Annotated in this window: 50 protein-coding genes (1 of these 50 only partly in view); 32 read left to right on the plus strand and 18 right to left on the minus strand. The window is 45.2% G+C overall.

The features are described 5' to 3' along the window. Both R7E38_RS07685 and R7E38_RS07690 read right to left on the minus strand, forming a co-directional pair. Positions 1-114, minus strand: partial view of a 2,4'-dihydroxyacetophenone dioxygenase family protein gene (locus R7E38_RS07685; protein WP_226083407.1) — the 5' portion only. Its footprint begins 399 nt before the window's first position; 114 of the gene's 513 nt are visible here — the first part of the coding sequence; it begins with the start codon at positions 112-114; its stop codon lies off the left edge, out of view. Positions 115-154: 40 nt separating this feature from the next. Beyond that, complete coding sequence (locus R7E38_RS07690; RefSeq protein ID WP_054574554.1) at positions 155-916, minus strand: SDR family NAD(P)-dependent oxidoreductase; 762 nt, start codon at positions 914-916, stop codon at positions 155-157. Between the two features lie 131 nt (positions 917-1,047). On the opposite strand from R7E38_RS07690, the gene R7E38_RS07695 reads away from it, so the two are divergent. Then, positions 1,048-2,070 (plus strand): AraC family transcriptional regulator, encoded by a 1,023-nt coding sequence (locus tag R7E38_RS07695; RefSeq protein ID WP_226083405.1) that lies wholly within the window; start codon positions 1,048-1,050, stop codon positions 2,068-2,070. A gap of 20 nt (positions 2,071-2,090) precedes the next feature. Here the strand turns inward: R7E38_RS07695 and R7E38_RS07700 are convergent, their stop codons facing one another. Further along, positions 2,091-3,524, minus strand: a complete 1,434-nt coding sequence (locus R7E38_RS07700; RefSeq protein ID WP_226083402.1) for a PLP-dependent aminotransferase family protein — start codon at positions 3,522-3,524, stop codon at positions 2,091-2,093. Positions 3,525-3,795: 271 nt separating this feature from the next. On the opposite strand from R7E38_RS07700, the gene doeA reads away from it, so the two are divergent. The 6 genes from doeA to R7E38_RS07730 all read left to right on the plus strand — a co-directional run bounded on the left by doeA (position 3,796) and on the right by R7E38_RS07730 (position 10,463). Further along, complete coding sequence (doeA, locus tag R7E38_RS07705; protein ID WP_005373780.1) at positions 3,796-4,983, plus strand: ectoine hydrolase DoeA; 1,188 nt, start codon at positions 3,796-3,798, stop codon at positions 4,981-4,983. A 54-nt stretch (positions 4,984-5,037) separates the two neighbouring features. Then, positions 5,038-6,045, plus strand: a complete 1,008-nt coding sequence (doeB, locus tag R7E38_RS07710; RefSeq protein ID WP_226083399.1) for a N(2)-acetyl-L-2,4-diaminobutanoate deacetylase DoeB — start codon at positions 5,038-5,040, stop codon at positions 6,043-6,045. A gap of 123 nt (positions 6,046-6,168) precedes the next feature. Next, positions 6,169-6,648: an Lrp/AsnC family transcriptional regulator gene (locus R7E38_RS07715; RefSeq protein WP_005373784.1), complete on the plus strand. Its 480-nt coding sequence runs from the start codon at positions 6,169-6,171 to the stop codon at positions 6,646-6,648. Positions 6,649-6,803: 155 nt separating this feature from the next. Further along, the gene (locus tag R7E38_RS07720) at positions 6,804-8,324 is read left to right on the plus strand and encodes an NAD-dependent succinate-semialdehyde dehydrogenase (RefSeq protein ID WP_226083380.1); all 1,521 of its coding nucleotides are present in this window, start codon (positions 6,804-6,806) and stop codon (positions 8,322-8,324) included. Between the two features lie 41 nt (positions 8,325-8,365). Then, entirely contained in the window at positions 8,366-9,769 is a 1,404-nt protein-coding gene (locus tag R7E38_RS07725) for an aspartate aminotransferase family protein (protein ID WP_017633577.1), read from the plus strand. A 172-nt stretch (positions 9,770-9,941) separates the two neighbouring features. Then, a complete protein-coding gene (locus R7E38_RS07730; RefSeq protein WP_033906326.1) occupies positions 9,942-10,463 on the plus strand; it encodes a DUF2058 domain-containing protein in 522 nt (173 codons plus the stop codon). 92 nt (positions 10,464-10,555) lie between these two features. On the opposite strand, the gene R7E38_RS07735 is transcribed toward R7E38_RS07730, so the two are convergent. The 3 genes from R7E38_RS07735 to R7E38_RS07745 form a co-directional block, all read right to left on the minus strand. Continuing rightward, positions 10,556-11,170, minus strand: a complete 615-nt coding sequence (locus R7E38_RS07735; RefSeq protein WP_017633575.1) for a LysE family translocator — start codon at positions 11,168-11,170, stop codon at positions 10,556-10,558. Positions 11,171-11,247: 77 nt separating this feature from the next. Continuing rightward, positions 11,248-11,640, minus strand: a complete 393-nt coding sequence (locus tag R7E38_RS07740; RefSeq protein WP_213907143.1) for a ribosome recycling factor family protein — start codon at positions 11,638-11,640, stop codon at positions 11,248-11,250. Positions 11,641-11,658: 18 nt separating this feature from the next. Next, on the minus strand, positions 11,659-12,528 hold the full coding sequence (locus tag R7E38_RS07745) for a LysR family transcriptional regulator (RefSeq protein ID WP_005373812.1): 870 nt from the start codon (positions 12,526-12,528) through the stop codon (positions 11,659-11,661). A 105-nt stretch (positions 12,529-12,633) separates the two neighbouring features. Here R7E38_RS07745 and R7E38_RS07750 point away from each other — a divergent pair, with 105 nt between their 5' ends. Together R7E38_RS07750 and ansB are read left to right on the plus strand one after the other, a co-directional pair. Beyond that, positions 12,634-13,890: an adenylosuccinate synthase gene (locus tag R7E38_RS07750; protein ID WP_005373814.1), complete on the plus strand. Its 1,257-nt coding sequence runs from the start codon at positions 12,634-12,636 to the stop codon at positions 13,888-13,890. A gap of 371 nt (positions 13,891-14,261) precedes the next feature. Further along, positions 14,262-15,326, plus strand: coding sequence for an L-asparaginase 2 (gene ansB, locus R7E38_RS07755; RefSeq protein WP_005387068.1), 1,065 nt, complete (start codon positions 14,262-14,264; stop codon positions 15,324-15,326). 76 nt (positions 15,327-15,402) lie between these two features. On the opposite strand, the gene R7E38_RS07760 is transcribed toward ansB, so the two are convergent. After that, entirely contained in the window at positions 15,403-16,239 is an 837-nt protein-coding gene (locus tag R7E38_RS07760; protein WP_005373820.1) for a pyruvate, water dikinase regulatory protein, read from the minus strand. 251 nt (positions 16,240-16,490) lie between these two features. On the opposite strand from R7E38_RS07760, the gene ppsA reads away from it, so the two are divergent. The 4 genes from ppsA (at position 16,491) to tyrS (ending at position 22,155) form a co-directional block, all read left to right on the plus strand. Beyond that, the gene (gene ppsA / locus R7E38_RS07765) at positions 16,491-18,863 is read left to right on the plus strand and encodes a phosphoenolpyruvate synthase (protein ID WP_005373822.1); all 2,373 of its coding nucleotides are present in this window, start codon (positions 16,491-16,493) and stop codon (positions 18,861-18,863) included. Positions 18,864-19,033: 170 nt separating this feature from the next. Next, positions 19,034-19,813: a lipoprotein gene (locus tag R7E38_RS07770; RefSeq protein WP_033906323.1), complete on the plus strand. Its 780-nt coding sequence runs from the start codon at positions 19,034-19,036 to the stop codon at positions 19,811-19,813. A 193-nt stretch (positions 19,814-20,006) separates the two neighbouring features. Next, positions 20,007-20,813 (plus strand): LuxR family transcriptional regulator, encoded by an 807-nt coding sequence (locus R7E38_RS07775; protein ID WP_033906555.1) that lies wholly within the window; start codon positions 20,007-20,009, stop codon positions 20,811-20,813. A gap of 82 nt (positions 20,814-20,895) precedes the next feature. Continuing rightward, positions 20,896-22,155 carry a tyrosine--tRNA ligase gene (gene tyrS, locus R7E38_RS07780; protein WP_064376191.1) on the plus strand — a complete coding sequence of 420 codons (1,260 nt, stop codon included), beginning with the start codon at positions 20,896-20,898 and terminating at the stop codon, positions 22,153-22,155. A 106-nt stretch (positions 22,156-22,261) separates the two neighbouring features. Here the strand turns inward: tyrS and R7E38_RS07785 are convergent, their stop codons facing one another. Together R7E38_RS07785 and R7E38_RS07790 are read right to left on the minus strand one after the other, a co-directional pair. Next, positions 22,262-23,296: an ABC transporter substrate-binding protein gene (locus R7E38_RS07785; RefSeq protein WP_047102765.1), complete on the minus strand. Its 1,035-nt coding sequence runs from the start codon at positions 23,294-23,296 to the stop codon at positions 22,262-22,264. A gap of 137 nt (positions 23,297-23,433) precedes the next feature. Continuing rightward, complete coding sequence (locus R7E38_RS07790) at positions 23,434-23,793, minus strand: DUF6559 family protein (RefSeq protein ID WP_017633570.1); 360 nt, start codon at positions 23,791-23,793, stop codon at positions 23,434-23,436. 167 nt (positions 23,794-23,960) lie between these two features. On the opposite strand from R7E38_RS07790, the gene R7E38_RS07795 reads away from it, so the two are divergent. Next, complete coding sequence (locus R7E38_RS07795; protein ID WP_005387084.1) at positions 23,961-24,215, plus strand: hypothetical protein; 255 nt, start codon at positions 23,961-23,963, stop codon at positions 24,213-24,215. A 101-nt stretch (positions 24,216-24,316) separates the two neighbouring features. Here R7E38_RS07795 and R7E38_RS07800 read toward each other — a convergent pair whose 3' ends face one another. Continuing rightward, positions 24,317-26,725, minus strand: coding sequence for a beta-mannosidase (locus tag R7E38_RS07800; RefSeq protein WP_226083378.1), 2,409 nt, complete (start codon positions 26,723-26,725; stop codon positions 24,317-24,319). A 303-nt stretch (positions 26,726-27,028) separates the two neighbouring features. Between R7E38_RS07800 and R7E38_RS07805 the strand changes: the two genes are divergently transcribed. After that, positions 27,029-28,615: a BCCT family transporter gene (locus R7E38_RS07805; protein ID WP_005373846.1), complete on the plus strand. Its 1,587-nt coding sequence runs from the start codon at positions 27,029-27,031 to the stop codon at positions 28,613-28,615. 62 nt (positions 28,616-28,677) lie between these two features. Here R7E38_RS07805 and R7E38_RS07810 read toward each other — a convergent pair whose 3' ends face one another. Continuing rightward, positions 28,678-29,406 carry a UTRA domain-containing protein gene (locus R7E38_RS07810; RefSeq protein WP_005387087.1) on the minus strand — a complete coding sequence of 243 codons (729 nt, stop codon included), beginning with the start codon at positions 29,404-29,406 and terminating at the stop codon, positions 28,678-28,680. A gap of 210 nt (positions 29,407-29,616) precedes the next feature. On the opposite strand from R7E38_RS07810, the gene R7E38_RS07815 reads away from it, so the two are divergent. The 9 genes from R7E38_RS07815 to R7E38_RS07855 all read left to right on the plus strand — a co-directional run bounded on the left by R7E38_RS07815 (position 29,617) and on the right by R7E38_RS07855 (position 40,139). After that, positions 29,617-30,684 (plus strand): ABC transporter substrate-binding protein, encoded by a 1,068-nt coding sequence (locus tag R7E38_RS07815; RefSeq protein ID WP_005373851.1) that lies wholly within the window; start codon positions 29,617-29,619, stop codon positions 30,682-30,684. A gap of 12 nt (positions 30,685-30,696) precedes the next feature. Beyond that, positions 30,697-31,521 carry an alkaline phosphatase family protein gene (locus R7E38_RS07820; RefSeq protein ID WP_005373854.1) on the plus strand — a complete coding sequence of 275 codons (825 nt, stop codon included), beginning with the start codon at positions 30,697-30,699 and terminating at the stop codon, positions 31,519-31,521. Continuing rightward, positions 31,518-32,408, plus strand: coding sequence for an ABC transporter permease (locus R7E38_RS07825; protein ID WP_158159465.1), 891 nt, complete (start codon positions 31,518-31,520; stop codon positions 32,406-32,408). Before R7E38_RS07820 ends, R7E38_RS07825 begins: the two co-directional genes overlap by 4 nt. 2 nt (positions 32,409-32,410) lie before the next feature. Then, a complete protein-coding gene (locus R7E38_RS07830) occupies positions 32,411-33,199 on the plus strand; it encodes an ABC transporter permease (RefSeq protein ID WP_065969830.1) in 789 nt (262 codons plus the stop codon). Next, positions 33,196-34,215, plus strand: a complete 1,020-nt coding sequence (locus R7E38_RS07835; RefSeq protein WP_005373862.1) for an ABC transporter ATP-binding protein — start codon at positions 33,196-33,198, stop codon at positions 34,213-34,215. Before R7E38_RS07830 ends, R7E38_RS07835 begins: the two co-directional genes overlap by 4 nt. Before the next feature lie 2 nt (positions 34,216-34,217). Then, positions 34,218-34,877 (plus strand): HAD family hydrolase, encoded by a 660-nt coding sequence (locus tag R7E38_RS07840; RefSeq protein ID WP_171342642.1) that lies wholly within the window; start codon positions 34,218-34,220, stop codon positions 34,875-34,877. Positions 34,878-35,069: 192 nt separating this feature from the next. Continuing rightward, positions 35,070-35,726: a TetR/AcrR family transcriptional regulator gene (locus tag R7E38_RS07845; RefSeq protein WP_021707693.1), complete on the plus strand. Its 657-nt coding sequence runs from the start codon at positions 35,070-35,072 to the stop codon at positions 35,724-35,726. Then, complete coding sequence (locus R7E38_RS07850) at positions 35,713-37,041, plus strand: efflux RND transporter periplasmic adaptor subunit (RefSeq protein WP_017633564.1); 1,329 nt, start codon at positions 35,713-35,715, stop codon at positions 37,039-37,041. The genes R7E38_RS07845 and R7E38_RS07850 overlap by 14 nt, the downstream gene beginning before the upstream one ends. Continuing rightward, the gene (locus R7E38_RS07855) at positions 37,038-40,139 is read left to right on the plus strand and encodes an efflux RND transporter permease subunit (RefSeq protein WP_149192153.1); all 3,102 of its coding nucleotides are present in this window, start codon (positions 37,038-37,040) and stop codon (positions 40,137-40,139) included. Before R7E38_RS07850 ends, R7E38_RS07855 begins: the two co-directional genes overlap by 4 nt. Before the next feature lie 507 nt (positions 40,140-40,646). On the opposite strand, the gene R7E38_RS07860 is transcribed toward R7E38_RS07855, so the two are convergent. The 5 genes from R7E38_RS07860 to R7E38_RS07880 form a co-directional block, all read right to left on the minus strand. Next, positions 40,647-41,486: a DNAase gene (locus R7E38_RS07860; RefSeq protein WP_226083375.1), complete on the minus strand. Its 840-nt coding sequence runs from the start codon at positions 41,484-41,486 to the stop codon at positions 40,647-40,649. A 170-nt stretch (positions 41,487-41,656) separates the two neighbouring features. Beyond that, entirely contained in the window at positions 41,657-42,505 is an 849-nt protein-coding gene (locus R7E38_RS07865; protein ID WP_064354528.1) for a hypothetical protein, read from the minus strand. A gap of 395 nt (positions 42,506-42,900) precedes the next feature. After that, the gene (locus R7E38_RS07870) at positions 42,901-43,167 is read right to left on the minus strand and encodes a hypothetical protein (RefSeq protein ID WP_005373876.1); all 267 of its coding nucleotides are present in this window, start codon (positions 43,165-43,167) and stop codon (positions 42,901-42,903) included. A gap of 324 nt (positions 43,168-43,491) precedes the next feature. Continuing rightward, a complete protein-coding gene (locus tag R7E38_RS07875; protein ID WP_053304607.1) occupies positions 43,492-46,650 on the minus strand; it encodes an efflux RND transporter permease subunit in 3,159 nt (1,052 codons plus the stop codon). Between the two features lie 13 nt (positions 46,651-46,663). Then, complete coding sequence (locus tag R7E38_RS07880) at positions 46,664-47,821, minus strand: efflux RND transporter periplasmic adaptor subunit (protein WP_005387110.1); 1,158 nt, start codon at positions 47,819-47,821, stop codon at positions 46,664-46,666. A gap of 518 nt (positions 47,822-48,339) precedes the next feature. On the opposite strand from R7E38_RS07880, the gene R7E38_RS07885 reads away from it, so the two are divergent. Together R7E38_RS07885 and R7E38_RS07890 are read left to right on the plus strand one after the other, a co-directional pair. Next, positions 48,340-49,857 carry a phospholipase D family protein gene (locus R7E38_RS07885; RefSeq protein WP_226083373.1) on the plus strand — a complete coding sequence of 506 codons (1,518 nt, stop codon included), beginning with the start codon at positions 48,340-48,342 and terminating at the stop codon, positions 49,855-49,857. 90 nt (positions 49,858-49,947) lie between these two features. Further along, positions 49,948-50,535 (plus strand): class I SAM-dependent methyltransferase, encoded by a 588-nt coding sequence (locus R7E38_RS07890; RefSeq protein WP_226083371.1) that lies wholly within the window; start codon positions 49,948-49,950, stop codon positions 50,533-50,535. A 54-nt stretch (positions 50,536-50,589) separates the two neighbouring features. Here the strand turns inward: R7E38_RS07890 and R7E38_RS07895 are convergent, their stop codons facing one another. Further along, positions 50,590-51,060: an ASCH domain-containing protein gene (locus tag R7E38_RS07895; RefSeq protein WP_017635141.1), complete on the minus strand. Its 471-nt coding sequence runs from the start codon at positions 51,058-51,060 to the stop codon at positions 50,590-50,592. A gap of 200 nt (positions 51,061-51,260) precedes the next feature. On the opposite strand from R7E38_RS07895, the gene R7E38_RS07900 reads away from it, so the two are divergent. Continuing rightward, complete coding sequence (locus R7E38_RS07900) at positions 51,261-52,106, plus strand: tetratricopeptide repeat protein (RefSeq protein ID WP_226083369.1); 846 nt, start codon at positions 51,261-51,263, stop codon at positions 52,104-52,106. A 13-nt stretch (positions 52,107-52,119) separates the two neighbouring features. Beyond that, a complete protein-coding gene (locus tag R7E38_RS07905; protein WP_005373896.1) occupies positions 52,120-52,515 on the plus strand; it encodes a DUF2391 family protein in 396 nt (131 codons plus the stop codon). 10 nt (positions 52,516-52,525) lie between these two features. Here the strand turns inward: R7E38_RS07905 and soxR are convergent, their stop codons facing one another. After that, positions 52,526-52,960 (minus strand): redox-sensitive transcriptional activator SoxR, encoded by a 435-nt coding sequence (gene soxR, locus R7E38_RS07910; RefSeq protein WP_005373898.1) that lies wholly within the window; start codon positions 52,958-52,960, stop codon positions 52,526-52,528. A 200-nt stretch (positions 52,961-53,160) separates the two neighbouring features. Here soxR and R7E38_RS07915 point away from each other — a divergent pair, with 200 nt between their 5' ends. From R7E38_RS07915 to dgcA, 4 genes are all read left to right on the plus strand, one after another. Further along, positions 53,161-54,369 (plus strand): MFS transporter, encoded by a 1,209-nt coding sequence (locus R7E38_RS07915; protein WP_042523295.1) that lies wholly within the window; start codon positions 53,161-53,163, stop codon positions 54,367-54,369. 154 nt (positions 54,370-54,523) lie between these two features. Next, complete coding sequence (locus R7E38_RS07920; protein ID WP_226083368.1) at positions 54,524-55,405, plus strand: LysR family transcriptional regulator; 882 nt, start codon at positions 54,524-54,526, stop codon at positions 55,403-55,405. 101 nt (positions 55,406-55,506) lie between these two features. After that, a complete protein-coding gene (dgcN, locus tag R7E38_RS07925) occupies positions 55,507-56,511 on the plus strand; it encodes an N-acetyltransferase DgcN (protein ID WP_226083445.1) in 1,005 nt (334 codons plus the stop codon). Positions 56,512-56,561: 50 nt separating this feature from the next. After that, the gene (gene dgcA / locus R7E38_RS07930; RefSeq protein ID WP_226083367.1) at positions 56,562-57,554 is read left to right on the plus strand and encodes an N-acetyl-D-Glu racemase DgcA; all 993 of its coding nucleotides are present in this window, start codon (positions 56,562-56,564) and stop codon (positions 57,552-57,554) included. Positions 57,555-57,671 lie beyond the last annotated feature (117 nt).

Genomic DNA, 57,671 nt, shown 5'->3' on the forward strand with positions numbered 1-57,671 from the left:
TAGAAACAACGGGTAAACATCAACACCCGGTAGCGCGTCTTTGATGATCGACTCTTCATTAGTATTAAGAGTTAATAGGAAATCTTGATGCTGAATAACTTCTGGTAATGACATAACTTACATCCTCGCTATTGCTGTAATGTGGCGTACTCGCCTATCCCATAAGTGGGTACTTAAAATTCTCGAAACCGTCAGATGCGCTGATGGTACAACCGTTGATACAGTTGGCTTTCTCGCTTACCAGAAACGCCACCACATCAGCAATCTCTTCTGGTTGTGTGAAGTTTTGACGCATCTGTTCTTTGCGAATGTGGTCCCACAGGCCAATCTCTTCGTATTGCCTTAACATCGGAGTATCAACGCGTCCCGGAGCAACGGCGCAAACACGAATACCCAATGGTGCGAGTTCTAATGCGGCGCATTTGGTCATCATATCGACTGCGGCTTTACTGACGTTGTAGGTAAAGGTCATCTCAGACGCCATTCGTGCGTAAACAGAAGAAGTATTGAGGATCACGCCCGGCGTGCCTTGCGCTTGGAATTGTCTTCCAGAGGCAAGAATGCCGTAGTAAACGCCATTTTGGTTGACCTTTGAGATCGGCTCAAAATCGGCAATTGGGTCGTGGTCAAGCAGAGGTTTCGGTGCACCGATGCCCGCGTTGTTGACCATGATGTCAAGCGAGCCAAACTGTTCGACCGCGCACTTCACCATAGCTTCAACTTGTTGGTAATCGGTGACGTCCGCGACAAAGGTTCCCAACTGCTTTGAGTCAAAACTTGTGTACATTTGCAGTGATTGTTCTGAAATATCGACAGCAAGCACTTTGGCTCCTTGCTCTCTCAGCTTTGCAATGATGGCTTGGCCAATTCCACCAGCTGCCCCAGTCACAATGGCCGTCTTATTGATAAGTTCCATACACCTTCTCATCCATGCGTTGTTGTTATCAAAATGTAACCTAGATCAACTCACTGACACTCACTTGACCTTTTGCGAAGTAAATTTGATACATTGCGATTTACAACCTGTTAACATTTAAAAATCGAGACATGTATATCGTACGAAGTGGCGCTGCCGATAAATTTGATAGCTTGGTTTCCGAACTGGGGCAGAATCCGGTTGAGATTATGGCTGCCGTCGGGCTGTCTGCGGCGCAGTTTCGCAATCCCGATACGTATCTCGCCTACCCTAGGCTGGCTGAATTGCTGGAGGAAGCGGCTGCTCGTTGTCAGCAACCGCTGTTTGGCGTGTTGCTCGCCGAGCGTCAAAACCTACAGAGCTTGGGAGACTTGCCAATGCTGGTTTCCCGGGCGCAAACGGTCGGTGAAGCCTTGGCGCGGGTGAATGATTTTCTCTATCTGCATTCGTCAGGGGTCACTCTCAACATGACGCCACAAGATGATTGGGTACGGTTGTCGCTCAATATTGATGTGCACAGCGAACGAGGTATCGCACAGCTGATGCAGCTCAGTGTGTCGCATCTGGCGATGTTTATTGCCTGTCTGCTTGATATTGAAGCAAGTCACTTCTGTTTACACCTCACCCAACACGCGAGCTTCGAGACAGAACAGAGTGAATTTGCCCAGCAGAGCAAACTGCGTTTCGGTGATAAGTTTGACGGTATCCTACTTAAAGCGACTCTGCTTAACGCTAAGAACCACCAAGATGAAGACGCCCTAGAGCGCCATTTTCAACAGCACCTCAAAGAGCTGCAAACCCGTTACCCCAACAATCTCAGTGACCAAGCAGCAAACATGATTGGCCGTCTGCTCTCAACCGGAGAATGCAGCGTTGAGCGCGTTGCAAGAGCATTGGACCTGCATCCGAGAATGCTGCAAAACAAGCTGAAACAACAGGGCACAAATTATCGGCAGCTTTTACAACAAGTGCGTCAGGATTTCGCCGAACAGCGATTGCATGAGAATATTCAGAGTATTACCGATATCGCGTTGCAACTGGGCTATGCAGAAACTGCGGTCTTCAGCCGCCACTTTCGCCGTTGGACGGGGAAATCGCCGAGACAATGGCGACAAGAAAAAACTCAGTTACAAACGTTTAAGCCCATCAGATAAAAGCATAAATAACCTATCGCTCAGACCAAAAAGTGTGAGGTGGGAGGGTTGGTATCGAGAATTTCAGCAATCACAGATAACCCGTGTTTGATGTAGCCTCGGTTTGTTTCTGCTCCCAAACTGATTCGCACGTAAGGCATTGGCTGATTTGTATCGAGAACAAACGGTTTATATCCCGTGATCTGCACCCCTGAACGCTTTGCCGAAGCAACCAGGTCATCGCTATTCCACTGCTCGGGTAGTCTCAACCAAATGTGCTGTCCATTCGGGTGCGAGCTATAAACATGCCCTTCTAAAGCGGCTTTTGCTATTCGTTGTCGCTTAGCAAACTCATTGACTTGAAAGCGAATAAGTCGATTTAACGTACCGTTCTCGATCCACAAATGAGCAACTTCAAATGGTAATGGAGTCGCAGACCAACTCGTTGCGGCTAAACGACCAATCGCGTGCTGCAAAAAATGACGTGGGACCGTCAGATAGCCAGTGCGCATGCCTGGCGCTACAACTTTGGTTAAACTGGTTACATAGAAAGCTTGTTCGGGTAACAATGTGGCAAGGGGTGGGACACGGTTAGGTTCTAGTGCTCCATACACGTCATCTTCAATGACATAGATGTCGTATTGCTGCGCAATATTCGCTATCGCCTCTCGGCGTGCAAGATCCATATGCGCACTAGTCGGGTTAGCCATGCTAGGTGTGCAACACAATACCTTGATTGGTTTGTGTTTACATGCCCATTCAAATGCATCCGGCGTTATACCAAACTTATCCATTTCAAGTGGTTGCAACTTAAATCCAAGCATTCTCGAGCGAGAGATCAAGCCATGATCAACCAAGTGACCACAAGCAACTACATCACCGTGTTCAACAACTGTGCTTAAAGCCAACGTTAAACCATGGCATGCACCATTTGTGAGTAATATTTGATCGGCACCCACATCCAGCCCTTGGCTACTTAGAAATCGTGCTCCTGACTCAATATGATGAGGCTGACCTGTTACCGGCTTTGCTTTACTGATCAAACCACGATTGTTTGTTTGCCCAGCAATCTCCATTAACGCCTGATTAAAAAGCGTAATGTGGCGATCGGTCACCACCGGATGTGCAATCGACATATCAATTTCATCCGGCGTTTCTTTCATCTCTTGTGTCAGCATGAACTCCGTGTCCGTACTTTCATCCACAAAACCTGATTTGACAAAAGTACCATTCCCAACCCAAGACTCGATCGCCCCTTTTTTCTCTGCATAACCATATGCATGGCTCACCGTTTGTACGCTGACGCCAACTTGTTCTGCAAACTCACGATGTGTGGGTAATCGAGTCCCCGGTTTTAGATAACCACTGCGGACACATTCGACAAGATAGTTACCAATGGAGATGTATTTAGCGGTGCCTGGCCGAATGATCGGGTTCAAAGAAATTGTCATGACACAATATTTTAATTGATTCATTTTTAATGCTCATTGTAACTTCCATTTAACAAATGGCGAACTTTAACTCACAAAACGAGGTGAAATGCACAAAAATAAACCACAATTGTAATGATTGACATGAAATGTATGGGTTAAACAAACATGTTAAACAGCATCGTTTAATCCAAATACAACCCCAGAGGTAAATTGCAATCATTTTTAACGCAGATCTGGCTAGCTGGTAGAAGGTAGAAATACCTCAGCGTCTCCGAAGGCCCATAAGGCGTCGGATTTCTAACAAGGAGAAAATATGAGAGGCGTTGCTTTGCATTTTACACTGGATGAGTTCCAGGATCGGTTAACGAAAGTTCGGCAATCGATGGAAGAAAGAGAATTGGATGTCCTTATCATTCATGACCCTTCTAACATGGCGTGGCTGACAGGCTATGATGGGTGGTCTTTTTACGTGCCACAATGTGTCGTTGTTGGTCCATCTGATGAACCTGTTTGGTTTGGACGCTGCCAAGATGCCAACGGAGCATACAGGACTGCGTATATGTCGGCAGAAAACATCACCTACTATCCAGACCATTATGTAATGAATCCGCCGCTACACCCGATGGATTTCCTGGTCGAAGCCGTACTGGCTCCGCGCCTTTGGGATCGTGGTCGTATCGGTGTAGAAAAAGATAACTATTACTTTAGCGCCACCGCTTACGAATCACTCACTACGCACCTACCGAATGCTCAACTTCTCGATGCAACTGGACTAGTCAACTGGTGCCGCGCCGTTAAATCCGATCAAGAACTGGCATACATGTACCGTGCCGCTCGCATTGTTGAAAACATGCACCGTGTCGCGTTCGACATGATTGAACCAGGATTACCGAAACACCACCTTGTTGCCGAGATTAACCGCCAAGCCGTGCTCGGGCACGAAGACCACTTTGGCGATTACACCGCGATTGTGCCGCTTTTGCCATCAGGTTCTGATGCTTCCGCACCTCACCTGACTTGGGATGACAGACCCTTCAAGAAAGGCGAAGGGACGTTTTTTGAAATCGCAGGGGCGCACCGCCGTTACCATTGCCCACTCTCACGCACTATTTTTCTTGGCGAGCCTGACGACAAGTTTAAACGAGCCGACGAAGCCCTAACTCTAGGACTTGAAGCGGGCTTGAAAGTGGCAAAGCCCGGAAATACCTGCGCCGACATCGCCAATGCACTAAACCAGGTTCTCGATAAAGCGGGATTCTCACGCGAAGGTGCCCGTTGTGGCTACCCAATAGGTTTGAGCTACCCACCAGATTGGGGGGAACGAACCATGAGTTTGCGAGACACCGATAAAACCATCTTGAGAGAAGGCATGACATTCCATTTTATGCCGGGGCTGTGGTTCAAAGATTGGGGGTTAGAAACAACGGAAAGTATCGTCATTACCCATGATGGAGCAAAAACGCTGTGTGACTTTCCACGCCACTTATTTGTTAAACACTAATTTTTCAAACCTCAAGCTCTGTTGAGCTAGGTCTGAGAACTAAAAGGACTTGATATGCAAAAAAGCTCGATCACAGCCACCATAGACTTTGACCGAGAAGGTGTACAGCACGGCTTTTTAACGCTGCCCTATTCACATGACGACTCCGCTTGGGGAAGTATTATGATACCTATCACCGTGATCAAAAATGGTCACGGACCAACCGCACTGCTTACTGGCGGTAATCACGGAGACGAATACGAAGGCATCACCAGCCTGCTAAAATTGACGAACTCGCTTCAGGCAGATCAAATCCAAGGTCGTGTCATTATTGTACCCATGATGAACTTACCTGCGGTACAAAATGCCTCACGTACGTCGTTTATCGATAAAGGGAATTTAAATCGCAGCTTTCCCGGCAACCCCATAGGCACAGTGACCGAGAAAATTGCGGATTATTTTACTCGTTACCTAGTTCCTAAGTGCGATTTTGCGTTAGACATTCACTCAGGTGGTAAAACGTTAGATATCGTGCCGTTCGCCGCTGCCCATCGTCTCGACAATCTCGATCAAGAAGAAGCCTGCATATTAGGTGCAAAACTGTTTGGCGCACCTTACACCATGATCTTGCTCGAAATGGACGCCACCAGCCTGTATGACACTGCCGTGGAGTCTCAGGGAAAAATCTTTGTCACCACCGAACTCAGAGGAGGCGGAACCAGCACTCCAGAAACCATCGCTTATTCCGACCGTGGCATTCGCAACTTCTTACGCTTCTCAGGCAACTTACCCGGTGACTACGAACAACCAACCCAACCAACTAAGTTATTAGATATGCCTGATGCAAGTTGTTATGTGCAAAGCCAACACCACGGGATCACAGAATACTTGTTTGATCTTGGCGATACCGTCAAAAAGGGCGATGTATTAGTGAGAATCTTCTCGACCGAGCGCACAGGTACCGCCCCCATTGAGTACAAGTCACAGCGCAATGGTATTTTCGCGGCACGTCGTTTTCCTGCTATGGTGAATATCGGTGACACTATCGCAGTTATAGCCGAAGACTGCGGCGAGGTAGGCTGATTGAAAAGCCAACTAAAGAAATCAAAACAAATGGCATACCAGAAGCAAACTGGAAAGCACCTTATAACAGCGACCAGTCATCAGCCTTTATGAAATGATTAGTATTCAACAGGGAGACTCATAATGCGCCTCGATCGCTACGACGTAAAAATTCTACAAATACTTCATGATAATGGTCGTATCACCAAATCTCACCTTGCCGAGGCCATCAACCTATCCGTGAGCCCTTGCTGGGAGCGCGTCAAAAAACTGGAAGAAGCAGGCATCATTGAAGGTTACGGAGCAAAAGTAAATACCGATATTTTGTTCAAACGAACGTCGGTTATGGTTGAAGTTACGCTCAAAGAACACAACGCCCAAGCGTTCAAACGCTTCGAGCAACTGGTTCAACATTCACCAGAAGTCACTGATTGCTATGCCACGGGCGGTGGTGTCGATTACATCCTTAAAATTCAGTCAGAAGATATCGACCAATATCAGCGGCTTATCGACAACTGGTTAGACTCAGATGTGGGCATTGAGCGCTACTTTACTTACATTGTGACAAAAACAATCAAACGTGATGCGGGCACATTCGAAGTAAACCAAAACGCTTTGTTATAAAAGGGAAAATGCGCATCAGGCGTGAACAGAAAAAGCACCATATTTAACGGCACTAAAAAGAAAGTTCTGACGTTTTAAACCTCGGTATCAGAAATTATTTCGGTCACTTCTCCATTACAGTTTCATTATGGACAACGATGCTGGGAGAAGGACTCATGGCAGCACTGCACAGCTTACACGCTGAAGAATTAAAAGCCTCGCACGACATGATGGCGATAATGAAAGACGTACGTTTGGTGAGAGGTTTAGCGTACGTGAATGGCAAATGGGTAAGTGGTGATCAATTTCATCCGGTGGATAATCCAGCAGATGGCACGGTCATCGGTTACATCACTAAGCTATCTCAGCAACAACTCTATCAAGCGATTGATGAAGCCGACCAAGCCTTTCGTCAATGGCGAAAAATGCAAGCAGAAGAGCGCGCTGAAATTCTCATGCGTTGGCACGACCTGATTCTAGAATCAAAGCAAGATCTTGCTCATTTGATGGTGATGGAGCAAGGAAAAACACTAGGTGATGCTGTAGGTGAGATTGACTACGGCGCATCCTTTGTTCGTTGGTTCGCCGAAGAAGCACGCCGCTGTTATGGCGAAACCATCCCAAGTCATATTCCGAATGCGCAGCTATCAACGGTGCGCGAGCCAATTGGTGTCGCAGCACTGATTACGCCTTGGAACTTTCCTAATGCCATGATCACACGCAAAGCCGCTGCCGCACTAGCAATAGGCTGTCCGGTGATCATTAAGCCCGCCAGTGAAACGCCTTTTTCTGCGTTAGCGTTGGCAGAGTTAGCAGACCGAGCTGGCTTTCCACCTGGTGTATTTAACGTGATCACTGGCGATGCGGTGATGGTGTCACAAACCTTGTGCCACTCCGATAAAGTCAAAGCGCTCTCGTTCACAGGCTCAACTCGAGTAGGCAAACTATTGCTACGCGACGCGGCACAAACCGTGAAGAAGTGCAGTATGGAGCTAGGTGGTAACGCCCCTTTCATCGTGCTGCCAGATATGGATGTCGAGCAAGCAGCCAAAGCCGCCGTGGATGCGAAGTTTCAAACCGCAGGACAAGACTGCTTGGCCGCAAACCGTATTTTCGTCCCTGACGATAAGTACGAAGCATTTTTGGAAGCATTTGCCAAAAAAATGAGCCACATCGTTTTGGGCAATGGCTTAGACGAAAAAACCACCATGGGACCACTTATTAATCGCACTGCGGTGGATAAAGCGCATGATTTGGTGCGTGACGCGCTCGACAAAGGCGCGCGATTGGTAGCGGGATACAACCAGCCCGTACCAGGCGAAAACTTCTTCGCGCCGACATTGCTAGCCGATGTAACCCCTGAAATGGCGGTGTATCGCGAAGAGAATTTTTGTCCTGTGGCAGGCGTATTGCCTTACCAAGACTTAGATACCGTGATTGAAATGAGCAACGACACTGAGTACGGCTTAGCTGCCTATGTTTATGGTCACGATATTCACCAAATTTGGCACTGCATGCGCGGTTTGGAGTTTGGCATGGTGAGCGTGAACTCCGTCAAAATGACAGGGCACCCTATCCCATTCGGCGGCGTGAAACAGTCTGGTCTTGGACGAGAAGGAAGCCGTCACGGATTTGAAGAATACAGCGAAATCAAATACTGCTGCTTAGGCGCTTTACCAACCGTCAGTGGCAGTTGAGACACGAAATATGGATATCCAATTATTCGAGGAGAAGGATCATGAGTAACAAAACCCAACAACTTTTAGAGATCGATCGTCAGAGAGTATTTCATGCCTCAACCCACCTGAAGCAGTATGCGGCCGGGGAGCTTCCGGGAAGAATTATCTCGAGCGGAAGCGGAATACGCATCACCGATTCAGAAGGCATCGAGCTGATAGACGGCTTTGCCGGGTTGTATTGTGTAAACATTGGCTATGGCAGGACCGAAATGGCCGATGCGATTTATGAGCAAGCCAAAGAACTGGCGTACTACCACACGTACGTCGGTCATACGAACGAAGCGCTCGTGACACTGTCAGATCGCATCATCAAAATGGCGCCTGAAGGCATGAGCAAAGTTTACTACGGCATGTCAGGCAGCGACGCGAACGAAACTCAACTTAAGTTGGTATGGTATTACAACAATGCTCGTGGTCTACCAGAGAAGAAAAAAATCATTTCGCGTGACCGCGGCTACCATGGTTCAAGTATCGCGTCCGGTTCAATGACAGGTTTGCCGCTGTTCCACGCCCATTTTGATTTACCACTTGAGCGTATCAAACACACCATCGCGCCATATTATTATCGCCGTGAAGACGAGAGTATGTCTGAGCTCGAATTCTCTCAATATTGCGCAGATCAACTCGAAGCGATGATCTTGGAAGAAGGCCCAGAAACGGTAGCAGCAATGATTGCAGAACCAGTGCTCGGTACTGGCGGTATTGTGCCACCACCAGCAGGGTACTGGCAGGCGATTCGCAAAGTGCTCGACAAATACGATGTACTCTTGATTGCGGATGAAGTGGTGTGTGGCTTTGGTCGCCTCGGCTCCGATTTTGGCTCACTGCACTACGACATGAAACCAGATCTCATCACGGTAGCGAAAGGGTTAACCTCAGCGTATCAACCGCTGTCTGGCGTGATCGTCGGTGAACGAGTTTGGAGTGTGCTAGAAAACGGCACCGACCAATGGGGCGCTATCGGACACGGTTATACCTACTCTGGTCACCCAATGGGAGCGGCAGCCGCGAACTGCAACCTCGATATCATTGAACGTGAAGGCTTGGTAAAAAACGCGGCCGAAGTCGGCGCTTACTTGCAGCAACGCATGGCGGAGACGTTTAGCGATCATCCATTGGTCGGTGATACTCGTGGCGTTGGCTTGTTGCATGCGTTGGAGTTTTCTTCAGACAAGCTCCGCCGTGCACACTTTGATCCAAACTTGAAAGTAGGCCCGCAAATCGCGGCGGCCTGTTTAGAGCAAGGCTTAATCGCTCGCGCTATGCCACATGGTGACATCCTCGGTTTTGCTCCACCGCTTATCGCGAATCGTAACGATATAGACACCATTGTCGACAAAGCGCATCAAGCGGTAAACAAAGTGATGGATAACCTCGTCACATCTAAACAGTGGCAGCCATAACCCACCTAGATTTCAGTAATGCTCGCGGGCTTTGGAGAAGGCCCGCTTTGCACTTTCCATTAAAGAGACAACAAGCCAACCAAACATTTTAGACCCATAGAAAGCACTATTATTTACTACAAGTGGCAATAGTGGGTAAAATGCCCAAAATTGCGCACTAACTGGATGAAACATGGCAAAACTTACCCTTCAAGAACAAATGCTGAAAGCTGGCTTAGTTAATGAAAAGAAACTAAAGAAAGCGAAGAAAGGCTCAAAAAAATCACGCGTTCAAGCACGCGAAGTAAAAGCGGCGGTTGAAGAGAATAAACGCCAACAGTTAGAGCGTGATAAACAATTGAGCGAGCAGCAAAATGCTGAGCGATTAAACAAAGAGATCAAAGCGCAGATCAATCAATTGATTGAGATGAACAAGATCGACTTAAAAGATGGCGACATCAAATACAACTTCACTCACGGTACGCTAGTGAAATCACTTTATGTAGATTCACTTATCCGCGAGCAGTTGATCAAAGGTATTTTGGCAATCGCAATTTTTGGTGAAAGCTATGTTGTCATTCCACGTGGAGTAGCGAATAAAATTGCTCAACGTGATGAGTCCGTCATCATCGAACAAAAAGAACCTGAATCGGACATTCCAGCAGAAGACGATCCATACGCAGATTTCGTCGTGCCTGACGATTTGATGTGGTAACAATAAATAATCGATGCATCAACGAAAAGAGCCGCTGATGTAACATCAGCGGCTCTTTTTATAGAAAAATAATCTACGGAGATGATGTGTTGTTATTGCTTACTTAGTAGCAAATTCGCACCTGATGCGGCTAAAAACAACGAACATCCGCGATTGAAACGTTTCGCCATTTTTGGATTTGAAAACCAGTGCCTCAAGTACAAACCAAAGATGGCATAGATTGAAATGGCGACCATTTCTAATATCAAAAACGTCGAGCCAAGGGCAAAAAACTGCTCTTGAACGTTGGCATTGGCATCAACAAATTGCGGCAAGAATGCAGTAAAAATAAGTATCGCTTTCGGGTTGCCAGCAGCAAGCGTAAATTCTTGCTTCGCAAGTCCTGCGTAATTGCGCGAATTGTCCAAGTCAGAGATCGGGCTGGACTCTGAACGCCAAAGGTTAAACGCAATCCACAGTAGATACAGCGCTCCTACCAACTTTATTGCCAAAAATAGCATTTCTGACGTATACAAAATCACAGCCAGACCTGATGCAGACAACGCAATCATCGCTGAAAAAGCAGCAATTCTGCCTAAACTGGCCGTAAACGCGGCCCTAAAGCCGTAACAACGCGCATTATTCATTGCCAATAAATTGTTTGGGCCTGGAGCCATATTTAGAGCGAAGCAAGCAGGAATAAAAAGGAGAAGCTGCCAAATATCCATAATAAAATGGTCTTAGTGAGTGATTTTGATCGGTACCCTAACATCTGTTAATAAAGTGAGTAAACCACAAACCGATCTTAAAGCAACTCAGCACCAAATCGTACCGTGCGAGCTTGAACTAACGTGCAGTTCGTTTCAGCCATCAGCTCCGCTAGGGTGATGTTTGGGTTTTGTCTCACCAAACGTATCAACTTCACGTCCAAAGGTTCCAATTTGTCTTGGTGAGCAAGTAGAGCTTGTTCGATCTTGTTGATCGCAAATCGCATCGTCTCTGCTTCTTCGTTTTTGAGATCCTCTAAAAACGCTTTTACATCCAAAGCCTCGCCCGAGATTTGCCAGTGACGAGATCGTCTAATTCGCTTAAGATCGCACTGTTTTTCTGCTGCGAGTGTTTTCGCTCGCTTGGCATGGTCGCCCCCAATACGGTGAATCAAGGATGGGAGCGAAATCGTAATCTTCGTCTCTTTCATGGCCTTTTCTTTCACGCCTTAGCCCTCAACCACCGACACATTCTCGCCAACCCAAGCCAACAACTGTTTTGCCGCTTTGGATAACACCTGATTTTGACGCACGATGTAGCCGAAATCAGTGTTTGGAAAACTTGGCAAAGGCGTAACTTCTCGAGAAAGCTTTAATCTCGGATCGAGCGAAAAATCCGGCACAATAGCAGTCCCAAACCCCGCTTCCGCCCAGTCGATTTGTGCTTCCACACTGCCCACTTCCATCACGCGATGCTTAGGCAGATTTAGTTCAGGTAAAGACGCATCAATCAGCTCTCGGGTTCGAGTATCGTGCCCTAGCAGGATCAGCGTCTGGCTCTCTTTTCGATTGTCTTGCCACTCAAAAATGTTATCGCCAAACGCACACCAGTGAATTTGCGTGAGAGGCGTAAAATGCAGCGGTTGACTCTCTTTTTGTGCGATAACAAAGCCGATATCGGCACGCGCACTTTTCACCAAATCCACCGCTTGAGAAGATGTGGTATTGAACAATGCCAAGTCGATCCCCGGATATTCACTTTTGAACTGCTGAAATGGTTTGATAAGCAGTAAACGTGAAACAATATCGCTCGCCGCAATAGAAAGCGTCCCCTGCGTAAGATCGTTGATGGCATTGAGATCCGACTGACAAATTTGCAGCTCATTAAGCATCCGCTGCGCCGTAGCTAACAAACGCTTCCCCGCTTGCGTCAACTGCACGGGATTTCGCTCAATCAATTTCGTGCGCGTGGCTTGCTCCAACTGCTTGATATGCAAACTTACGTTCGGCTGCGTCATGTGCAGTTCCGTCGCTGTTTTACCAAAGTGTTTTACCTCTGCAAGAGTTACGAAGGTTCGCAGCCAGTTCAAATCTAACATTGCCAATTCCGATATGAAATTCTTATCAAGTTAATGAGTATAATTAATTTCTCTTATTATGGCGAACACCTTAAGATTTTTGCATCTGTTTTTGGAGATTAAATTATGTCGTCTATCGTTGTTGTGGGTGCAAACTGGGGTGATGAAGGCAAAGGCCGCATCGTTGACTTTTTGGCAGAGCAAGCTTCTGCGAGCATTCGTTTCCAAGGTGGTAACAACGCGGGTCACACCGTGGTTAACGATCTAGGTACGTTCAAGCTGCACCAGCTTCCAAGTGGCGTATTCAACCCTGACTGTTTGGCAGTGTTAGGTCCGGGTATGGTTATCAGCCCTGCGTTGCTGTCTCAGGAGATTGCGGAAGTTGAAGAAGCGGGCGTAAAAGTGAATATGTGCATCTCTGATCGCGCAACACTGTGTCTACCTCTACACGCACTAGAAGATACGCTAGAAGAACAACGTTTAGGCGACAAAGCATACGGTTCAACTCGTCAAGGTATTGCACCTGCTTACGGTGACCGCGTAATGAAGAAAGGCATCCTAGTTGGTTGGTTGAAGCAACCAGAAGTATTGGTTGAACGCCTTCAATTCATGATGGATTGGAAACTGCCGCAACTGCGTGCACTTTACCCGACGTTCGAGTTTGAACAAACCGCTGAAGAACTGGCGAACTGGCTGCTAGAAGTCTCTGCACCTTGGCGCGATTCAATTTGCAACGTAACGCTTCCTCTAAAAGAACTACAAGCGAAAGACAAAACTCTATTGTTCGAAGCGCAGCTTGGCGCGGGTCGTGACCTTGTTTACGGTGAGTACCCTTGGACAACATCTTCTAACGTTGTATCAATGTACGCGGGTATCGGTAGTGGCCTTCCGGCACTTCGTCCTGAACGCGTTATTGCGGTTGCAAAAGCCTTCAGCTCATCAGTGGGTACTGGTACGTTGATCACTGCAATGGAAGAGCAAGACGCTTTCCGCGAACTTGCTGGCGAGTTCGGTGCAACTACGGGTCGTCCACGCGACATGGGCTACTTCGACGCAGTCGCTACGAAAAATGGCGTTGAACTGCAAGCCGCAACTGAAATTGCACTAACGAAAGTAGACTGTTTAACTGGCCTTAACGATCTGAAAATCTGTGTTGGCTACGAAGGCGACCACAGCGAAAACCCAATCTGGCCTCAAACTGCCTCTCTTGCGCCAATCTACGAGAAGATGGAAAGCTGGAGCGAGGACATCACAGGTTGTCGTAAGTTTGAAGAGCTTCCAGTAGCAGCACAGAAATACGTTCTACGCATTGAGGAACTCATGGGCGTACCAGTAAAAATGGTGTCTGTGGGTCCTGGTCGTGAACAAATGATTATGCGATAAGATGTGAATTAACACATCATTGGCAAGCGGCTTTTATCTGTTCCGGGGTAAAGCCGCTTTTTTTTACACTGTAAACTTTGGAAAATTGCACGGCTAAATTCATGTTTAATAACCTCATCACGAGACTCCTACCTCCTTCTATTTATAAATCAATAAATTATAGGACTTAACACGTTGTGCACGTTACTAGCACATCTCACTTGTTAAAGAAGCACGTCAATTAGGTTAACTGGTTGATTTGATATTCTTTAAGTGATTAGTTGATCACGATCTTCATCTGCAATTTGTTGAACTAGTACTCAAAAAATCTAACCCGCTGTTTTTAGGATAGATGAGTTCCCCAACATCCAACCTAACAGCAGGTGATTCCCATGACGAAAAATCTTTTCCGCCTCAGTACGATAACCCTTGGTTTGTGCCTTAGTTCTTTGTCTTTCGCGCAATCCGATCTTCCGAACATTAAAATTCTTGCCACTGGCGGCACCATAGCAGGCGCAGGTCAATCTACAACCGAGTCAAACTACACAGCAGGTAAAGTCGGCGTTGAATCATTGATTTCTGCGGTGCCGAGTATGACCAACATTGCCGATATTTCTGGAGAGCAAGTGGTCAGTATCGGTTCACAAGATATGAATGATGAAGTGTGGCTAAAATTATCGAAAAGAGTTAATGAGCTACTCGCTCAAGATGATGTTGACGGCATCGTCATTACTCATGGTACGGATACGTTAGAGGAAACCGCTTACTTCCTTGATCTGACCGTCAAGAGCAAAAAGCCTGTCGTGATCGTTGGTGCAATGCGTCCTTCCACCGCAATGAGTGCTGATGGACCAGTCAACTTATACAATGCAGTCGTAACAGCCACCGATGAAGATTCAGAAGGACGTGGCGTGCTAGTCGCAATGAATGACACGATTTTCGATGCGCGAGATGTGACAAAAACCAATACAACCTCCGTCAGCACTTTCCAGTCACCCAACTTTGGTGCTATCGGCTACATTCATAATAGCGATGCCAAATATCAACGAAGCCCAGAGCGTAAACATACGACAGAAACCCCATTCGATGTATCAAAGCTTACTAAGTTGCCTAAGGTCGGTATTGTTTATAACTATGCAAATGCCTCCAATTTGCCGGTGAAAGCCTTTGTGGATGCGAAGTTTGACGGCATCGTAAGTGCTGGTGTCGGTAATGGTAACTTGTACCACACTGTGTTTGATGAGCTAGAGAAAGCGAGTAAAGATGGCGTTGTTGTTGTAAGAAGCTCCCGAACGCCTAGCGGCTCAACCACTTTGGATGCTGAAATTGATGACGAAAAATACGGCTTTGTTGCCGCTGGTACATTGAACCCACAAAAAGCACGTATCTTACTGATGCTGTCACTGACTCAGACCAAAAACTATCAAGACATCCAAAAGATGTTCCAATACTATTAATTCTGTCTAAGGTTCATTCGATAGAGGAGGTACACACCTCACCTCCTCTTACACATAGCGACATGAGCGTCTCTTGTTAGCCAAACAAGCGACGCTTCATTCCTGCTTTTTCCAGAATACGCGTAGTAATTTCCTCAACAGACAGAGAGGACGTATTGATATATGGGATCGCCTCTCTTCTAAACAAAGCCTCAACAGTGTCTAGCTCCAGCTTGCACTGCTCTGTGCTAGCGTAATCACTTCCAGACAAACGATTCTCACGGATTTCAGTCAAGCGCTCGGGATCGATCGTCAGCCCAAACAACTTATGACGATGGATCTCAAATTCAGGCAACAAACGCATCATCTTCACATCTTCCGCAATGAACGGATAGTTCACAACACGTAAACCAAATTGCATCGCCATGTACAAGCTAGTCGGCGTTTTTCCGCTGCGCGATACTCCCAGCAGGATAATATCGGCTTGTTCCAACCCTTTTAGCGTGATGCCATCATCATGCGCCAATGTGTATTCAATAGCCGCAATACGGTCAAAATAGGTGTCGGAATCTTTCCCCACGCTGCGAGAACGCTGCAACTTAGGCTTTGGTGCCATCTGAATGTCGTCTTGCACTTTCTGCACAATACTCTCCAAAACATCGTAACTGTATGCCGGCGCTTCAAGCAGCATTTCACGTACTTCTGGAACGACAATTGAGAAAAAGACCAGAGGTTTGACGCCATTGCGCTGGTAGGAAGTTTCAATTTCTTTGACTACGTCAGTAGCTTTGTCCTGGCTTTCAACAAACGGAAAGGTTTTTTCGTTAGGAATGAACGGAAATTGACCGAGAACAACATGCCCTAATGTCTCACATGTTATCGCCGTACCGTCAGAAACATAGAACACATCACGACTTTGGTTATTTATTTGCATTTCTGTTTAATTTTTCAAAATCTTTTGAGTAGGATGGTACACATAATATTAATAAATCAGTTTGGCTTTCAGTTAGGTTCACCACAGCTTTAAAAATTCTTTTGAATTTTTTTCAGCCAGAACGTAATCGTTTGCCTTTGATATCAATCTAAATGAAGCAATGTATGGTCAACGTGTAATAACAGCCAACATGCGATTGTTTAGATCGATTTAAGTCCCCCTACTAAGCTGCAATGTTTCTGGAGAAAGACATGCAAAAGAACACCCTCTGGTTCAATGGCCTATCCATGGATGATGTCGACAAAGTCGGCGGTAAGAATGCTTCACTTGGCGAAATGGTTTCTAACCTAGCAAACGCAGGCGTTTCTGTACCAAATGGTTTTGCGACAACCTCATACGCGTTTAACCAATTCCTTGACCACGAAGGTTTGGATGAGCGTATTCACCAATTACTCGATGAACTAGACGTTGAAGATGTAGAAGCTCTGCGTAAGACAGGTGCAAACATTCGTCAATGGGTATTAGAGGCCCCTTTCCCTGCGGACCTTGAACAAGAAATTCGTGAAAACTACCAAGAACTGATCGAAGGCAATCCTGAGCTTTCAGTCGCAGTTCGTTCATCTGCTACGGCAGAAGACCTACCTGATGCTTCTTTTGCTGGTCAGCAAGAAACGTTTTTGAACGTGAAAGGCATCGACGCAGTACTAGAAGCAACTAAGCACGTTTACGCTTCTCTATTTAACGACCGTGCGATTTCTTACCGCGTTCACCAAGGGTTCGACCACCGTGGCATCTCGCTATCTGCGGGTATCCAACGAATGGTGCGTTCAGATAAAGCCTCGTCGGGTGTTATGTTTACACTAGACACTGAATCGGGTTTCGACCAAGTTGTCTTCATCACCTCTTCATGGGGTCTAGGCGAGATGGTCGTTCAAGGTGCAGTAAACCCTGACGAGTTCTACGTTCACAAGCCAATGCTTGAAGCAGGCGAACACCCAATCGTTAAGAAAACATTTGGTTCTAAGTTGATCAAAATGATCTACTCAGATAACCAAGAAATCGGCAAACAAGTTGATATCGTTGATACTTCTGATGAAGAGCGCAACACGTTCTCATTGAACGACGACGAGATCAAAGAGCTCGCAAAACAAGCAATGATCATCGAAAAGCACTATCAGCGTCCAATGGACATTGAATGGGCAAAAGATGGCATTGATGGCAAGCTGTACATTGTTCAAGCGCGTCCTGAAACCGTATGTTCACAAACGGAACAAAACGTGATTGAGCGCTACGAGTTACAAAACAAAGCGGATGTTTTGGTTGAAGGTCGTGCAATCGGTCAGCGCATCGGTAAAGGCGTGGTTCGCTTGGTTGACTCTCTGGACCAAATGTCTTTAGTCCAAGAAGGTGACGTGCTAGTTACAGACATGACTGACCCAGACTGGGAACCAGTGATGAAAAAAGCATCTGCAATCGTAACCAACCGTGGTGGCCGTACTTGCCACGCAGCCATCATCGCTCGTGAGCTTGGTATTCCTGCAATCGTTGGCTGTGGCGATGCGACAAGCAAGTTAACCGATGGTGCAACCGTGACCGTATCTTGTTCTGAAGGTGAAACGGGCTACGTTTACCAAGGTGAACTTGAGTTTGACGTAAAACGCTCTTCTGTTGATGAACTGCCACTGCTACCAACAAAAGTGATGATGAACGTGGGTAACCCTGATCGCGCGTTTGACTTCGCGCAAATTCCAAATGAAGGTGTTGGTCTTGCTCGTCTTGAATTCATCATCAATAAGATGATTGGTATCCACCCGAAAGCATTACTTAACTTTGATGCACAAAGCGATGAGCTAAAAGCAGAAATCACTCAGCGTATTCGTGGTTACAAAGATCCTATCGATTTCTACGTAAGCAAACTGACAGAAGGTATCGCAACCATTGCTGCGGCATTTTGGCCGAAACGCGTTATTGTTCGTATGTCTGACTTTAAGTCTAACGAATACAGCAACTTGGTTGGAGGTAAAGCATACGAACCGCATGAAGAAAACCCAATGCTTGGCTTCCGTGGCGCGTCTCGTTACATTTCTCCAGTGTTTGAAGACTGCTTCGAGCTAGAAACTCAAGCAATCAAACGCGTTCGTAACGAAATGGGTCTGAAAAACGTTGAAATCATGATCCCATTTGTGCGTACACCAAGCGAAGCAGCATCAGTGATTGATTTGCTAGCGAAGTTTGATCTGCGCCGTGGCGATCAGGGTCTTAAAGTCATCATGATGTGCGAACTGCCATCCAACGCGGTCCTTGCCGATGAGTTCTTGAAGTACTTTGATGGCTTCTCGATTGGCTCAAACGACATGACTCAGCTAACGCTTGGTCTTGACCGTGACTCTGGCGATGTCGCACATCTATTTGATGAGCGCAACCCAGCGGTTAAGGTTATGCTTCAGATGGCGATTGATGCGGCAACAAAAGCAGGCAAATACGTTGGTATTTGTGGTCAAGGCCCATCAGACCACGACGACCTAGCGGAATGGCTAATGGATCAAGGTATTAGCTCTGTATCACTAAACCCAGATACGGTTATCGATACTTGGTTAAAACTAGGTAAAGTTAGCAGCAAGTAACACACGATAAACTCTAGCCCTCACACTCCCCTTGTGAGGGCTTTGTTATTCACACGTCATTTCACAATCAGTTCGTGATTCCTCTCTCAAGTTCGTCATTTAGTCAATTTCATTATCAAAGTCTGATGACCTAAAATGAATGGTATATCGATAACTCCAGAGAGAATTTGATGAAAAAGCCTATCGCACTCCTTACTACATTGATGCTCCTGGCATCCCCTGCTTATGCCGATTGGGATGAAATTTCCAATAAAATGTCTGAGCTTGGCGACGCAGTTTCTGATACTGCCCAAGATGCTTGGGACGACACCAAAGCGTTTTCAAAACAAGCGTGGCAAGATTTCACGAATTGGTCCGAGGAAGCGATCAATACCGCAGGCGAATGGACAGAAGCCAGCATCGAGAAAAGCAAAGAATGGATAGATGCTGCCGACAAAAAAATTGATGAGCTGATGGAAGGCGATACGCCAGAAGAAGCTCGCCAAGCCGTGGACTTAATGGCAGATAGCGCTTTGCTCAAGTTATTTAATGAAAAGCCGGAGGCAAAAGCTATTTACGACAACGCGTACGGCTACGCGGTCTTTGATTCTCGTAAATTATCTTTGCTGTTTCACACCAACTCAGGGTCAGGAGTCGCAGTGAATAAGGAAACAGAAGAACGCACTTATATGAATATGTTTGGTTTGGGCGTTGCACTTGGGGCTGGCGGCAAATTTTACCAACAAGTGGTTCTGTTTGAGAGCAAAGAAGACTTTGATACGTTCGTCAACGAAGGATGGGAGGCCACAAGTGAAGCCTCTGCTGTTGCGGGCGAAGATTCAGAGCAACTTTCAAAACAACTTAACAGCGGCGTCGCCGTCTATCAGTTGAACGCTAAAGGTTTGCTCATCGATGCTAACGTGTCTGGTTCTAAATATTGGGTTAACGAAGAGCTCACTAACTCGCAGTAATGCATAGCAACTAATCGCTTAAATAAAACCGTTGTTCTGCACCCTTATCAATAAGTTAACGGGGATATGATTCCTCAAAACTGAGCACTTACGCAACTTTCTCTATGGAAGTCACCAGAAGATGGCGACTTCCCTTTCTCGTTGGATTGCTTTTGGTTATGCTTGCGCAAAACCACCTGCAATTCGGTATCCCATGCCTGACAATAACTTTAATAATCTGCTAGCAGAAGCAATTTCTGCTCTTAACACGCCTAACTTTACTCCTAAACTTATGCGTGTCATTCGCACTCTTTTTCATTTTGATTGCGCAGTTATTTTAGGTTACCGAGAAGGTAAACATCCTATTTATCTCTACGACTCAATTGAGAACGAGCGAGAGTTACTTTTTCAACGCTACCTTACTGACTCATTTCAAAATGACCCTTTTTTTCTCAAACTAAACGAGACAAAGCAACAAGGCGTATTTACGCTCAAAGACGTGGCGCGTAAAGGCGTTGACTTCACCTCATACTGCGAGCAGTTCTATCATCAAACAGGGTGGAAAGACGAGCTTAGCATGCTAGTCGAAGTTGAATCTGGCCGTTGGGTCATGCTGTACTTCGGATATATGACTGATGGAAAATACTTTTCTCAGCAACAAATCAATAAGCTAAAGCCCTATTTCCCGATAATTCAGTCGCTTTGTCAGCAGCATTGGAAACAAACGGAATTTACCTTTTCTGAGCCTGTTTTTGCACAGAGTGCTTATTCTGGCAGTATGCGAATAGCCATTGAGCAAGCTTTAGCAACGTTTGGCGTAGAATCACTCACCCGTCGCGAACAAGAGGTGGCTTCGCTTCTCGCTCAAGGGTTTGACACCAAAGAAATTGCCGCGCGGTTACACTTAGTTCAAGGCACGGTCAAAAATCATCGAAAGCGAATTTACTCGCAATTAAATGTGTCTTCATTGAGTGAGTTATTCCAGCTTTTCCTCAATCACCTCATTCTCCATTCAAGATAAAAAACTGTCCCTTAAGGGATATATCGAGAAAAGGTGTCGCGTTTTAGTCTGAATACAACAACCACTAAAACAGACAAAAAGAATGACGACACCATTACTGCAAGATTTACAAGATCGTGGCTTGATTGCACAAGCCAGCGATTTGGAAGAAATTCAGACACTTCTCTCACAGCCACAAACCGTTTACTGCGGCTTCGATCCTACAGCTGGCAGCTTGCATATCGGCCACCTCGTGCCTTTGATTATGCTTAAGCGCTTTCAAGATGCCGGACACCAAGCTGTTGCCTTGATTGGCGGTGCAACGGGCATGATTGGCGACCCAAGCTTTAAAGCGACTGAGCGCAGTCTGAACTCAGAGGAAATCGTCTCAGGCTGGGTTAACGATCTTTCTAATCAAATTCAGCAGTTGATGAATCACCAACTGGCCAAGCCGATGATCATGGTAAACAACGCTGACTGGATGAAGTCGATCAATGTGATCGACTTCTTCCGCGATGTGGGTAAGCACTTCTCAATCAATACTATGGTCAACCGAGAATCGGTAAAACAACGCCTGCAACGACCTGACCAAGGTATCTCCTTCACCGAATTTAGCTACGCCCTACTGCAATCGTACGATTTTGCCGAGCTAAACCGTCGATACGGTTGCCGTTTGCAAATCGGTGGCAATGACCAATGGGGAAACATCGTCAGCGGGATCGATTTAACTCGCCGTCAAAATGGTGAGCAAGTATTTGGCTTAACTCTGCCGCTGATCACCAAATCCGATGGCACCAAATTTGGCAAAACCGAAGGCGGTGCAGTATGGCTAGATCCTAGCAAAACCTCTCCTTACGCGTTCTACCAGTTCTGGCTTGGCGCAGAAGACGCCGACGTTTACCACTTCTTGCGTTACTACACATTCTTGAGCTGCGAAGAAATTGCCAGCATTGAAGCGCAAGACCAAGCAAGCCAAGGTAAGCCACAAGCACAACGTATTCTCGCTGAAGAAATGACGCGATTTGTTCATGGCGAAGAAGGCCTAGCCAGTGCCGAGCGTATCACTCAAGCTTTATTCAGCGGTAATGTGCAACAACTGAGTTTGGGTGAATTAAAACAGTTGGAGTTGGATGGTTTACCAAGCATTGAGAGCACACAACAAGATTTGGTTGAGCTGTTGATTGAGTCGGGCTTAGCAAGTTCGAAGCGTGTTGCACGCGAACACATCAGCAACAACGCCATCAGTGTAAACGGTGAAAAAGTGGCGGCTGATAACCCGAGTTTAAGCTTCCCACTGTTTGATCAATATTGGTTACTGCAACGCGGTAAAAAGCACTTCTGCCTCGTGAAGCGTGCCGCGTAGTAACACTCGAAGTACAAAGCCCATAAAAAATTCCCCTCACCGCTTTCGTGATGAGGGGAATTCAAATTTGAACGATTTTAAGCCTAACAATAGGCAAAGGCGTTGCTTATTGCGTTCTTAAACGTTGCCAGTACTTTTCGTAAATCGCTAACGTTTCTGCGCCAACATCATTAATAAACTCGCCTTTTTTCATGTCTTCTGATGAAGGGAAAATAGTACGGTTATTTTTCAACTCTTCTGGCAATTTGTCACGCCCAGCGTTCGTTGCCGACGCATAACCCAAACTGGTCACGATTTCCGCTTGGTTCTCTGATTGGTACATAAAGTTAATAAATTTATGCGCCAATGCTTTGTTTTTACTGCCAGACGGAATAGTGAAGTTGTCCATCCACAATACCGCGCCCTCTTCCGGCATCACGAACTTCAGCTCAGGCATTTCAACCTGCCCTTGGAATGCGTTGCCGTTCCATTGCATGCCGACCGATGTTTCACCGGACACGTAAGGGACTTGCGGCGCATCTGAGTTATACAGTAATACGTTGTTTTTCAGCGCAACTAGAGAATCAAAAGCCTGTTCGATTTCAGCTTCGTCTTTTGTATTCACGCTATGGCCATTTTTCTTAAGCGCCATACCAAACACATCGCGCACGTCATCAATCAACATGACTTGTTGTTCGTATTGAGACTCCCATAAGTCTGCCCATTTTGTCACTGGTTGCTCAACCATGGATTCGTTGTAGCTAATCCCGGTAATGCCCCAAATATAAGGCAGCGAGTAATCATTTTTAGGATCGTGCGCTTGGCCAAGTAAACCGTCCATTGTGTCTTGCATGTTTGGCACTTGAGCGTGATCTATTTTCGAAAGCAGCCCTTCTCGCCCCATTTTTTCAATGAAGTACGCAGAAGCAAAAACCACATCGTAACCAGAACCTTTTAGCAATTTTAGCTTGGTGTACATTGATTCATTATTCTCAAAGGTCGAATAATTAATCGTAACGCCTTCTTGTTTTTCAAACGCTTTTAACGATGCTTCCGGCAAATAGCCACCCCATGCATAAACGTTCAACGTTTTGCTATCTGCATGAGCAAACATGCTGAGCACAAGAGCACTCAGCCCCAATCCTTTGATGATTAATTTCATGGTATGCAATCCAACCAGTCCAGCGACGCGCTGGGATTCGGGTGCATAATTAGGTAATTGTTACCCAATTGAAAGAAAATTTAATTAATCTTTAACAGCAAAAATATTTATCGAATTTATAAAATTAACGCATGTTTTTAATAGCGACTGTGCATACCAAAATGATGAGACATTCCATCTTCCATTCGGCCGCCTTTCCAGCCACCAGAGCCGAGTAAATTAAGCACATCTTGAGCGGTATAGTCGGCACCAGAAAAGAAATCATGCGCCACGTCTGAGCGTATTGCTTGCAACTCTGGTTGATTTTCCAAATCAAGATCTTGCGGATCCGCATATAATGCCAACGCAATTTTTTGTTGGCACGCGCTTAACTCACTGGTGCTCGTCTTTACCTGATCAACCGAAAAATACTCACGACTGCCGTATCCCACCACCAATCTAGTACTCATTAGTTTAATCACTTTCTTAATGCGACGACGTTGTATAAATCTCAACATGTTTTGTTATTCCTGTATTAAGTTGGCTATGGTCGTATTCTTTTGTTCGAATTAAAACACTCTGTTTTATCCGCGAAATTTCTCTAGCGCTTTTCGCGATGATCGGTTGTATAATACGATCCTGAAATATTTTGTTACGTTACCTCGGTAACCCCTGAGACTGCAACATGAACAACAGCAGATGGGTCGGCTTTATAGGCGGCACGATTGTCTTACTTAGTACCTTTATCCTCTTCGGATCTTCCGTCCACGCTGCTTGGTACCGAATCCCTGCGGAAGCCATTCATGGTATCGCCTTCACTTTGGCTTTTGGTTTAGGGTTAAACAGCCTGCTGGCGTACGCGACGGCAGTGATTACTCTTGCTGCACTATTCTACATTGGCTTTGTCGTTAGCTATCGGGTCCATCAGAAACTTAAATAGTCTTCTGTCTCAACCTGAGCTTAATAACGGATACTTGGTAACTAAAAAGGGAGCAAACGCTCCCTTTTTAGTTATCAGCATATAGATGTTCTATGCCCGCTTTAATCATTAAGGTGGCATACCCTCAACGACTGCTGCATACCTGAAACATCATCACCTAAATACTCAACCGTCATTGGAACGTTGACCAACAGAGTAAAACTGGAGTCACTGAATCTTCCATCAGCATCACTCTCCAAATGAACAAAAAACGCAGGCTTATCCGCAATCAATGTAATTCGCCTCCCTTCAATAGAGACATCTATATTGGCTTTCGCTATCGGCAAGGTTTTTAGCTCGTGAGTACTAAACCATGTGTTGCTTATTCTGTCTTCACCGATTTGCGCTTCAACATAGAAGAAGCCTGACGTAAGTTCATCCTTCTCGATCAATTCATCCAACTGCCACAAAATCGTATTGCTGTCTGCTATGACTGTTTGTTCTAAGCTCCAACATTGCTTTTCTTCCCCTTGCCAATCTACCCACTTAAGCAGTGCGTTGACGCTTGCGGACTCTTTGGCATCATTGAGCAAATGTAGGCTCAACATGCCTGTATGCTCGGAAAATACCAAATACTGCGGCGCAAAAAAGCGTTTTGCATGGTAGTGCAACTGCTTCCATCGACCACTGTATTCCAAACTAGACCAAGAACTGACAGGCCAATTGTCGTTGAGTTGCCAGTACAGCATGCCGCGACAAACTGGAGAAATGGCACGCCAATGATCGCATGCAGTTTTGATCGCGATTGCCTGCTGAACTTGACTTAAATACAGCATACTCTCAAATCCAGAGGGAAAACGAAAATAGCGCGTGAACATCTCTGTGATAATACTATGACCTCGAGGGTTCTTCTGATGTTGTTCGAAAGTTGGGGATGTAATATTCCAGTCTTGCTCAGGGACAAACCGCTTAACTTCAGCAAAAGATGGCCAAGATTGAAAACCAAACTCAGAGCAAAAACGAGGATTCACGTCAACGTAGGCACTGAATGATTTTCCTGAATGCCAAACGTCCCAAAAGTGCATATCGCCTTTACTATCATCATGCCACGCATCACCGAAATCCAGTTCACCATTACATGGGGAACTTGGCCAGAAACGGCGAGTGCTATCTCGCTCGGTAATCTCCTTCTCAATCATGCGGTTGAGGCGATCGTAGTTTACCGTGTATTTGACTTTGCTGCGCTTAGATTCGTCATACCAACCAATAGCTCCAATCACTTCATTGTCACCACACCAAAGTGCGATTGATGGGTGCTCCTTGAGCCTCGGGATTTGGAATCTAAGTTCTTCTTCTACCTCTTTTAAAAACTCGTCGTTTGATGGGTACAACGAGCAGGCGAACATCATGTCTTGCCACACCAACAAGCCAAGTTCATCACAAAGGTTATAAAAGGTTTCACTCTCGTACTGACCACCGCCCCATACGCGAATCATGTTCATGTTGGCATCAACCGCACTTTGCAAAAGGTTGCGATAACGTGTTTCGCACTCTCGCCCCGGCATTGCGTCAATAGGGATCCAGTTGGCACCTTTAGCATTAATCGGTACGCCATTGACGATAAATTCCATTGCAGAGCCGTGCTCATCAGCTTGGTTATTTAGGGTTAACTGACGCAAACCAATGTTGTGCGTTAACTTTTGCTCTCTGCAATAAATGGTAATGGGATAGAGATACGCTTCGCCATAACCCGATGGCCCCCAGCGTTGAGGCTCCAAAATGTGGAACTGGCAATGATAGTGACCACTTCCTTTTGTTTGAATACATTGACGCTCACCATTAAATTCAACCATCATTTCATGGCGTTGACTGTCCGTTTCCACTTCAACTACTACATCAAGAAACACACTCCCATCGGCTTGCCATTGCTGCTCTGTCGAGAAGCCTTTGAGCCAAAGCTCATTCACAATGTCGATTTGAATGGGGTCGTAAATACCCGATACCATCAAGCAAATGCCCCAGTCCCATCCGGAATGGCATTGTGTTTTGCGGATCAAGTTCATGTGTGGAATTTGGTTGTTGCCCATTGCCGATGGAATAGGAAATGGCAGTTTTTTTGCTCTTGCGATACCTTCTAAATCCACCCGAGCAAACTCAACCCGAATCGTGTTAGTACCTTGCTTTAAATGCGGTTTAATATCCACACGTTGCTGGGTAAACATGTTGCTGCAAGTTAGTGCTAACTCACCATTAACATAGAAGGTTGCCAAGGTATCTACACGAGTTAGCGTCATCCAAATTTGCTTGGCAGACAACGTAAACGCGTCGACTTCAAACTCACGTGAGATATGCCACTCACACTCTTCAATCCATCGAACTTTGTTTTCATTATCGGCAAAATAAGGATCTGGAATCTGCTCTGCTTGTAAAAGCGCCGACACATTATCGCCCGGAATAAACATTGGAATTTCAAGATTGGGACGCTGTGGCGAGGTAAGCATCCACTGCCCGTTAAGTTCGAAGTGAGTCATCGAGTTAAACCTTAGCTTGGGAAAAACATATTTTCTCAATGTAATCCTGATAATCCCATGCAAAAACAAGGGAAATGTTAATTACATACGAAATGCGGTGCATTTCACGTAAAAACTCTTTCTTTTGATCTCTACCCAAAAATCAGCAACTTGGCTAACCTGTTAAAAATTAATCGAAATCTAAGGTTATATTTGCAACTTCGACATGTTAACATCATCGGCTTTTTGAACATCCTCACACTTTTCGTTGAAACGATGTGAGGGGAAATGCACGGCTTCATAGCCCTAAAAAGCGAAGTAATTATGTCAAATATGACGAATGCCGCCTCCCACACAGCGCCTATTCAGGATGCTGACTATTCTGCTATTCACCCCCCATCTTTACTCAAGCGCCTCGAACTCACCAATCCTGTCTTTTGGTTAAGTGGTAGCTTCCTCACTCTATTCGTTTTACTTGCTCTAACGAATACCGACTCTCTAACCGCAATGGTTAACACCGGCTTCGGCTTTGCTACTAAATATTTCGGAGCTTACTGGCAAGTACTGCTTCTTCTGAATTTCCTAATTGGTTTGGCTCTTGCGTTTGGTCGCACTGGTTATGTGCGCCTAGGTGGTCTAGCGAAACCTGATATTGATAACTTTAAGTGGTTGTCAATCGTACTCTGTACTCTACTTGCAGGTGGTGGTGTGTTCTGGGCCGCAGCTGAGCCTATCGCGCACTTTGTGACTGCTCCGCCTCTATACGGGGAAGCCTCACCGAAAACTGCCGCAATCAATGCCCTATCTCAGTCTTTTATGCACTGGGGCTTCTTAGCTTGGGCGATCCTTGGTGGTCTATCTTCCATTGTCTTAATGCACTTGCATTACGATAAAGGCCTGCCTCTTAAGCCGCGTACTCTGCTTTACCCTGTTTTTGGTGATAAAGCCATTAAAGGCTGGATTGGTGATGTTGCTGACGCATGTAGCATCATTGCAGTAGCAGCAGGAACCATCGGTCCTATCGGCTTCTTAGGTTTACAAATTAGCTACGCGCTAAACTCATTGTTTGGCCTGCCAGATACGTTCGTAACGCAAAGCATGGTTATCATGGCGGCGATCCTGATGTATACCCTTTCCGCACTGAGCGGTTTGAGCAAGGGTATTCAAATCGTCAGTCGTTACAACATCATTTTGTCTGTACTATTAATTGGTTACATCCTGTTCTTCGGGCCGACAAGCTTTATCGTTGATGGCTACGTGCAAGGCGTTGGTCGTATGGTGGATAACTTCTTCCCTATGGCACTTTACCGTGGTGATACAGGCTGGCTAAGTTGGTGGACAGTATTCTTCTGGGGTTGGTTTATCGGTTATGGCCCAATGATGGCGATCTTTATTGCTCGTATCTCTCGTGGTCGTACAATTCGCCAATTAATCATGTCTATTAGCATCGCGGCACCGCTGATTACTTGCTTCTGGTTTAGTATCGTTGGTGGCAGTGGCCTTGCGTTTGAACTTGATAACCCTGGTTTGATTTCATCTGCGTTTGAAGGCTTTAACTTGCCTGCAGCACTGCTAGCGATTACTGGTGAATTACCTTACCCAATGATCATTTCGGTTCTGTTCCTGATCTTAACGACAACATTTATCGTGACGACGGGTGACTCGATGACTTACACAATCAGTGTAGTGATGACGGGCTCAACAGAACCAAACGCAGTGATTCGCTCGTTCTGGGGTCTGATTATGGGTATTGTCGCTATTGCGCTCATCTCAATGGGCTCTGGTGGTATTTCTGCATTGCAGTCTTTCATTGTAATTACTGCCGTACCTGTGTCTTTCATTTTGCTGCCAAGCATTTGGAAAGCACCCGGCATTGCAAGCAGAATGGCGAAAGAGCAAGGCCTCGTTTAAACCGCCTCTCTAACCAATATGCGAAAAAGAGCCCTTCATTGGGCTCTTTTTAATTCTGCGCTTTATCCTACGCTATCAATGCGAATCATCACTGCGTCTGGACGCCAATACTCGAATTCGCAGTCCATTAAATGCCCATCTTGTTTGTAGTTTACCCGCCGAATTTTCAGAACGGGTTGTCCTTCAGCTAGGTTCAACGCCTTAGCGACATGAGCAGGAGCTGACGTGGGAATCACATCAAAACGAGAGCGCTTTGTCTCGTAACCATACTTCTCACGATAAATGCCTGTCAGGGACATGGTGAGGTTCTCAGACAATATACCCTCAAACAGTGCCGCTTTGAGCACGTTCTCAACAAACAATACCGCTCGCCCATCAATAAAACGTAACCGTTCAATTACATAAATTGGGGTAATTCGCTCCACCTCTAACGATTTGGCATACTCACCTGCGGCCATTTCACTTCGCACGTTGAGTAGCTTAGTTTCTGCAATACGATGCTGCTCTCGAATCATCTGATGGAAGTGAGAACGAGACAACGGGTTGTAACAGATACGCTCAGGAGATACATACCAACCCCGGCGCTCTTCTCGATAAATAAGACCTTCCGTTTCCAAAGACACCAACGCATCTTTGATTGTGATTCGAGTCGTAGAAAACAGCTCACTGAGCTCTCTCTCTGACGGCAGTTTTTGTCCTTCCGACATGATGCCGGAAAGAATCTGCTGTTTTAAGCTGCTTCTAATTTTTCCTAATTGGGTACCAAATTGTCCGGTGCCTGTCGCTCTCATTCTGATCTAGTCCAAGGATAATTTGACGAATAACATAAGGCGTTTACGTAACAAAAATATGACATTAATCAACAGAACACATACTGAACGTATGAAATATAAGTGCCATATAAAATCAGCAAAACTGTCAAATTACTTGCGCTAAATCGTCACATTCCATCCATAGCATACAAAGCGAACTTACTGACCTAGTCCAGAAGGATGGAGACAATGAAAACTTTGCTAAGTCGTTCAATTACCGCACCAGCGGCAATCATTGCGGTAACGCTCGCTACGCCAACAGTAGCGAAAGAAGCCGATATTGAATCTTTGGTAGCAGCAGCACAAAAAGAAGGGGCGGTTTACAGTGTGGGTATGCCTGACAGTTGGGCAAACTGGAAAGACACTTGGGCTGATTTAAAGTCAAATTACAACCTTAAGCACCAAGACACGGATATGAGCTCGGCTCAAGAAATCGCAAAATTCGAAGCTGAGAAGAAAAACGCGACCGCAGACATTGGTGACGTAGGCTTTGCCTTCGCACGTGTAGCGGTTAAAAAAGGCGTCACTCAGCCATATAAACCAACAACTTGGAATGACATCCCAGATTGGGCAAAAGACGAAGATGGTCATTGGGCACTTGCTTACACTGGCACTATTTCTTTTATCTCCAACAATAACCTCGTAAAAGACGCGCCAAAAACGTGGGATGACCTATTAAAAGGCGACTACAAAGTGACCGTAGGTGACGTAGGCGTAGCAGCACAGGCAAACAACGCGGTTCTCGCCGCAGCGTTCGCCAACGGTGGGGACGAATCCAACCTCAAGCCTGCGCTCAAATTCTTTTCTGAACTCGCGAAGCAAGGTCGTCTTTCATTTACCGATCCGAACATCGCCAACCTAGAAAAAGGCGAAGTGGAAGTGGCGATCATGTGGGACTTCAATGCATTGAACTACCGCGACAAAATTGACCGCGACCGCTTTACAGTGAGCATTCCTCAAGATGGCTCTGTGATTTCTGGTTATACAACCATAATCAATAAATACGCGAAGAACCCTAATGCAGCAAAGCTTGCTCGTGAATACATCTTCAGCGATCAAGGGCAAATCAACTTAGCAGAAGGTTATGCGCGTCCAATCCGCACCAACATCACACTGCCTCAAGCAGTGCAAGACAAGCTAATTGCTAATGACCAATACAGCAATGTACACCCAGTGACTGACTTCTCAGCTTGGGAAAAGTCCGCACGTAAGCTGCCACGTCAATGGCAAGAAAGTGTCTTAATCCACCAGCAATAAGAGTAAGTCGTTATGAGCAATAAGGTCATCCTTGTTGTTCTAGATGGACTGAACTATCAGGTAGCCCGTGATTGCATGGGCTACCTCAATGGTCTTCTAGAACAAAGTCGTTCCCAACAAGAAACTCGCGCAACGCTTTATCCTGTGCAGTGTGAGCTGCCCTCTATGTCTCGCCCACTTTATGAGTGCATTTTAACGGGCGTTCGCCCTGTAGAAAGCGGCATCGTAAACAACAATATCGTTCGTCTATCCAAACACGATTCCATTTTCAGTTTGGCAAAAGCCCAAGGAAAAGTGACCGCTGCGGCTGCCTACCACTGGGTAAGTGAGCTTTATAATCGCGCGCCATTTGAACCTGTTCGCGATCGTTTCACGCATGATGAAACCCTGAATATCCAGCACGGCTGCTTTTACCATTGGGATCATTATCCTGATGAAGCCTTGTTCCTGGACGCAGAGTATTTACGCCGCAACTATCAACCTGATTTCTTATTGATCCATCCGATGAATATCGACGATACAGGACATAAGTTTGGCCTAGACTCTCGCCAATACCGCAATTGTGCGCGAGGTGCAGACATTATTCTTTCCAACTACATCGATCAATGGCTTGCTGATGGGTATCAAATCATTGTGACCAGCGATCATGGCATGAACAACGATCTTTCTCACGGTGGGATTTTACCTGAAGAACGAGAAGTTCCCCTGTTTGTCATTGGTGATAAGTTTACCCATCAAGATTGTCATATTAAGCAAACTGATATTTGTGGCACCGTTTGTCAATTGCTAAACCTTGACCACACGAAGCCATACACTCAGGAATTGTTAGCACTATGAGCAGTTCAGTCCTCTCCCCAAGCTCTAGCGAATCACGTTCAAATTTGGCAAGTACTTGGTTAAAGCGCTTTAAGCCAGCCATTTGGTTGGCACCTTTCGCACTGTTTTTCTATCTATTTCAACTCGCACCGATGATTTGGGTGCTGTTAAACAGCTTTATCTACGATGGCGAGTTTGCCTTCGATAACTACATTGAAGTGCTCGACTCCGCCTTTATGATGCAGGCGTTTGGCAACAGTTTGTGGTTAGCTGTGTGGTCGAGCATTTTTGGCTTAGCCATTGCGACTCTGTTGGTCTCTTCTCTACGCAGAGTCGATTCTAAAGTCCGCGACGGTGTGATTGCGTTTACGAACATGAGCAGCAACTTTGCAGGCGTACCTCTGTCATTCGCTTTTATCATTATTTTGGGCACCAATGGGGCGATTACCCTTTTGCTCAAGCAGTATGGCTTACTCGGTGATTTCGACCTTTATGGTAAATGGGGTCTGCTGGCCATTTACATCTACTTCCAAATCCCGCTGGCGGTGTTGTTGCTCTACCCTGCGTTCGATGCGTTGAGTGATGATTGGCAAGCAGCTGCTGCGCTACTGGGAGCCAAAACATCACAGTATTGGGCGAAAATCGCGCTGCCAGTGCTCTCACCAGCCTTATTCGGTACCTTTATTATCTTAATAGCCAACGCAATCGGCGCATATGCGAGTGTTTATGCGTTGACCTCCGGTAACTATAACGTCATCACAATTCGAATTGCGAGTCTGGTATCGGGAGACCTGTTCCTTGAACCTAATCTCGCCGCTGCAATTTCGGTGGTTCTAATGGTGTTACTTGCCTTTATCACATTGATTAACCAATGGCTCATTTCGAAAAGCTATGCAGGTAGGAAGTAGTCATGCACAACGTTAATACTCGATTCCATAAAACAGTGGTTTATTCCATTGTTGGGATCATGCTCATCCCGATTTTAGCGACCTTTGTCTATTCGCTTTCATCACGCTGGGGGGCCACGGTGCTTCCAGATGGTTTCACTTTTGATTGGTACGTTAAATTGCTGACCGACCCACGCTTTTTGCAAGCGTTTGGGCGTTCGCTGTTTATTTGTATTGCTTCGCTAACCCTCAGTGTGCTTCTGGTTCTGCCAGCGATATTCGTGGTGTTTTACTACTTTCCGAAGCTCGATAAGCTCATGAACGTATTGATTTTGCTACCATTCGCTGTACCACCAGTGGTGTCCTCCGTCGGCTTGCTTCAACTTTATGCTGACAGTGAAATCTCCCTTATCGGTACTCCTTGGATTCTAGTAGGTACTTACTTCACCATCGCGTTACCGTTCATGTATCGTGCGATTTCTAATAGCTTCGAAGCAATTAACCTTAACGATTTAATGGACGCTGCACACTTGCTAGGGGCAAGCACAACCAAAGCGTTTTTGATGGTCATTTTACCTAACCTCAAAAAAGGACTGATGGCATCGCTTTTCCTTTCATTTTCATTTCTATTGGGAGAGTTTGTGTTCGCCAATATTTTAGTCGGCACACGTTATGAAACCCTGCAAATCTACTTGTATAACATGCGTCAGACGAGCGGCCACTTTACGTCTGCCTTAGTGATGACCTACTTCCTATTTATTTTTTTACTGACTTGGTTGGCAAGTCGTTTCAGCCGAGGAGTCAAACAATGAGCTACGTAACAGCGAAAAATCTGACTAAACGTTTTGGTGATAACACCGTATTTGAGGACATTCACTTTAACATCGAGCAAGGTGAATTCATTACGCTTTTGGGCCCTAGCGGTTGTGGTAAATCGACACTACTTCGCAGCCTTGCTGGGCTTAACCCTGTCGATGGAGGCGAGATTTGGGTAAACGGAGAAGATATCACGCATCAAGTCCCGCAAGAGCGTGGTATTGGGATGGTCTTTCAATCGTATGCGCTGTTTCCCAATATGACCGTCGAAGGCAACATTGCATTTGGCTTAAAAATGAAAAAGCTTGCGAATGATGATATTCGACGTGAAGTGGCTAAAGTCATCAAACTGGTGGATCTGGCAGGTAAAGAAAAACACTATCCGCATCAACTTTCTGGCGGTCAGCGCCAGCGTGTCGCACTCGCTCGAGCGTTGGTGGTGAAACCTCGCATATTATTGCTTGATGAACCACTTTCTGCGCTTGATGCCAAAATCCGCAAACACCTTCGTCAGCAAATCCGAGACATTCAGAAAGAGATGAATCTCACCACTATCTTCGTAACTCATGACCAAGAAGAGGCGATGATTATGTCTGATCGTATCTTCCTAATGAGTAAAGGGGAAATTGTTCAAGCAGGAACACCTGAAGAAATTTATACTCATCCTGCTAACGAGTTTGTGGCCGGTTTCATGGGGCACTACAACCTTGTAGAGGCCAATAAAGCCAAGCAACTCTTCAACATTGATACCGAATGGAAAGTAGCGATTCGCCCAGAGTCTATATATGTAAAAGAGCAAGGTCGTCAATATGATAGCCACATCTCAGCGCCACAAGTAGGTACGATCACCAACCACCAGCTTCTAGGTAATGTTATTCGCTATCAAGTGAACGTTGAAGAGTGTGAGCTCACTGTTGACTTGCTTAACCGCTCTTCAGAACGCTTACTAGCGAATGGCAGCCAACTAGAGCTACTCTTTAACCTAAACGAAATTCAACCAGTGAGAGCCTAAACATGTCCAAACCTTTGTATGTTTTTGATATGGATGAAACCCTAATAAACGCTGACTGCGCAATGATTTGGAACGAGTTTATGGTTGAGAGAGGCATCGCGACTGATCCTTTATTTATTAAGGAAGATCAGCGTCTAATGGCCTTGTACTCTGAAGGCAAAATGGACATGGAAGACTATCTCGCGTTCTCCATGAAGCCACTAGAAAACATGCCGATTGAAGAAGTAAACACCTTGGTTGAAGAATGTGTTGAAAGCCATATTCTGGCTAAACAGTTTCCTCAAGCCAAAACCCTGATTGAGCAACTGTCTCGTGATGGTATAGATATGGTTATCATCTCTGCCAGCGTCACTTTTTTGGTGGAAGCCGTTGGTCGCCGTCTTAATATTCCAACCGCACTCGGAATTGATTTAATCGAGAAAAACAACCGTTATACTGCTGAAATCGACGGTATCCCGAGTTATCGTGAAGGCAAAGTCACGCGATTAAAACAGTGGCTAGAAAATCAGCCTGAGCCTTATTCCGAAATCCATTTCTATACCGATTCAATCAACGATTTACCGCTTTGTGAATACGCGAACTACGCTTATCTGGTAAATCCATGCCCACAACTAAAAGAACACGCCAACAGACCGAATTGGAGTGTGTTAAGTTGGGGGTGATATAGCCTCACAAGACCGTTCTTCCTAAGTAAATACTTTTCTATTTGTTCAAAGAGCAGTTCTTTCTGCTCTTTTTTACTTCTCTTCATCACAAATTAATCACTTGATTAAATACTGATTAATTTTTCACATGTCGCATGAGAAATCAGCGTCTTATAATTAATCAAATGTTTAATATTTTGAGAGAAGATTGTGACGGAAGCGCATCGAAGGGCGGGAAGACCCACAGATAATATCGACGCAAGGGAAAAACTGATTTTCCACGCGCGCGAACTCTTCACCATTATGGCTTATGACAAGGTCTCTACTCGCCTAGTCGCGCAGAAAGCAGGCGTGAACGTGGCGATGATTCGTTACTACTTTGGCAACAAAGAAGGCTTGTTCGAGACCATGTTGCGCGAAACACTGTCACCGATGCAAAAGCAGATGCAGACGTTGGTATCCAACAGTAACGAGCAAAACTTTCTCGATCTAATGCGCACCTACTACCGCGAAATGATCAAGGTACCACAGTTCCCACGCTTAGTTGCCCAAGTTATGAATATGCCCCCATCGGAAACCCAACGCAAACTGCTCGAAAAAGTCTTCGCAGATATCAGTAAGCCAATGCAAGGCGTGATCTTTGATAAGTTGATCGACAGTGGCGTTTTACGAAAAGACGCCGACCCTCAACTTTGTCGCGTCTCTTACATCAGCTTGATGGTATTTCCTTTTATGGCACCACCAGCACTGCTCGCCATTCATGGCATTGAACTTTCTGAAGCCTTCTTGAACCGATTATTCGAACACAACATACAACTGATGAAACATGGATTTTTAGACTCGGGCGACCAATATGAAGATAAATAAAAAGCTGCTGTTCTTTCCTGCTCTTGCGGTGGGGGTCGTCATTCTGTTTTTGGCGATTAGCCTCAAACCAGATTTGCCCGTAAAACCCGCTGGAGATCGTGCACGGTTGGTCGAGACGATTCCACTTGAGCTCAAAGCCATTGCTCCAGTAGCCATAGGGTTTGGCAAGATCGCCCCAAAAGTGGAATGGAAAGCGATAGCCGAAGTGACGGGTAAAGTGGTCTACCGCCATCCGCAGCTGGAAAAAGGACAAGTGTTGCAAGCAGGGACAGAAATCTTGCGAATCGACCCACTCGATTACGAACTGAAACTGGTTCAAGCTCAAGCCGATCTCAAATCTGCTCAAACCTCTCTGGCTAAGCTGAACCAAGAAGAAGCGAATCTCAAAAGCACACTCAAGATAGAAGCCAACCGTCTGGTTATCGCCAACAAAGAGTTAGACCGTAAACAAAACCTACGTAAGAAAGGCTTAACCTCGCAATCGGATGTAGATCAGCAAGAGCAAAGCGCGCTCTCTCAACGTAAGTTAGTACTGGATATTGAAAATCAAATTGGTTTGATGCCGGATGAGAAACGAGTCGCGGAAGCCCTAGTTAAAGTTAATGCATCAAAAGTGGATGAGGCCGAACGCTCGCTTGATAAAACCATCATCACGCTTCCTTACGATTTGCGTATTGCTGACGTAGAAATTGAGAAAAAGCAAGTGGTTAACCTCCAACAAACCATGGTGACAGGACATGGTATTGATGTCATGGAAGTGGAAGCTCAACTGTCCATTCATGACATGCAAACTTTGGCGGCGAGCATCGGTGAGTTTGTTCGTGATGAATCTGGTATTCCACAACCTGATATGAATGCGATTCATGCCAACATTGAACTCAGCAGCGGTAACCTCTCTGCAAGCTGGCCTGCGAAAGTTGCACGCATCAGTGAAACGGTTGATCCAAGCCAAGCGACTGCCGGTGTGATTCTGGAAATTGAACAAGACTACCGTGCATTAAACCCAACGTCTGCGCCTCCATTGGTGAACGGCATGTTTGTGCGTGCCTTGATTGAGGGACAAGAGAACCCGAGTTGGGTCATCCCAGAGCGTGCGCTTCATGGCGATAAGATTTACCTGATGGGAGATGACAACCGTCTGCAAGTCGTGACGGTTGAAGTGTTATATCGCCGCAATAACCAAGTGGTGATCGATGGTGAACTAGAGCAAGGTCAGAAGCTGATCATCAACGATTTGCTGCCCGCAATTAACGGCATGCTATTGAAAGAGTCACCTGAACAGTCAGAAGCCACTATTGAGGAGTCTGATTCATGATCCGATTCTTCGCCAAGCATCCAACAGCAGCCAACTTGCTGATGCTAACGCTGCTGATATTGGGGATTTCTTCACTTTCCACGATTAAGCGTGAAACTTTTCCTGAGTTTGATCCGCCCTACATCCTAGCTGGTGTAGTCTACCCAGGAGCTTCCCCGCAAGAAGTCGAAGAGAGTATCTGTGTCCGAATGGAAGATGCTGTTGATGGCCTTGCTAACATTGAAGAAACGCAATGTGAAGCGATTGAAGGCTCTGCGCGTCTTATCTTAAAACTGAATGAAGAAGCCGACATCGGCCGCATGCTGGTTGATGTTCAAACCCAGATCAACTCGATTAATGACTTCCCACAAGAAATTGAGTCTCCTGTGGTCCAAGAGCTAGATTGGAATGAGCCAGTTGTGGATATCGCGATCACTGCAGACACCACATGGCCAGAGCTAAAAGCCTATGCAGAACAACTTAAACGCACATTAAAGCTCGATTATGATGTGTCTTTGGTTGAAGTTGCAGGCTTCTCTGACCACCAATACCGAGTAGAGTTAGACACTCAAGCCATTCGACAGCTTGGCTTAAGTGTTGGCGATATTGCTGAGCAGATTGGTCGTCAGAACGTCAAGTTGCCAAGTGGTAATGTCGAAACGCCAGATAAGAACTTTCTGATCCGCTTTGACGAACGACGCGTGACGCCAGAAGAGCTTGAGACTATCGTCGTGGGCTCTGGTCCAAATGGGTCAATCATCCGTCTAAGAGACATTGCGACGATTACCGACCGATTTGAATTGGACGAACAGAAAGTCCTCTTTGATGGTCACCCTTCTGCCCTACTAAAAGTCAGCAAAAACAAAGAAGACGATGCACTGCGCATTAAAGAACGTGTTGCTCAATTTGTCGAAGAACAACAAGCCATCGCGCCAGACGGTGTGATGCTACAAATGACCAATGACCTTTCATCCGTGCTTTGGGATCGCCTGACCATGATGGTCAAAAACGGTTGGCAAGGTATCATTCTGGTCTTCGCCACCATGTGGTTGTTCTTTAGTTTTCGCTACTCTTTTTGGGTCGCAGCTGGTTTACCTGTTGCCTTCTTAGGTGGGTTATTTTTGATGGCGCAACTTGGCCTGTCCATCAACATCATGTCTTTGGTCGGGTTACTCATGGCCATCGGTATCATGATGGATGACGCCATCGTTATTGCCGAATCGATTGCCGCTCACCTAGACCGAGGAGAAGAGATCGATGATGCCGTAACTAAAGGAGTGAAAAAGGTACTGCCGGGGGTCATCTCTTCCTTTTTAACTACGGTGTGTATTTTCGGTAGCTTGTTATTTTTGCAAGGTGAAATGGGTGCGGTACTTAAAGCGGTTCCTCAAGTTCTGATCCTCGTACTGAGTTTAAGTTTGGTGGAAGCCTTCTTGATTCTACCTAACCACCTTTCTCACTCACTACACAAACAAAAGCAAGAGCGAAAAACACCGAAGTTCAAACAAAAGCTGCTCGCTTCTTTTGAAAACTTTCGCAACACCACCTTGGTCAACGCAGTGGATAAAGTGGTCGAGTATCGCTATGCCTTTATGGGTGGTGTGGTTGCCTTGCTTCTTATCTCCGCAGCCACGTTAGTAGGTGGTTTACTCAAGTTTCAACCCTTCCCTGAACTGGATGGCGACATTGCAGAAGCGCGCATTATTCTTCCTCCGGGTTCTTCTCTGTCTCAAACGGAAGCCGTCGTCGATAAGATCGTCGCTTCCGCTCAAAAGCTAGATAAAGAATGGACAGAGAAAGTGGAAGACGGCAATCCATTGGTTCTACACATCACCAGTCAATTCAACGCTAACGCCGATGCGAATGAATCTGGCCCTCATATTGCCACGGTGCGTCTGGATTTGCTGGGTGCAGAGAGTCGTAACACACTCATCGATGAATTTATCGATGCATGGCGCGAAGACATCGGTGAACTTGCCGATCCTATCTCGCTGGTATTTAAACAACCGACCATGGGGCCGGGTGGACGAGCGATTGAAATTCGAGCGAAGCATGATGATCTGGATGCGCTCAAAGCTGCCTCTATCGACATTCAGCAATACTTGAATGAGTTTGACGGTGTCCATGGCGTGTTGGATGACATGCGTATGGGTAAAGAAGAAGTTTTAGTTAAACTGCGTCCGGGGGCAGAAGCTTATGGGGTTAACGGCCAACTCATCGCCAATCAGTTACGTGCGGCTTTCTTTGGCCAAACCGCAGACGAAATCCAAGTTGGGGTAGAAAACATTTCCATCGAAGTTCGCCTCGATAAAGCACAAGCTGGTGACTTACAGCAATTGGCAAACTTCCCAATTATCTTGTCCGATGGCAGTCAAATCCCACTCGCGACCATTGCGACTTTGGATTTCCAACGTAATTACGTAAGAATCCAGCGCATTGATGGCTTGCGCACAGTGAGTGTATTCGGCGATATCGACAATACGAAAGCCAACTCAACCGCCATTATTCGTCAGTTCCAACAAGATGAAGCGCCAAAGCTTATGCAAAAGTATCCTGGTCTTCGCTTTGATTTTGAAGGCGAAGCCAAAGATACCGCTGAAACTGGCGCATCAATGGGTAAAGGCTTCTTGCTTGGTTTGTTTGGCGTGTTTGCGATTCTGAGTTACCAATTCCGCAGTTATTTGGAACCATTCGTGGTCATGCTTGCGATTCCACTCGCCTTTATTGGCGTGGTATGGGGACACATCCTACTCGGTCACTCATTAAGTATGCCGAGTATGATGGGCTTCGTCTCATTAGCGGGGATTGTGGTGAATGACTCGATTCTGTTAGTTCAGTACATACGCCATCATGTCGATGAAGGGGATAATGTGCACGACTCAGTAGTCAAAGCCAGTCGGGAACGCTTTAGAGCAGTATTCCTAACATCAATGACCACTGCAGCAGGTTTGCTTCCGTTACTGACTGAAACCAGTTTGCAAGCACAGGTTATCCAACCACTGGTTATCTCCATCGTGTTTGGTATTTTCGCATCCACTCTGCTGGTGTTGTTTATGATCCCTGCTGCGTATGCCATTTTAGCTGACTTCGGCCTAGTCCATAAGCACGAAGAAATCTAAAACGACTGATAAGTAAACTTATCAAAATGAACAAGAACGGCTTAGGTCGCTTTTTGTTCAATACCAATGCGTTAAAAAACACACAATCACTTAACAAACAGAAGGTTATTGTATCTCATTAAGTGTAAATATGAACAGTTAAGGATTAAGTATGTTGAGTTTTATATAACCAAATCAAATAACCAACACAAGATTTATAATATGTTTTATTGTCAAAAACGGCATTTCACAGAGTAAAAATACACGCAGGCAACACATTCACAATTTAAACTCACGATAATGAAAACATTGATTGAAGAATTAACATTTTAACAATCATTACAACAATGTTAACTTTAGCCTCGTTGGTCGCGCTGGTGGTAAGCCTCTCACCAAGCCTATTGTCAGTTTTATATGGACGTTTGACCACCTCCAAAATGAATAGACACCCAATTTGGTGCCCTTTTTTCGCCCGTGAAAGCATTCTTCGCGGGCTTTTTTCTTTAAGTTAAGTATGAACGCTCTGGATCAACTTTTTTTTGTCAACCTTTCGGATTTGGAGGTAGTATGCGAATCAATAAGCGGAGACAGTGCTAGCAACTCTAAAACATTTTTTTCAAAGATTTCATCCGCGTGTCTTACCCAATCTAAAAACTTTTTTTGAGCAAACATAGGCTCGATTTCATATAAAAATTCAATACTAAAGTAAAACTCATTTTTGATAGGCAAATTGTACACTCTTCGATAGTCTTTTTTATACTCCAAATTTCCTTCTACATATTTTGAAAATGTATTTTCACCAATCTTGATATCTTGGCATTTGATTGGAGGGTAACCACGAAGAAACTCTCCTATAAGGAACTCTTCTTTCGCTCTCTTTTTTTCTTCGTTTATCGGGTCTATTCCCCAACGATGATTTGCGTACGCAATGGCATCATTCATCAACTCTGTATGATCACCTTTTTGAGAACCGTCAGGTGACTCTACAGCATGATAAAAATCCACGTACTCTTTCTCTATAAATGAAGATAGTTGATTAACACTAGTAATATATTTATCTGAAGATTTAATCCTTAACCGAATATATAAGCCACCTTGTTTATTGATTGGTAATAGTGGATTTATTATTTTATTTTGAAAAGAGAAATAAATCGTGGCCAATTTTATAAACTTTTCATGCCGCTCTACTTTTGAATCAATATTGAACCGTTGTAATTCAATAAAATCTTGGTATACATGTCCTTCATATATGTTGTTCGGACACTCAAATGACAGCACTAAGTCATCTATCTGGAATACATTATGTAACAAGTGTGCAAAATCTGGTTTCCCTCTAAACCCATCTTTAAAGATTTTGATAAAATTCATATTTATATCTCTTGTTATTTAAATATGTATTGATATTTGTGATAAGCTCTATACTAAATCCATTGGCTTTATATGCGCCATGGCGTACAAAGGTAAATAGACATCCAATTTGATTCATTTTTCTCTCATGGCTACATACTTTGCTAGCTTTTCTTGACACTGACGCTGTGTTACTCAGCCTTAGTTTTTTCGTTCAATCCCTTTACTGCTTTGGCTGTATACGAGTCGATGAGCGGAGACAAATCCAGTAATTCCAATACTTTTTTTTCAAAGGTTTCATCCGCACTTCTCACCCAATCTAAAAACTTCTGCTTAGCAAACATCGATTCGTACTTATACCAAAACTCGATGCTCAGGTAGAATTCATTTTTTATGGGTAAATTGTATACTCTTCGTAATTCACTCTTATACTTAAGATTACCTTCTGAGTATTTTGAGTATTTGTTTTTTCCAACTTCAACTATCTCACACTTTATTGGTGGATAACCACTTAAGAAACCTCTAATTAAATATTCTTCTTTTTCTCTTTTTCGGTCTTCACTTTCTGGAATTTCTCCCCATTGTTTATTCGCACGCTTAGTCAATTCTTTCATCAAGTCTGTATGATACCCCCTCATAGAGCCTTCACTTTGCTCCGGGGCATGATAAAAATCATAATATTCTCTCTCTAAAAATGAGGACAATTGACTAATATTATCAATATCTTCTCCAGTAGATTTAACCCGTAGCCTAATATATAATCCACCTTGTTTGTTAATAGGAAGCAAAGGGTTTAATATTTTCTTCTGAAACAAAAAATATACCGTAGCTAACTTTACAAACCTTTCATGCCTCTCTATTTTTGATTCAACATCGAACTGTTCTAAATTAACAAGATCCTGGTATACATGTCCTTCATATATGTTGTTCGGACACTCAAATGACAGCACTAAGTCATCTATCTGGAACGCATTATGTAATAAGTCAGAGAAATCCGGCTTTCCTCTAAAACCATCTTTACACATTTTAATAAAACTCATATGTCTATCTCTTACTCTTCAAATATGCATCAATACCTTTAAACGAGAGCCTGCAATATGAGCTCTAATTCAAGTAAAGGTAAGCCACATACTAAGGTATTATGAAGATCAAAAAGGAGATCGGATCTTTTCAAAATTTTAAATATCTAACATCACCTCCACTTCACTGAAATCTACACTTTTAAAAGTTACATCCGCTCCATCCAGCAATAGCTCATCAAACACGCCAACTATTGATAATAAGCTTGAGGATCTGATCTCCACCCATGAGATGAGAAACAAAAAAGCCAGCCTTAAAAGGCTGGCAAGTAGAGCAACAAGGTCAGTGCTTACTGCTAACTAACACCGAACTCGTATTGGATTCATTTTCGTCTGTTAGTCTCTTTTATCGGCGTTTATGACTTGCTTGCTTTCTCTTTGTGGCACGTTACCTTTACTAACTGTTCTTGCTCATCTTTAATGTTTTTCACGATACGCTCATCACGTGCGTGAATGGCATCCATGTTCATTTGCTGAATATCTGCTATAGCTTCATGTTTCATTTCAGAAAAGTCCTGACGTAAATCTGAGCTCCACTCCTCTTTGTCTAAAGTGTTAGCAGCAGCGATTGGTGATGACATTACAGCAATAAGACTTAGAGTAGATAGAAATACGCTTTTCATAATAAGCTCCTTGAGGATTAGCAGTTAATTTTAATTACAATTTATATATTGCACATACGATGCCAACTTTTATTTTGTTATTTTTCAACAACTTAAACAAACCCTCATATTCAACGTTATCTTCGTATGGTAAATTTCGCTAACCAAGTGTCAAATTAACCATACGAATTTAAAACATTAGAAACATACACATTAGAAATGCTTTGTCAGGCAGTTTTCTCATCAGATAATTACGTAACTGCCCGCTAAAAAATCGCTTTGAATCAAAATGCGGAAACAAAAAAGCAGCCCGAAGGCTGCTCCTAATCGTTAATACCAAGCTTGTTAACTCGATACGCTTGCTTCAACGCTCGACGTCACTGGCGACTTTCTGAAACGATTAATCAAACGATGGATAAACCTCTTAATCGATCTGAAAATATTTTTAATATCTTCAAGCATTAAATACAAACAAGGCACCAACACTAAAGTCAGAACCGTTGCGTACAACACCGCAAAGCCCAAAGCGACAGCCATCGGTATGACAAAACGCGCCTGCAAACTCGTTTCAAACATTATCGGCAATACACCCGCAAACGTCGTTATTGAGGTGAGCGTGATAGCTCGAAAACGAGCACAACCCGCTTCAACAACTGCTTGTTTGATGTTCATACCCTTTTCTCTCACTTGGTTTACGTAATCTGTCATAACCAGAGAGTCGTTTATAACCACGCCAGCAGCGGCGATCAAACCAAATGTCGACATCATACTGATGTCTAAACCTAGCCAGAAGTGGCCCCAAATCGCCCCCGTCAGACTAAACGGAATGACGGACATTACAATCAAAGGTTGGGTATAACTTTTTAACGGTACAGCTAACAAGATGTAGACGATGATCATGCCTGCAATAAAGAACAAAATCTGTTCATTACGCTGCGCAGCCTGCTCTTCAATATCACCACCCAATTCTGTTTTCACAGTTGGGAAGGCTTGCTTCATGTCCGGTAAGATATTGTCGTCAATGACCTTCACGATTTCTTGAGGTTCAACCAATTCTTCGTCTATGGAACCATAAACATAAACGGTTTGATACCCACCTTCACGTCGAATGCTACTCACGCCCGGCTGCTCGTTGATCTTCACCACATCACCTAGCATGACCTTCTTACCTGCTGGTGTTGTAATCACAGCGTAACGCAATGATGAGAATGCTTCACGCGTCAGTTGCGGGTAACGCACCATAACTTTAATTTCTTCACCATCACGAATAATGCGCTGTGCTTCGCCACCATAAAAGCTGCCACCAACTTGCTCTGCGATCATGGTGAGATCCAGACCGAGATCGTACGCTACAGGCGCAAGAGACAGGAGTACTTCTTTGCTTCCAGAATCAATAGAAGATGAAATATCATATAACCCTTCTTCCTGCTGTAAACGCTCTATCAAGTAACGCCCAGCCTCGTTGAGCTCATTGATGTTAGAACCAAACAACAAGTAGCCAAACTCATCCCTGTCACCACCACCCGCACTCTGCTCGCGGATTTTGATGCTCTTCATACCTGGAATAACAGGCATAGCTTCACGCCAACGTCGAGCCAGTTCAAATGTATTGAACGGGCGTAACTCTTCATCAACCAGAGGTACTAATACACGACCTTCGGTGCGGCTTCTGTTGTACGACAGCACATCACGAATCATTCCTTGACCATGTTCTGCAATGGTCTCAGATTCGATCTTTTGCATGACACGTTCAATAGTCTTGAGTGCACTGATTGTCTGCTCACTTGAAACGGTATCATTCATTTCAATAGTGATCGCAGGATAGTCAGTCGGCACTTTAGGGTTAGGGATCACCCGAACATAATTCGCGTTGATCAAAGCCGCGCTGATCAGCAGTAAACCACAGAACACCGCAAACACTGTCCAGCGCCAATGGGTGCATGTTGTTACAAAGTTACGATATGGACCATTTACAAAACCAAAAAAACGTTGGTTAAATCGGTCACGCCAGCCACCTGGTTTAACTGGCTTAAAATGGGTATGCGCCAAGTGCGCTGGTAGGATCAACTTTGATTCAATCAAACTGAAGATCAAACAAAGAATCACGACCCCCGCGATACCATAAAAGAAGGCACTATCAATACCACTAGACAACAAGAATGGTGCGAATACAGCAATCGTTGTCAGAACACCAAATGTCGCTGGCGTAGCAACACGTTTGACACCGCGTACCACGTTCTCGACACCGCCGCCCTTTTCTTCGATTTCACTGTACGCACTTTCTCCCATGACGATGGCGTCATCCACCACAATTCCGAGCACCATGATGAAAGCAAACAGCGAGACGATGTTCACTGTAATACCCAAAGCTGGCATCATCATTACAGCACCGAGGAAACAGACAGGTAGCCCAATCATTACCCACATAGCCAAGCGGAAACGTAGAAAAATGGTCAGCATAATCGCGACTAATGCAGCACCTTGCAGCAAGTTTTTCAACATCATGTCGAGACGCCCATTTAAATAATAAGTCGTATCAACTAAGACTTTGAGCTTAACATCCTGCGGCAATGTCTTGTTTTTTGCTTCAATATAATTACGAACGGACTGTGCAACAGGGATAATGTTCTGATCACGAGTTGCTTCAACAGACATGTAGATCGCATTTTGCCCTGAGTATTCAAAATAGCGCTCTTCTTCCGTAAAGCCATCTTTGATCGTGGCGATATCTTGCAGTAAAACCTTCGCACCATTTGCGCCAAGCTTTACAGGAATATTTCTAAACTCATCACCACGGTAGTATTGGTTTTCAATCCTTACTGCAATCATCCCTGAGTTTGTTTTTACTTCGCCCGCAGAAAAGTTGGCTGAGTAACGGCTGATCGCGCTGCTGATATCGCTCAACGTCAGGTCGTATTTACGAAGAACAAGTGGGTCTACTTCAATCGCTATTTCTTCTTCTGGCGCACTCAGATACACCAGCATGACGTTTTCTAACTGAAGTAATTCATCTTCGATTTGCTTAGCAAGCGGTTTAAGCTCCTCGAGCGGTCGGTCCCCAACTAACCCCATTTCGATTACATCTTGGCGCCATTCAACTTGGTAGACATTGATTGGTTCCATACCCGCTGGTAAGTTAGACAAGGTATCAATACGTTGGTTTACATCATCTAAGACACGCTTGATATCGGCATTAACGTCTACCTCGATGGAAACATACGCGCTACCTCTAGAGGCCGTTGAGACTGCTTTTTTAATCCCGGTGACGTCTTTAATCGATTCCTCGACCTTAACGAGAATACTCTCTTCTATCTCTTGAGGAGAAGCGCCAGGATAAGTCGCACGAACATCAATGTAGTTCACCTCAATATTCGGAAACATCTGCCTTTGAATAAAGAGAAAACTCACCACACCCATGATAATGATGAACACCATCAAAAGGTTGGCAGCGACGGGGTTATTCGCAAAATAGGCAATTAAGCCCTTTTGTTTAGTATCTTCCATGACAAACTCCTACTTACTGTACGACGGTTTCGGAGTCGTCACTCTTTTTTGCGATTTGTACCGCCATGCCTTTTTGAGGGTACTCTGGTAAGGTCAGTACCAACTTATCACTTTGCTCTAAGCCTTCGCCCACCAGCAAAAACTCACCTTCTGCTCTCAAAACCGTGACAGTTCTGGGTTGAAGTTGATTATCGCCATTCACCACCCACACGGTACGGTTTTTAACTAATTCCTGTGGCAAGCGGTAGATGTGCTTAAGTTCCTTACCAGTGAAGCTCACTTCAACGTAGGAGCCGAATTTAATTGGAGGCTGCTGGTTATCGACACCGTATGGGTCCGCGATTTGAATGACCATGTTAATCATTCGGGTAGCGCTATCAATCATGCCTAGATCACGAACTACTCGACCTTCTCTAGTGGTAGAAAACACACCTTGCTGCGTCACTGTCGCAGTGAGTTCACCAATGGATTCGGGTAAAAATGCACTATCAAAACCGGCAATGGGTACGTGCACCTCTGCCACTTCGATGTTGTTTAACGTGGCAACTCGAGAACCAGATGTAACAAATTGACCAACACCAATATCACGCTCAACAACCAGCGCATCGTAAGGTGCAACGACTTTGCAATTTTCTAACTCTCTTTTTGCTCGTTTGAGTGCCGCTTGAGCCGACTTCACTTGCGCTTGTGCGCTCAAAACGTGAGGCTTGCGTAAATACAGATCCGTCACTTGCTTATCGCTCAGTCTCTTTGCCTGACGTTTTGCCACTTCGGCTTTCGCTTGTTCCTCAATCAAGTTTGCGCGTGCACTAGCTAAATCGGCTTCAGCTTGTAAAACCGACGCTTCATAGTTGTCACTTTCAATTGTGAAAAGAACCTCTCCTCGTTTTACGATGCCACCCGTCACAAAATTCGGGTGCCAACTTGTAACTTCACCACTAACTTGCGCGGAAAGGTGTGTTTTTTCAAAAGGGACTAATTCACCGTGACTGGTAATCACCACTTTGTGATCGGTAGGAAAAAGAGAAGAAGCCTGAACAGTAGGCTCTGTAATTGCATCTTTGGTTGACTCTTTTTCCGGCGCAGTTGCGGCAATTGCAGCATATCCTGCATAAGAGCCTCCAACGACGACGAAGGGTAAAAGCCAACGTAATATGGGTTTTGCTAACATCGAAAATCCTTTTTTATTGTTGTTTTCAACACCACACTTTTATTCAGTCCATTGCTCCCGGTAAGCATGGTGGTGAGAGAATTGAATTTGAATAAACATCAAAGCGGCACTTGCCTAGTCTTTTAAGCAGCGAACTAGATAGTTATTGCCAATTCAAAGTTAATAAAATTAACAAAAAATTAACCAACTGCGCAAGTTGCTCTGACTTAACTTTTATTCTAAACAGCAAATGACATGCCAAGCATTTATTTATTAGAAATCATATGGTTATATAAAAACCATTATTTTATCCAGTGTGCTATTGGTCATAATCACCAGATATTAGTGATTATGACCAATACGGCCATAATGATAATTAAAATAAATGATTATCTGCGCTCTAAAAGTTGAACTTAGTGCAGGCTCTATGGCAATTCATTGATTAATCGCTCGTTATCAAACGGTTCTGGGTGCATGTGGCGTCAGCTTAAGTCTATAATTTGGAGTAGGTAACACTCTGTAAGACAAGGAAATGTGCTTTGTTACAAACGCTCGCCAAGTTGCTCTTCCCCTCGCTGCTCACTATTTTATCGGCATGCTCATCCGTATCGTTGAATGACGCCAGTGAAAAGTCCACCAGCTTTCAGCTCGGTTATCAAAAGGATTCTGTTCTTGCGCAGTACTTTGAAGCTTACGGGAGAGACCCTAAGTCCATAACTGGCTTTGCACCGTTAAATCAGGGACACGATGCCCTTCTTGCTCGAACCTCTTTGATCGAGTCCGCCCAGAAAAGCCTTGATCTTCAATACTATATTTACCGTGGTGACGAAACGAGTCAGTTAATAACGTGGCGCTTGTATGAAGCGGCAAAGCGTGGTGTTCGAGTAAGGCTGTTGCTTGACGATATGCAAAAGCGAAACGACGATGTGATGGCTGCCCTCAATGCACATCCTAATATAGAAATCCGCTTATTTAACCCGCATCAGTATCGCGACTCCCGTTGGTTCGCTCTTGCTAGCGATTTTGAACGCCTTAATCGTCGTATGCACAATAAGTCTCTGATTGCAGACAGTGTTTCCGCCATTGTCGGAGGTAGAAATATCGGCAATGAATACTTCTCTTTTGAATCGCAAGTTGAGTTTGGTGATTTTGATCTTCTGCTCTATGGTGAGGCGGTACAACAAACTGCCGATCAGTTCGACCTCTACTGGAATAGCGCCTATTCGATACCAATGGAATGGATTGCACCGAATTCACAGCAAATTACCGACCAAGCGATTCAAAAGCAGGTCAATAAACTCCGGTTAGAGGAAAAGTTTTCAACCGGCCGCTATGACTTCACTCAACTGGATATGTACCAAGATCTAAAACAAGGCAAACTCAAGCTCTACTGGGGAGAAGCGAAAGTATGGTTTGATCTGCCCGATAAAGTCGCGACCCGAGAGAGCCAACTTATTGATAATTTTTCGGAATTGGTTAAAAGTGTTGAGGATTCATTTGTGCTCATTTCTCCCTACTTCGTTCCAACTGAAGCAGGTACTCAAGCATTAAGTAACGCGGCCAAGCGAGGCGTTGATATCACGATTGTGACCAATAGCCTCGCGTCTAACGATGTGTTTGCCGTGCATGGTTGGTACGCAAAATATCGAAAAGATCTACTCGAAGCTGGAATCAAGCTTTGGGAAGTAAAAGCGAGCGCGAAACTCAAAAGTAAGTGGAGCCTCACGGGGAGTAGCAGAGCAAGTTTACACGCTAAAGCAATGACAATTGATAACAAAACACTTTTCGTTGGTTCGATGAACTGGGACCCACGTTCGGCCGCTTTGAATACCGAAATGGCCGTTGTTATCGAACAGCCAGAATATGTGCAAATGTTTCTAGAACAACTGCCAAATCAACTGTCGAGTAACGCCTACGCCTTAACTCTGCGCGACGGGGACATTGTCTGGACCGACGTAAAAACAGGCGAAGAATACGACTCCGAACCAGAAGCAGGAGTATGGCGAAAAATGGGCGCTTGGTTCTCCGGAATATTACCGATTGAAGATCAGCTATAACAGCTGCCAATACTGCAAACCTCTCTAGTCAAGCAAAACAAAATGGACGCTAGTTTTGGGCAGGGGACACAACCAACATAAGGAAGTTCAATGCCAGCGCAATGGAATGAATACTATCAGAAAATTTTAAGCCAACCTCACCGCCCAAACGTGGAAAATGCCCTGAACCTACTTAAGATAGAAGGCAAAGTCGCTCTCGATATTGGCTGCGGAATAGGTCGAGACAGCCACTTTCTCCTCGAAAAGGGATTTAAGGTTCACGCATGTGATAGCAATGAAAATGCAGTAAAAACTTGTTTAACACGCTTTGAAGGTAATAAACGATTTTCGGTTTCGCAGTGCTGTTTTACTGAATTTAATTACCCTAAGTGCAGCTTGGTTATCGCAAATGCCAGTTTGTTCTTTTGCCCTGACACAGGCTTCAAACAAGTCTGGACAAAAATAGACAGCGCATTACAACCGGGCGGTATCTTCTCCGGCGATTTCTTGGGAGTGAAAGACTCCTGGGTTACCTCCGAAATGCACCCAAACATTACCGCATTAACAAAAAAGGAAGTGGAAAGCTTATTCGAAGGTTACGACCTCATTTCATTGCATGAAAGAGATGAAGACGGGACCACTGTAGTCGGAAGCCAAAAACATTGGCACATGTTTAGTGTGACCGCTCGAAAGCGCTAAAAATGGTCTCTCAGTAAAGAAAGCAGCACTTCAAATCAGTGCTGCTATCAGAGATTAATTGACGGGATACACCACTTCAAAACGCTCTAAAACCAGCGTACGTTTCTCATGCCAATCGATGTTCAACTCATCGCATTCAGCTTTAAAAAATGCAGTATGAGCATCACGCCACCAGTTTAAGGTTCTATCACCTTCGCCTTCTGCGAAGGCAAACTCTGCGGTTACATCCTCATATTTGCATGTACTTACGTCAGTAATTCGTATCACGCAAACCGGGTCCCCATCCCAATTCGTCACTACTTGTAAATGACCGACTTGGGGCATGATTTCACCATGCTCTCGATACCAAAGCTCCAAACTGCACGATGCAGTTTTCTGTCCAATACGAACCAAGTCTGCGCATACATTCGCGTTGTATTCATCGGCACAATAATAGTCAGCACTGACTGATGGTACAGCTTCCCTTTGTTCTGGTGATAATAATTCTAGGAATTGTTCTAAGTAATCCTTAGCTCGCGCGTCCATGCTCACTCCATTAATCATAAATTCGCAAGGAGGATAAAAGATATCACAACAAATAACCATCAGGAACAAACTGAAAAACAACAAGAATATGACTTCTACGAAGACGACTGTTATTTCTTTTGTAATAACTTTGCTAAACGTTTGTGCTATTTGCTATTGTTGCATGGTCTATCTGTATTCTTCTCGTGAAAGGACGTTATATGCGCTTATTTATTGGTATTTTTTTCTTGCTGATACTTGCCTTGCCAACAATGGCATCGGAGGAAAAGTATTCAGAATCGGATCTGTTAGATAGACCATTAATGGAACGCTATATTTTAGATGAACTAAAAGCGCTGCGTCAGGACTATCAAAGCCTAGAAAAGCGAATGATCACAGAGATCACCGATCGCGAGCTAACGGTCGCAGATAAATCGTTGAACTATGCCAACGTGACCGTTACATACTTCTTCTACATCATTGCTGGTGTCGCATCGCTGATTGCCTTTGTCGGATGGCAATCTCTGCGCGAGTTTAAACACAACACCAAAGAGATGGCTGATAAACGATTGGAGAAGATCGCCCAAGAATACGAGAAAAAGTTTGTCGCCCTTGAGCGAGATTTAAAACGCAAAACTCGCATTATCAGCGAAAACAACAAAGAGATTGAGAAAATCAACGAGATCCATAACTTATGGCTACGTGCACAAAGCTCTCAAACTCCAGAACAACGTATTGAAATCTATGATGAAATCTTATTAATTCGTCCAGGTGATTTAGAAGCGTTGACTTACAAAGCCGACGCAGCGATGGAAATCAACGAATACCATTGGGCACTTAGCATTTGTAACCGCGTACTTGAAGTCGATTACACCAACGGCCCTGCACTGTATCAACGCGCGTGTGCATACTCTCGCCTTGGTATCGAAGAGCAAGCTATTGAAGACTTGGAACGCGCAATTGAATACAGCCCATCCATTCGTGATTTACTTGCAGAAGAACGAGACCTCGAATTGCTGCACGGTAATGAGCGTTTTGAAAAGCTCTTACATCTAGCAAGCGAATAATGGAATAAACAGCATGAGCAGCCACTTTAATCTAGAAGACGCTAGCCAAGTATTGGTTGGTGCTTTTGCCCTAGCAGTCCCGATCTCATTTTCGGAGGAGGCGTGGCGATTGGGTGAGAGCCTACCAATGGCAAACTTGCTCATGCTGTTAAGTCTTTCTGTCATTTTCCTCAGTTTTTTCGCGTATCAAAGCGTGTTTCAAAGCCACATCAAGAATCGCGTATCCATCTTTATTTTTCGTGTGGTTATCGCGTACCTCATTGCGGCCGTTGTGGTAGCGTTAGTTCTTTTCTGTCTTGATAAGCTGCCACTCATGAATGAGCCTTTGGTTGCGATAAAGCGCGTTATCGTCATCACAATGCCTGCTTCGATGGGCGCGATCGTAGTCGACAGTTTCGACAAAGAATAAGAGATAATCGCTACTCTTCTTCTAACGTTAAGTTCGACCCCGAGTGGTCTTTCCCTAATACATCTTCTGGGTTTCGCAGTGCGCAGGTTTCTAACGACAAGCACCCGCAGCCAATGCATCCGCCTAAATCGTTTTGCAACGCTTTAAGTTTTTGAATCTTTTGTTCTAACTGTTCATGCCAATGGCTTGCCATTTCTTCCCATTGCGCTTTGTTAGGGGCTTGGTGTTTCGGCAGTTCATCTAACGCATGTTTAATTTCTTCTAACGACAACCCAACTTGCTGCGCTGCTTTGATCACCGCAACACGGCGCAACACACTGCGATGGTAGCGACGCTGATTACCTTGATTTCTCCAACTCGAAATCAGTCCTTTTTGCTCGTAAAAATGTAGGGCAGATACTTTCACTCCAGAACGTTTTGCCACTTCTCCTACGCTGATTTCCATCCTTGACTCCCTGTGTATCAATTTTGTTAAAAAAATGCTTTACCTCAAGTTTACTTGAGGTTTTAAAGTTGCACCATCTTAATTAACGCTAAACCCCGGCGATCTCAAGATAATGTGTTCAGCGCGAACGACTTGGTTGTTAAACACAGACAGTTGGACATCAACCTTTTGAAATCCATCGGGAGTTAGAGGCAAACATAATGAAAAATAAAACTCAGCCGTACTTAGCTGGCCGCTTCTTCGACAGCATTTCCTCTGGCTTATTCATGATGGCACTGCCATGGGTCATGCTTTCCGAACCTAACATGGGTACATTCGTCGCTTTAGTTTCTCTGAGCTGCACCGCGATTTCTTTTCTAGCAACGCCTTTCTTTTCCACTTTAATTGACCGACATTCACGCAAAGTACTACTCGTGCTCAATCAATGGATTCAATCGGGTATGGCTTTGGTGGTGTTCATTGCTTATTGGTTAGGGTTCGAGTCACACTGGTTGCTGGCTTTTGCACAATTGGTGTATTGGGTTTCGAGTAATTTTGCATGGACGACCAACAACGCTTTCACCCAAGAAAATTATCAGCACCATGAGTATGCGAAAATTTCGGGTCAGCAAGAAATTGTAATGCAATCCACAACCCTCGGAGCTGGCGCGTTGGGTATTGTTTTGCTTGAAATGTGGGGTATGAAAGAGTTTGCTTTGTTTGCGGCCAGCGCCTCTGCGTTAGCAGCGATGTTCTATATTCTGACGCCTTATACCCAACAATTAAGGGCATCAAAATCCGTTGCTTTCATCGCGCAACTCAAAGAGAGCAAACAAATATTCCGCCTCGAACCCCGATTTTATGGCTTTATTCTGCTCTCTTGCCTCTCTTATCCTGCATTGACGTATTTGAGCAAACTGGTGCCGATTTGGTTTTCTGAACAAGGCATCTCTGGCGATTGGTTTGCAGGGTTCAACATCAGTTTTGGCCTCGGCTCGTTGCTAACCGGCTTTATTGTCACCAAAGTGCTAAGCCGTTCCTCCCATAGCCACATTATGTTCGCTTCGATGGTTATGGTCTCTTTTGCGCTTATCGGGATGAGTTTTGCGATGAGCCCGCTGACCATCTTATTGTTTACGGCGCTGTTTGGCGTATTTAACGCGCTAAATCGCATTGCGAGAGTCAACTGGATGCATCACACCGTAGCGGTTCATCAACGAGGTCGCGTCGATGGCGGCATCAGCATGTTTGCCACCACCATTCAATCTCTCAGTTACGTCCTGATTGCAATATTGAGTCATTACGAACTAACACAATACGGTTTTGCAATCGCAGCTGCTGTCATGGTATTAGCAGTGATTTTGATGGGATTACTCAGCCGAGACGTCGAGCCGTTTAACGACCTGCCCCTTCATGCAGCAGCAAAGTGAAGCATAGAAATTGAGAAGTTGAGAAATTGAAAAAGCGAGATAGGAAGGCAACCAACATCGTCTTCCTATTTTTTACGCCAGCACTTTTGCCTCTATCGCTTATCAGCAAGGTTGGGTATTCTGAGGTGACCAACATGAGCAGAGAGAAATCGCAGTGAACTTAAGGCAATTAGAAGTCTTTTACGCCATTATGCAAGCAGGAACGGTGTCAGGCGCGGCTCGCTTACTGCACGTTTCCCAACCTAATGTCACTCGAGTTCTCGCCCATACAGAACAACAACTGAGCTTCGCTTTATTTGAGCGTGTAAAGGGCCGTCTCGTTCCAACTCAAGAAGCCAAAGCCTTATTGCCAGAGGCTGAAAAAGTCTATCAACAACTCGGACAATTTCGCTCTCTGACCAACAAAGTCAAACAGGGAACTCAACATTTACGAGTTGGTGCTCCGCCTGTTTTGGCCGCACACTTGTTAACGCCGACTGTCGCGTTGTTGTCGAAAGAGCACAGCATCTCCTTTGAGCTCTTAACGGCCAATCGCGATGAGCTGTGCTCAGGTTTACTGAAACATGAATTGGATGTCGCCATTGCGTTCGGTGAAGAAACGCCACCAGCGATCATGGGACACATGTTATTAAAAGAAAACTTGGCGCTAATTGCCCCTAAAAGCGCAGCGATACCCGCAGAAAAAACCGTCATTTTAGAAGAACTCATCAGTCACGATTTACCCATTATCGGTTTAGATAGCCGAGACCCTCTGGGCTTGCTGTTACATCAAACCTTGTCAGCGCGTGACGAGCATTATCAACATGCCATTACCGTCCGCAGCTACTCCGCGGCGGCTGAACTGGTGAAAAACGAAGCAGGATTCGCGATTGTAGACCCTTGGACTGCAAAACAATATCGCCAAGATAATGCCGTTTCCGTGCATGCTTTGGAGCCAAATATGTCCTTCTCTGTCTCTATTTTATTCGCAGAGCACACACCTCAATCCATTGCGACAAAGCAATTTATCACCGCCCTAAAACAACAGATGGTTTAATGGTATAACCTGAAGTTATACCTGCCTAACAAATAAGCATTCGGTTTCCTAAATCAGTCTGGCTACATTAATGAGCAATAACGATGACGAAGGGAACCATCATGCAAATTGCTCAACCTTACCTACTTTTTCTTGGCGATGTAACCGATCCACTCGCAGCAAAAACCGCGCGTGGCATATATCAATGGCGACCTGAGATTTGTCTTGGCCAAATCCGCCTGACGCCAGAAACCGTATCGCTTGGTTTAACCGACATGACACTACAACAAGCGCAGCAGCAAGGAGCAAAAACGCTGGTGCTTGGCACTGCAAATCCAGGAGGCGTCATTCCCGAAGCTTGGCAAGCAACCTTACTTGAAGCGGCAGAGATGGGATTTGAAATTGCATCGGGCATGCACCAACGTTTGGCGGAACTTTCTCCTCTTGCCGATCTAGAACAACGCGGATTAACCAAACTGTATGATGTTCGCCATTATGATGACCCGCTCAAGGTCGGCAATGGCAAAGCTCGCGCAGGCAAGCGAGTACTTACTGTAGGGACAGATTGCTCCGTTGGCAAAATGTACTCTGCCCTTGCCATTGAGCATGCATTGAAGCGTAAAAACTGTCGTGCAGAGTTCAAAGCAACGGGTCAAACCGGAATTCTCATCGCAGGCAGTGGCATTTCGATTGATGCTGTAGTTGCCGATTTTATCTCCGGCGCAGTAGAAGCGATCAGCCCTGAGTTCGCCGATCACGATTGGGACATCATCGAAGGGCAAGGTTCATTGTTTAACCCTTCATTTGCTGGCGTAAGTTTGGGCTTACTTCACGGCGCACAAGCTGACGCTCTGATACTGTGCCATGAGATTGGTCGCCCGCACATCCGCAACTTACCACATGTGAGCTTGCCAACCATTGAACAAACGATAGAAGCGAATCTGGCCGCTGCTCGCCTAACAAATCCAAACGCTCAATTAGTGGGTATTTGCTTGAACACTTCGGCGATCAGCGAAGAAGATGCAGCCCAGTTATGCCAGGATTGGAGCGACAAATACCAGGTGCCCGTCACCGACCCTGTGCGTTTTGGCGTTGATGCGGTTGCAGATAGGCTCCTTACGATTTAAGAAACATTTACGGTTTAGAAAATAACTGCGGTTTAGGGAAAACTAGTGAGATGAAAATTCATGTAGAACCCGTCACGATTGCCATGGCGACACCATTTCGCATCTCTCGCGGCAGTCGGACAGAGTGCCACGTAGTCCGCGTGACAATTGAACATCGAGGCATGACCGCCCAAGGTGAATGCACGCCATACCCTCGTTATGGTGAATCGGTTGAATCGGTGATTAAGGCGATTTCTCACGCCGCGCATGAACTGCAAAGTTTGTATGCCAAAGGCGAAGCTGATGTCATGGTTCTCAAAAGCCAGCTTCAATCGTTATTACCCGCAGGGGCGGCAAGAAATGCATTGGATTGCGCCCTTTGGCATCTTCACGCGCTTTTGAGCCAAAAGCAGCAGGTTCACGACCTCTTTACGTTACCCGAGGCGATTGTGACGGCGATGACGGTTTCTATCGACAAGCCGCAAGCGATGGCAAAACAGGCACAAGCTTACCTTAGCCAAGGCGCAATACTGCTTAAGGTAAAACTGGATGGTGAAAACGTGATTGAGCGCGTTGCAGCAGTACGCGATGCCGCGCCGCACGCACAAATTGTCTTAGATGCGAATGAAGCGTGGCAAAACCTCGACCTCGCGACGGTATTTGCTCAACTCGAACCGTTTAATATCACCATGATCGAGCAACCGTTGCCACAAGACTGCGACGACGTACTCGCCAGCATTCCGCACCCCATTCCACTTTGCGCCGATGAAAGTTGTCACACCAGAGAGCAATTGCATCAGTTGGTTGGCAAATATGAAATGGTGAACATTAAGCTAGATAAAACTGGCGGGCTCACTGAAGCACTATTATTATCCGACGACGCCCAAAAACTCGGTTTTAGCCTCATGTCCGGTTGTATGTTGGGGACGTCGCTTGCGATGCGTGCTGCCTTACCCATTGCTGCTCAGGCAAGCGTTGTCGATCTTGATGGCCCGGTGCTGCTCGGACAAGATGTAACGCCAAGCTTGGTTTATTGCGACGGCGAAATCGTTCTTTCCAAATAGCCTAAACAATCCAGAGGTTTTGCTCCAAAAGTCAGAACCTCTGAGTTTATGATCTCGATTAAAAAACAATCAGCCCCATCATGAAATAAGTCACATAAATTATATGGTTATTGAGGC

Source organism: Vibrio sp. Vb2131 (assembly GCF_033338535.1).
In the GTDB taxonomy this organism is placed as follows: Bacteria; Pseudomonadota; Gammaproteobacteria; order Enterobacterales; family Vibrionaceae; genus Vibrio; species Vibrio alginolyticus.

What these genes read in the sequence shown, in the direction of transcription:
- R7E38_RS07690 (WP_054574554.1), bottom strand. Translation starts at nt 916, where the DNA reads ATGGAACTTATCAATAAGACGGCCATTGTGACTGGGGCAGCTGGTGGA.
- R7E38_RS07695 (WP_226083405.1), top strand. Translation starts at nt 1,048, where the DNA reads ATGTATATCGTACGAAGTGGCGCTGCCGATAAATTTGATAGCTTGGTT.
- R7E38_RS07700 (WP_226083402.1), bottom strand. Translation starts at nt 3,524, where the DNA reads ATGAATCAATTAAAATATTGTGTCATGACAATTTCTTTGAACCCGATC.
- doeA (WP_005373780.1), top strand. Translation starts at nt 3,796, where the DNA reads ATGAGAGGCGTTGCTTTGCATTTTACACTGGATGAGTTCCAGGATCGG.
- doeB (WP_226083399.1), top strand. Translation starts at nt 5,038, where the DNA reads ATGCAAAAAAGCTCGATCACAGCCACCATAGACTTTGACCGAGAAGGT.
- R7E38_RS07715 (WP_005373784.1), top strand. Translation starts at nt 6,169, where the DNA reads ATGCGCCTCGATCGCTACGACGTAAAAATTCTACAAATACTTCATGAT.
- R7E38_RS07720 (WP_226083380.1), top strand. Translation starts at nt 6,804, where the DNA reads ATGGCAGCACTGCACAGCTTACACGCTGAAGAATTAAAAGCCTCGCAC.
- R7E38_RS07725 (WP_017633577.1), top strand. Translation starts at nt 8,366, where the DNA reads ATGAGTAACAAAACCCAACAACTTTTAGAGATCGATCGTCAGAGAGTA.
- R7E38_RS07730 (WP_033906326.1), top strand. Translation starts at nt 9,942, where the DNA reads ATGGCAAAACTTACCCTTCAAGAACAAATGCTGAAAGCTGGCTTAGTT.
- R7E38_RS07735 (WP_017633575.1), bottom strand. Translation starts at nt 11,170, where the DNA reads ATGGATATTTGGCAGCTTCTCCTTTTTATTCCTGCTTGCTTCGCTCTA.
- R7E38_RS07740 (WP_213907143.1), bottom strand. Translation starts at nt 11,640, where the DNA reads ATGAAAGAGACGAAGATTACGATTTCGCTCCCATCCTTGATTCACCGT.
- R7E38_RS07745 (WP_005373812.1), bottom strand. Translation starts at nt 12,528, where the DNA reads ATGTTAGATTTGAACTGGCTGCGAACCTTCGTAACTCTTGCAGAGGTA.
- R7E38_RS07750 (WP_005373814.1), top strand. Translation starts at nt 12,634, where the DNA reads ATGTCGTCTATCGTTGTTGTGGGTGCAAACTGGGGTGATGAAGGCAAA.
- ansB (WP_005387068.1), top strand. Translation starts at nt 14,262, where the DNA reads ATGACGAAAAATCTTTTCCGCCTCAGTACGATAACCCTTGGTTTGTGC.
- R7E38_RS07760 (WP_005373820.1), bottom strand. Translation starts at nt 16,239, where the DNA reads ATGCAAATAAATAACCAAAGTCGTGATGTGTTCTATGTTTCTGACGGT.
- ppsA (WP_005373822.1), top strand. Translation starts at nt 16,491, where the DNA reads ATGCAAAAGAACACCCTCTGGTTCAATGGCCTATCCATGGATGATGTC.
- R7E38_RS07770 (WP_033906323.1), top strand. Translation starts at nt 19,034, where the DNA reads ATGAAAAAGCCTATCGCACTCCTTACTACATTGATGCTCCTGGCATCC.
- R7E38_RS07775 (WP_033906555.1), top strand. Translation starts at nt 20,007, where the DNA reads ATGCCTGACAATAACTTTAATAATCTGCTAGCAGAAGCAATTTCTGCT.
- tyrS (WP_064376191.1), top strand. Translation starts at nt 20,896, where the DNA reads ATGACGACACCATTACTGCAAGATTTACAAGATCGTGGCTTGATTGCA.
- R7E38_RS07785 (WP_047102765.1), bottom strand. Translation starts at nt 23,296, where the DNA reads ATGAAATTAATCATCAAAGGATTGGGGCTGAGTGCTCTTGTGCTCAGC.
- R7E38_RS07790 (WP_017633570.1), bottom strand. Translation starts at nt 23,793, where the DNA reads ATGTTGAGATTTATACAACGTCGTCGCATTAAGAAAGTGATTAAACTA.
- R7E38_RS07795 (WP_005387084.1), top strand. Translation starts at nt 23,961, where the DNA reads ATGAACAACAGCAGATGGGTCGGCTTTATAGGCGGCACGATTGTCTTA.
- R7E38_RS07800 (WP_226083378.1), bottom strand. Translation starts at nt 26,725, where the DNA reads ATGACTCACTTCGAACTTAACGGGCAGTGGATGCTTACCTCGCCACAG.
- R7E38_RS07805 (WP_005373846.1), top strand. Translation starts at nt 27,029, where the DNA reads ATGTCAAATATGACGAATGCCGCCTCCCACACAGCGCCTATTCAGGAT.
- R7E38_RS07810 (WP_005387087.1), bottom strand. Translation starts at nt 29,406, where the DNA reads ATGAGAGCGACAGGCACCGGACAATTTGGTACCCAATTAGGAAAAATT.
- R7E38_RS07815 (WP_005373851.1), top strand. Translation starts at nt 29,617, where the DNA reads ATGAAAACTTTGCTAAGTCGTTCAATTACCGCACCAGCGGCAATCATT.
- R7E38_RS07820 (WP_005373854.1), top strand. Translation starts at nt 30,697, where the DNA reads ATGAGCAATAAGGTCATCCTTGTTGTTCTAGATGGACTGAACTATCAG.
- R7E38_RS07825 (WP_158159465.1), top strand. Translation starts at nt 31,518, where the DNA reads ATGAGCAGTTCAGTCCTCTCCCCAAGCTCTAGCGAATCACGTTCAAAT.
- R7E38_RS07830 (WP_065969830.1), top strand. Translation starts at nt 32,411, where the DNA reads ATGCACAACGTTAATACTCGATTCCATAAAACAGTGGTTTATTCCATT.
- R7E38_RS07835 (WP_005373862.1), top strand. Translation starts at nt 33,196, where the DNA reads ATGAGCTACGTAACAGCGAAAAATCTGACTAAACGTTTTGGTGATAAC.
- R7E38_RS07840 (WP_171342642.1), top strand. Translation starts at nt 34,218, where the DNA reads ATGTCCAAACCTTTGTATGTTTTTGATATGGATGAAACCCTAATAAAC.
- R7E38_RS07850 (WP_017633564.1), top strand. Translation starts at nt 35,713, where the DNA reads ATGAAGATAAATAAAAAGCTGCTGTTCTTTCCTGCTCTTGCGGTGGGG.
- R7E38_RS07855 (WP_149192153.1), top strand. Translation starts at nt 37,038, where the DNA reads ATGATCCGATTCTTCGCCAAGCATCCAACAGCAGCCAACTTGCTGATG.
- R7E38_RS07860 (WP_226083375.1), bottom strand. Translation starts at nt 41,486, where the DNA reads ATGAATTTTATCAAAATCTTTAAAGATGGGTTTAGAGGGAAACCAGAT.
- R7E38_RS07865 (WP_064354528.1), bottom strand. Translation starts at nt 42,505, where the DNA reads ATGAGTTTTATTAAAATGTGTAAAGATGGTTTTAGAGGAAAGCCGGAT.
- R7E38_RS07870 (WP_005373876.1), bottom strand. Translation starts at nt 43,167, where the DNA reads ATGAAAAGCGTATTTCTATCTACTCTAAGTCTTATTGCTGTAATGTCA.
- R7E38_RS07875 (WP_053304607.1), bottom strand. Translation starts at nt 46,650, where the DNA reads ATGGAAGATACTAAACAAAAGGGCTTAATTGCCTATTTTGCGAATAAC.
- R7E38_RS07880 (WP_005387110.1), bottom strand. Translation starts at nt 47,821, where the DNA reads ATGTTAGCAAAACCCATATTACGTTGGCTTTTACCCTTCGTCGTCGTT.
- R7E38_RS07890 (WP_226083371.1), top strand. Translation starts at nt 49,948, where the DNA reads ATGCCAGCGCAATGGAATGAATACTATCAGAAAATTTTAAGCCAACCT.
- R7E38_RS07895 (WP_017635141.1), bottom strand. Translation starts at nt 51,060, where the DNA reads ATGGACGCGCGAGCTAAGGATTACTTAGAACAATTCCTAGAATTATTA.
- R7E38_RS07900 (WP_226083369.1), top strand. Translation starts at nt 51,261, where the DNA reads ATGCGCTTATTTATTGGTATTTTTTTCTTGCTGATACTTGCCTTGCCA.
- R7E38_RS07905 (WP_005373896.1), top strand. Translation starts at nt 52,120, where the DNA reads ATGAGCAGCCACTTTAATCTAGAAGACGCTAGCCAAGTATTGGTTGGT.
- soxR (WP_005373898.1), bottom strand. Translation starts at nt 52,960, where the DNA reads ATGGAAATCAGCGTAGGAGAAGTGGCAAAACGTTCTGGAGTGAAAGTA.
- R7E38_RS07915 (WP_042523295.1), top strand. Translation starts at nt 53,161, where the DNA reads ATGAAAAATAAAACTCAGCCGTACTTAGCTGGCCGCTTCTTCGACAGC.
- dgcN (WP_226083445.1), top strand. Translation starts at nt 55,507, where the DNA reads ATGCAAATTGCTCAACCTTACCTACTTTTTCTTGGCGATGTAACCGAT.
- dgcA (WP_226083367.1), top strand. Translation starts at nt 56,562, where the DNA reads ATGAAAATTCATGTAGAACCCGTCACGATTGCCATGGCGACACCATTT.